General features: G+C 59.2%; 57 protein-coding genes and 3 pseudogenes. 24 read left to right on the top strand and 36 right to left on the bottom strand.

The window, feature by feature from the left end; genetic code table 11:
* Positions 1–168 precede the first annotated feature (168 nt).
* Positions 169–957 carry a DeoR/GlpR family DNA-binding transcription regulator gene (locus ACA056_RS12535; protein ID WP_497273128.1) on the top strand — a complete coding sequence of 263 codons (789 nt, stop codon included), beginning with the start codon at positions 169–171 and terminating at the stop codon, positions 955–957.
* 141 nt (positions 958–1,098) lie between these two features.
* Here ACA056_RS12535 and ACA056_RS12540 read toward each other — a convergent pair whose 3' ends face one another.
* Positions 1,099–1,950 carry a CAP domain-containing protein gene (locus ACA056_RS12540; RefSeq protein WP_497273130.1) on the bottom strand — a complete coding sequence of 284 codons (852 nt, stop codon included), beginning with the start codon at positions 1,948–1,950 and terminating at the stop codon, positions 1,099–1,101.
* Between the two features lie 175 nt (positions 1,951–2,125).
* Here ACA056_RS12540 and ACA056_RS12545 point away from each other — a divergent pair, with 175 nt between their 5' ends.
* Both ACA056_RS12545 and ACA056_RS12550 read left to right on the top strand, forming a co-directional pair.
* Positions 2,126–2,746: a cell wall hydrolase gene (locus ACA056_RS12545; protein WP_497273132.1), complete on the top strand. Its 621-nt coding sequence runs from the start codon at positions 2,126–2,128 to the stop codon at positions 2,744–2,746.
* Positions 2,747–2,924: 178 nt separating this feature from the next.
* The gene (locus tag ACA056_RS12550) at positions 2,925–3,827 is read left to right on the top strand and encodes a universal stress protein (protein ID WP_497273134.1); all 903 of its coding nucleotides are present in this window, start codon (positions 2,925–2,927) and stop codon (positions 3,825–3,827) included.
* A gap of 246 nt (positions 3,828–4,073) precedes the next feature.
* On the opposite strand, the gene ACA056_RS12555 is transcribed toward ACA056_RS12550, so the two are convergent.
* The 3 genes from ACA056_RS12555 to ACA056_RS12565 form a co-directional block, all read right to left on the bottom strand.
* Positions 4,074–5,933 (bottom strand): ABC transporter ATP-binding protein, encoded by a 1,860-nt coding sequence (locus ACA056_RS12555; protein ID WP_497273136.1) that lies wholly within the window; start codon positions 5,931–5,933, stop codon positions 4,074–4,076.
* A gap of 329 nt (positions 5,934–6,262) precedes the next feature.
* The gene (locus ACA056_RS12560; RefSeq protein ID WP_497273138.1) at positions 6,263–7,687 is read right to left on the bottom strand and encodes a GGDEF domain-containing protein; all 1,425 of its coding nucleotides are present in this window, start codon (positions 7,685–7,687) and stop codon (positions 6,263–6,265) included.
* A gap of 449 nt (positions 7,688–8,136) precedes the next feature.
* Positions 8,137–8,805, bottom strand: coding sequence for a polysaccharide lyase family 7 protein (locus tag ACA056_RS12565; protein ID WP_497273140.1), 669 nt, complete (start codon positions 8,803–8,805; stop codon positions 8,137–8,139).
* Positions 8,806–9,157: 352 nt separating this feature from the next.
* Between ACA056_RS12565 and ACA056_RS12570 the strand changes: the two genes are divergently transcribed.
* The 3 genes and pseudogenes from ACA056_RS12570 to ACA056_RS12580 form a co-directional block, all read left to right on the top strand.
* Positions 9,158–10,249 carry a DUF3616 domain-containing protein gene (locus tag ACA056_RS12570; RefSeq protein ID WP_497273142.1) on the top strand — a complete coding sequence of 364 codons (1,092 nt, stop codon included), beginning with the start codon at positions 9,158–9,160 and terminating at the stop codon, positions 10,247–10,249.
* A gap of 226 nt (positions 10,250–10,475) precedes the next feature.
* Positions 10,476–10,949: pseudogene (locus tag ACA056_RS12575) on the top strand (isocitrate/isopropylmalate family dehydrogenase); the annotation flags it as partial.
* Between the two features lie 139 nt (positions 10,950–11,088).
* A pseudogene (locus ACA056_RS12580) lies at positions 11,089–11,358 on the top strand (C4-dicarboxylate transporter DctA); the annotation flags it as partial.
* Between the two features lie 54 nt (positions 11,359–11,412).
* Here ACA056_RS12580 and ACA056_RS12585 read toward each other — a convergent pair.
* Entirely contained in the window at positions 11,413–11,898 is a 486-nt protein-coding gene (locus ACA056_RS12585) for an adenosine-specific kinase (protein WP_497273144.1), read from the bottom strand.
* 174 nt (positions 11,899–12,072) lie between these two features.
* Between ACA056_RS12585 and ACA056_RS12590 the strand changes: the two genes are divergently transcribed.
* The 3 genes from ACA056_RS12590 (at position 12,073) to ACA056_RS12600 (ending at position 14,439) form a co-directional block, all read left to right on the top strand.
* Positions 12,073–12,273, top strand: a complete 201-nt coding sequence (locus ACA056_RS12590; protein ID WP_033054429.1) for a YbdD/YjiX family protein — start codon at positions 12,073–12,075, stop codon at positions 12,271–12,273.
* A 154-nt stretch (positions 12,274–12,427) separates the two neighbouring features.
* On the top strand, positions 12,428–13,360 hold the full coding sequence (locus tag ACA056_RS12595; protein ID WP_497273146.1) for a GlxA family transcriptional regulator: 933 nt from the start codon (positions 12,428–12,430) through the stop codon (positions 13,358–13,360).
* A gap of 104 nt (positions 13,361–13,464) precedes the next feature.
* Positions 13,465–14,439: a nitrilase-related carbon-nitrogen hydrolase gene (locus ACA056_RS12600; RefSeq protein WP_497273148.1), complete on the top strand. Its 975-nt coding sequence runs from the start codon at positions 13,465–13,467 to the stop codon at positions 14,437–14,439.
* A gap of 52 nt (positions 14,440–14,491) precedes the next feature.
* On the opposite strand, the gene ACA056_RS12605 is transcribed toward ACA056_RS12600, so the two are convergent.
* The 3 genes from ACA056_RS12605 to ACA056_RS12615 all read right to left on the bottom strand — a co-directional run bounded on the left by ACA056_RS12605 (position 14,492) and on the right by ACA056_RS12615 (position 16,060).
* The gene (locus tag ACA056_RS12605) at positions 14,492–15,190 is read right to left on the bottom strand and encodes a dienelactone hydrolase family protein (protein ID WP_497273150.1); all 699 of its coding nucleotides are present in this window, start codon (positions 15,188–15,190) and stop codon (positions 14,492–14,494) included.
* 93 nt (positions 15,191–15,283) lie between these two features.
* Complete coding sequence (locus tag ACA056_RS12610) at positions 15,284–15,799, bottom strand: HvfX family Cu-binding RiPP maturation protein (RefSeq protein ID WP_497273152.1); 516 nt, start codon at positions 15,797–15,799, stop codon at positions 15,284–15,286.
* A gap of 57 nt (positions 15,800–15,856) precedes the next feature.
* Positions 15,857–16,060 (bottom strand): HvfA family oxazolone/thioamide-modified RiPP metallophore, encoded by a 204-nt coding sequence (locus tag ACA056_RS12615; protein WP_077750139.1) that lies wholly within the window; start codon positions 16,058–16,060, stop codon positions 15,857–15,859.
* A gap of 395 nt (positions 16,061–16,455) precedes the next feature.
* Between ACA056_RS12615 and glsB the strand changes: the two genes are divergently transcribed.
* A complete protein-coding gene (gene glsB, locus ACA056_RS12620) occupies positions 16,456–17,364 on the top strand; it encodes a glutaminase B (protein ID WP_497273155.1) in 909 nt (302 codons plus the stop codon).
* 18 nt (positions 17,365–17,382) lie between these two features.
* Here glsB and ACA056_RS12625 read toward each other — a convergent pair.
* Positions 17,383–17,562 (bottom strand): annotated as a pseudogene (locus ACA056_RS12625) (N-acetylmuramidase domain-containing protein); the annotation flags it as partial.
* Positions 17,563–17,643: 81 nt separating this feature from the next.
* Between ACA056_RS12625 and ACA056_RS12630 the strand changes: the two are divergent.
* Positions 17,644–19,146 carry an aldehyde dehydrogenase family protein gene (locus tag ACA056_RS12630; protein ID WP_497273157.1) on the top strand — a complete coding sequence of 501 codons (1,503 nt, stop codon included), beginning with the start codon at positions 17,644–17,646 and terminating at the stop codon, positions 19,144–19,146.
* Positions 19,147–19,316: 170 nt separating this feature from the next.
* Positions 19,317–19,667, top strand: a complete 351-nt coding sequence (locus ACA056_RS12635) for a BON domain-containing protein (RefSeq protein ID WP_497273159.1) — start codon at positions 19,317–19,319, stop codon at positions 19,665–19,667.
* An 80-nt stretch (positions 19,668–19,747) separates the two neighbouring features.
* Here ACA056_RS12635 and ACA056_RS12640 read toward each other — a convergent pair whose 3' ends face one another.
* Both ACA056_RS12640 and cynS read right to left on the bottom strand, forming a co-directional pair.
* Positions 19,748–20,410: a carbonic anhydrase gene (locus ACA056_RS12640; RefSeq protein ID WP_497273161.1), complete on the bottom strand. Its 663-nt coding sequence runs from the start codon at positions 20,408–20,410 to the stop codon at positions 19,748–19,750.
* Positions 20,411–20,525: 115 nt separating this feature from the next.
* Positions 20,526–20,993, bottom strand: coding sequence for a cyanase (gene cynS, locus ACA056_RS12645; RefSeq protein ID WP_201112519.1), 468 nt, complete (start codon positions 20,991–20,993; stop codon positions 20,526–20,528).
* 124 nt (positions 20,994–21,117) lie between these two features.
* On the opposite strand from cynS, the gene cynR reads away from it, so the two are divergent.
* Positions 21,118–22,023 carry a transcriptional regulator CynR gene (cynR, locus tag ACA056_RS12650; RefSeq protein WP_497273164.1) on the top strand — a complete coding sequence of 302 codons (906 nt, stop codon included), beginning with the start codon at positions 21,118–21,120 and terminating at the stop codon, positions 22,021–22,023.
* Here the strand turns inward: cynR and ACA056_RS12655 are convergent.
* The 5 genes from ACA056_RS12655 to ACA056_RS12675 form a co-directional block, all read right to left on the bottom strand.
* Positions 22,009–22,311, bottom strand: a complete 303-nt coding sequence (locus ACA056_RS12655; RefSeq protein ID WP_497273166.1) for a hypothetical protein — start codon at positions 22,309–22,311, stop codon at positions 22,009–22,011. The two genes, cynR and ACA056_RS12655, sit on opposite strands and share 15 nt — an antisense overlap.
* Before the next feature lie 124 nt (positions 22,312–22,435).
* Positions 22,436–22,765 carry a hypothetical protein gene (locus ACA056_RS12660; RefSeq protein ID WP_033054455.1) on the bottom strand — a complete coding sequence of 110 codons (330 nt, stop codon included), beginning with the start codon at positions 22,763–22,765 and terminating at the stop codon, positions 22,436–22,438.
* Between the two features lie 519 nt (positions 22,766–23,284).
* Entirely contained in the window at positions 23,285–23,788 is a 504-nt protein-coding gene (locus tag ACA056_RS12665; RefSeq protein WP_497273168.1) for a GNAT family N-acetyltransferase, read from the bottom strand.
* Positions 23,789–23,837: 49 nt separating this feature from the next.
* Entirely contained in the window at positions 23,838–24,467 is a 630-nt protein-coding gene (locus ACA056_RS12670; RefSeq protein ID WP_497273170.1) for a glutathione S-transferase family protein, read from the bottom strand.
* A 78-nt stretch (positions 24,468–24,545) separates the two neighbouring features.
* Positions 24,546–26,495, bottom strand: a complete 1,950-nt coding sequence (locus ACA056_RS12675) for a DNA topoisomerase III (protein WP_497273172.1) — start codon at positions 26,493–26,495, stop codon at positions 24,546–24,548.
* Positions 26,496–26,910: 415 nt separating this feature from the next.
* On the opposite strand from ACA056_RS12675, the gene ACA056_RS12680 reads away from it, so the two are divergent.
* Both ACA056_RS12680 and ACA056_RS12685 read left to right on the top strand, forming a co-directional pair.
* Entirely contained in the window at positions 26,911–27,300 is a 390-nt protein-coding gene (locus ACA056_RS12680) for a hypothetical protein (protein WP_497273174.1), read from the top strand.
* The gene (locus ACA056_RS12685; protein WP_283190543.1) at positions 27,281–27,649 is read left to right on the top strand and encodes a DUF427 domain-containing protein; all 369 of its coding nucleotides are present in this window, start codon (positions 27,281–27,283) and stop codon (positions 27,647–27,649) included. Before ACA056_RS12680 ends, ACA056_RS12685 begins: the two co-directional genes overlap by 20 nt.
* 68 nt (positions 27,650–27,717) lie before the next feature.
* Here the strand turns inward: ACA056_RS12685 and lldD are convergent, their stop codons facing one another.
* The 3 genes from lldD to ACA056_RS12700 form a co-directional block, all read right to left on the bottom strand.
* Complete coding sequence (gene lldD / locus ACA056_RS12690) at positions 27,718–28,860, bottom strand: FMN-dependent L-lactate dehydrogenase LldD (protein WP_497273176.1); 1,143 nt, start codon at positions 28,858–28,860, stop codon at positions 27,718–27,720.
* 102 nt (positions 28,861–28,962) lie between these two features.
* Positions 28,963–30,585: an MFS transporter gene (locus ACA056_RS12695; RefSeq protein WP_497273178.1), complete on the bottom strand. Its 1,623-nt coding sequence runs from the start codon at positions 30,583–30,585 to the stop codon at positions 28,963–28,965.
* Positions 30,586–30,756: 171 nt separating this feature from the next.
* Positions 30,757–32,406 carry a GMC family oxidoreductase gene (locus tag ACA056_RS12700; protein ID WP_497273180.1) on the bottom strand — a complete coding sequence of 550 codons (1,650 nt, stop codon included), beginning with the start codon at positions 32,404–32,406 and terminating at the stop codon, positions 30,757–30,759.
* A 121-nt stretch (positions 32,407–32,527) separates the two neighbouring features.
* Here ACA056_RS12700 and ACA056_RS12705 point away from each other — a divergent pair, with 121 nt between their 5' ends.
* On the top strand, positions 32,528–33,412 hold the full coding sequence (locus ACA056_RS12705; protein ID WP_497273182.1) for a LysR family transcriptional regulator: 885 nt from the start codon (positions 32,528–32,530) through the stop codon (positions 33,410–33,412).
* Between the two features lie 87 nt (positions 33,413–33,499).
* On the opposite strand, the gene ACA056_RS12710 is transcribed toward ACA056_RS12705, so the two are convergent.
* Positions 33,500–33,904 (bottom strand): carbohydrate-binding module family 20 domain-containing protein, encoded by a 405-nt coding sequence (locus ACA056_RS12710; RefSeq protein ID WP_497273184.1) that lies wholly within the window; start codon positions 33,902–33,904, stop codon positions 33,500–33,502.
* A gap of 227 nt (positions 33,905–34,131) precedes the next feature.
* On the opposite strand from ACA056_RS12710, the gene ACA056_RS12715 reads away from it, so the two are divergent.
* The gene (locus ACA056_RS12715; protein ID WP_497273186.1) at positions 34,132–34,347 is read left to right on the top strand and encodes a DUF4287 domain-containing protein; all 216 of its coding nucleotides are present in this window, start codon (positions 34,132–34,134) and stop codon (positions 34,345–34,347) included.
* 117 nt (positions 34,348–34,464) lie between these two features.
* Here the strand turns inward: ACA056_RS12715 and ACA056_RS12720 are convergent, their stop codons facing one another.
* From ACA056_RS12720 to ACA056_RS12750, 7 genes are read right to left on the bottom strand one after another with little or no spacing between them, the layout of a single operon-like run.
* Positions 34,465–35,883, bottom strand: coding sequence for an ATP-binding protein (locus ACA056_RS12720; protein WP_497273188.1), 1,419 nt, complete (start codon positions 35,881–35,883; stop codon positions 34,465–34,467).
* On the bottom strand, positions 35,880–36,542 hold the full coding sequence (locus ACA056_RS12725; RefSeq protein WP_497273190.1) for a response regulator: 663 nt from the start codon (positions 36,540–36,542) through the stop codon (positions 35,880–35,882). The genes ACA056_RS12720 and ACA056_RS12725 overlap by 4 nt, the downstream gene beginning before the upstream one ends.
* 11 nt (positions 36,543–36,553) lie before the next feature.
* Positions 36,554–37,198 carry a tetratricopeptide repeat protein gene (locus ACA056_RS12730; protein WP_497273192.1) on the bottom strand — a complete coding sequence of 215 codons (645 nt, stop codon included), beginning with the start codon at positions 37,196–37,198 and terminating at the stop codon, positions 36,554–36,556.
* Entirely contained in the window at positions 37,195–38,004 is an 810-nt protein-coding gene (locus ACA056_RS12735; RefSeq protein ID WP_497273194.1) for an SDR family oxidoreductase, read from the bottom strand. Before ACA056_RS12735 ends, ACA056_RS12730 begins: the two co-directional genes overlap by 4 nt.
* Positions 37,991–38,665 carry an iron-containing redox enzyme family protein gene (locus ACA056_RS12740; RefSeq protein WP_497273196.1) on the bottom strand — a complete coding sequence of 225 codons (675 nt, stop codon included), beginning with the start codon at positions 38,663–38,665 and terminating at the stop codon, positions 37,991–37,993. Before ACA056_RS12740 ends, ACA056_RS12735 begins: the two co-directional genes overlap by 14 nt.
* On the bottom strand, positions 38,662–40,143 hold the full coding sequence (locus ACA056_RS12745; RefSeq protein ID WP_497273198.1) for an AMP-binding protein: 1,482 nt from the start codon (positions 40,141–40,143) through the stop codon (positions 38,662–38,664). Before ACA056_RS12745 ends, ACA056_RS12740 begins: the two co-directional genes overlap by 4 nt.
* Complete coding sequence (locus ACA056_RS12750) at positions 40,133–40,810, bottom strand: thermostable hemolysin (RefSeq protein ID WP_497273200.1); 678 nt, start codon at positions 40,808–40,810, stop codon at positions 40,133–40,135. The genes ACA056_RS12745 and ACA056_RS12750 overlap by 11 nt, the downstream gene beginning before the upstream one ends.
* A 205-nt stretch (positions 40,811–41,015) precedes the next feature.
* Between ACA056_RS12750 and ACA056_RS12755 the strand changes: the two genes are divergently transcribed.
* Entirely contained in the window at positions 41,016–41,588 is a 573-nt protein-coding gene (locus tag ACA056_RS12755; RefSeq protein ID WP_497273202.1) for a cytochrome b, read from the top strand.
* On the opposite strand, the gene ACA056_RS12760 is transcribed toward ACA056_RS12755, so the two are convergent.
* A complete protein-coding gene (locus ACA056_RS12760; RefSeq protein ID WP_497273204.1) occupies positions 41,569–42,681 on the bottom strand; it encodes a DNA alkylation repair protein in 1,113 nt (370 codons plus the stop codon). The genes ACA056_RS12755 and ACA056_RS12760 overlap by 20 nt on opposite strands.
* Positions 42,678–44,501 (bottom strand): monovalent cation:proton antiporter-2 (CPA2) family protein, encoded by a 1,824-nt coding sequence (locus tag ACA056_RS12765; protein ID WP_497273206.1) that lies wholly within the window; start codon positions 44,499–44,501, stop codon positions 42,678–42,680. Before ACA056_RS12765 ends, ACA056_RS12760 begins: the two co-directional genes overlap by 4 nt.
* Before the next feature lie 159 nt (positions 44,502–44,660).
* Between ACA056_RS12765 and ACA056_RS12770 the strand changes: the two genes are divergently transcribed.
* Positions 44,661–44,969: an RcnB family protein gene (locus ACA056_RS12770; RefSeq protein WP_497273208.1), complete on the top strand. Its 309-nt coding sequence runs from the start codon at positions 44,661–44,663 to the stop codon at positions 44,967–44,969.
* A 12-nt stretch (positions 44,970–44,981) separates the two neighbouring features.
* On the opposite strand, the gene ACA056_RS12775 is transcribed toward ACA056_RS12770, so the two are convergent.
* From ACA056_RS12775 to ACA056_RS12785, 3 genes are all read right to left on the bottom strand, one after another.
* Entirely contained in the window at positions 44,982–46,055 is a 1,074-nt protein-coding gene (locus ACA056_RS12775) for a diguanylate cyclase domain-containing protein (RefSeq protein ID WP_497273210.1), read from the bottom strand.
* A gap of 103 nt (positions 46,056–46,158) precedes the next feature.
* Complete coding sequence (locus tag ACA056_RS12780) at positions 46,159–46,482, bottom strand: protealysin inhibitor emfourin (protein WP_347805139.1); 324 nt, start codon at positions 46,480–46,482, stop codon at positions 46,159–46,161.
* Positions 46,479–47,543, bottom strand: coding sequence for a M4 family metallopeptidase (locus tag ACA056_RS12785; RefSeq protein ID WP_497273212.1), 1,065 nt, complete (start codon positions 47,541–47,543; stop codon positions 46,479–46,481). The genes ACA056_RS12780 and ACA056_RS12785 overlap by 4 nt, the downstream gene beginning before the upstream one ends.
* 146 nt (positions 47,544–47,689) lie before the next feature.
* On the opposite strand from ACA056_RS12785, the gene ACA056_RS12790 reads away from it, so the two are divergent.
* A complete protein-coding gene (locus ACA056_RS12790; protein WP_074875989.1) occupies positions 47,690–48,028 on the top strand; it encodes an FKBP-type peptidyl-prolyl cis-trans isomerase in 339 nt (112 codons plus the stop codon).
* A gap of 3 nt (positions 48,029–48,031) precedes the next feature.
* Here ACA056_RS12790 and ACA056_RS12795 read toward each other — a convergent pair whose 3' ends face one another.
* Positions 48,032–49,063 carry a D-cysteine desulfhydrase family protein gene (locus ACA056_RS12795; protein ID WP_497273215.1) on the bottom strand — a complete coding sequence of 344 codons (1,032 nt, stop codon included), beginning with the start codon at positions 49,061–49,063 and terminating at the stop codon, positions 48,032–48,034.
* Between the two features lie 140 nt (positions 49,064–49,203).
* On the opposite strand from ACA056_RS12795, the gene ACA056_RS12800 reads away from it, so the two are divergent.
* Positions 49,204–50,085 (top strand): LysR substrate-binding domain-containing protein, encoded by an 882-nt coding sequence (locus tag ACA056_RS12800; protein WP_497273217.1) that lies wholly within the window; start codon positions 49,204–49,206, stop codon positions 50,083–50,085.
* 81 nt (positions 50,086–50,166) lie between these two features.
* Positions 50,167–50,643 carry an MEKHLA domain-containing protein gene (locus ACA056_RS12805; protein ID WP_497273219.1) on the top strand — a complete coding sequence of 159 codons (477 nt, stop codon included), beginning with the start codon at positions 50,167–50,169 and terminating at the stop codon, positions 50,641–50,643.
* A 45-nt stretch (positions 50,644–50,688) separates the two neighbouring features.
* Here the strand turns inward: ACA056_RS12805 and ACA056_RS12810 are convergent, their stop codons facing one another.
* Positions 50,689–51,843 carry a cytochrome P450 gene (locus ACA056_RS12810; RefSeq protein WP_497273221.1) on the bottom strand — a complete coding sequence of 385 codons (1,155 nt, stop codon included), beginning with the start codon at positions 51,841–51,843 and terminating at the stop codon, positions 50,689–50,691.
* 82 nt (positions 51,844–51,925) lie between these two features.
* Here ACA056_RS12810 and ACA056_RS12815 point away from each other — a divergent pair, with 82 nt between their 5' ends.
* On the top strand, positions 51,926–52,690 hold the full coding sequence (locus tag ACA056_RS12815) for an ArsR/SmtB family transcription factor (RefSeq protein WP_497273223.1): 765 nt from the start codon (positions 51,926–51,928) through the stop codon (positions 52,688–52,690).
* Here ACA056_RS12815 and ACA056_RS12820 read toward each other — a convergent pair.
* Positions 52,687–53,295, bottom strand: a complete 609-nt coding sequence (locus ACA056_RS12820; RefSeq protein WP_497273225.1) for a LysE family translocator — start codon at positions 53,293–53,295, stop codon at positions 52,687–52,689. The genes ACA056_RS12815 and ACA056_RS12820 overlap by 4 nt on opposite strands.
* Before the next feature lie 105 nt (positions 53,296–53,400).
* Between ACA056_RS12820 and ACA056_RS12825 the strand changes: the two genes are divergently transcribed.
* On the top strand, positions 53,401–54,297 hold the full coding sequence (locus ACA056_RS12825) for a LysR substrate-binding domain-containing protein (protein ID WP_497273227.1): 897 nt from the start codon (positions 53,401–53,403) through the stop codon (positions 54,295–54,297).
* Here ACA056_RS12825 and ACA056_RS12830 read toward each other — a convergent pair.
* Positions 54,276–54,809, bottom strand: a complete 534-nt coding sequence (locus ACA056_RS12830; protein ID WP_497273229.1) for a serine acetyltransferase — start codon at positions 54,807–54,809, stop codon at positions 54,276–54,278. The two genes, ACA056_RS12825 and ACA056_RS12830, sit on opposite strands and share 22 nt — an antisense overlap.
* Between the last annotated feature and the right edge of the window lie 128 nt (positions 54,810–54,937).

Consider the following 54,937-nt stretch of genomic DNA (forward strand, 5'->3'; position numbering starts at 1 on the left):
TCCAAAACATTTGTGATGGCGCCATCTTGAATAGGTCACAAACAAATAAAAAATTCGGCTTCATGATTTGAATCATCGAAAGAATTGATGTCCGGGTGGTTTGTGTTTATCCCGCGCTTTGGCTAGTCTCGCACAAACACGCAATTACGCGCAAAAACGGGCAAAAACATGCACGACTCACACTCAGCCGCCGAACTCCCTCATCTGCGCCGGCAAAAAATCCTGTTGATCCTCGAACGTGACGGCAAGGTCATGGCTAGCGAGCTTAGCCAGCATTTCGCGGTGTCCGAAGATACCATTCGCCGGGATCTGGCGGAACTGGCGACCGCCGGGCTGGTGCATCGGGTGCACGGCGGGGCACTGCCGCGACCCAAGGACACCGGCAAGGATTATTTCACCCGCGTCAGCGAAACCGATGAGGTAAAAACACACCTGGCGCAACTCGCCGCACGCCAGGTAAACAACGGCCAGATTGTGATTTTCGATTCGGGGAGCACGACGCTGCAGATCGCCCGTTCACTACCTTCGGACATTGCCATTACGGCCGTCACCGCGTCCCCGATGATCGCGATCACCCTGGCCGAATACAAAGGCATCACGGTGATTCTGGCCGGCGGACAACTCAACCCCGCGACCCTGTCGGCCAGCGGACATGAAACCCTGCGGCTGATCGAGGGCATCAAGGCTGATTTGCTGTTCACCGGCGTCTGTGCGATTCATCCGGAGGTCGGCATCAGCTCCCTGCATTTCGACGAGGTGCCGGTCAAACAGGCGATGCTCGCCAGCGCCTCCCATGTCGTTGCCGTCACCACCGCCGACAAACTGGGGGCGGTGGAGCCGTTCGTTGTCGCGCCGTGTCAGCGCATTCATACCCTGATCACCGAGCGTCACGTGGCGTCGGGCAATGTCGAGGACTATCAAAAACTCGGGATTGAGGTGGTGCAGGTGGATGCGTGAAGCGCCCCATCAGTACTTCGTGGCTTGGCAGGTCGTCCAATCACTATTGATGACCCAGTGATCGACAAAATCCATGACGGGTTTTTACTGTCCGGCGCCCAAAAGTGAGCTCCGGGTTTGTGCCTGCAAAAAACCGGGCGTTTATGGCGCCCCGAACATCGCCGTCCAGTAAATCCCCGGATCACTCTTCGGATCAACCGCATACGCGGCCCCCAACTCCCGGTACTGTGGGTTCATCAGGTTCGCGCAGTGACCGGCGCTGGACACCCAGCCATCGACCACCTTGCGCACGGTGTCTTGGCCGGCAGCGATGTTCTCGCCGACCTGCCCGCCGCTATAACCGGCCAATTCAGCCCGGTCACCCGGCATGCGGCCATCGCGGTCCTTGTGATCGAAGTAATTGTTGTTGGCCATTGACCGGGCGTGCTCCTCGGCAGCCGTCGCCAGCGTGGCGTTCCAGGCCAGCGGCGTGGTGGCGGCAAAGGATTGCGTGCCGCACTGGCGCGACTGGCTGCGTACGATGTTGAGCTCGGCCAGCAGCTTCTGGCCTTCCGCCTGCCAGTCGCCCAGGCGAGCGCTCAACAGTGGACGCGCCAGCACGATGCGCCACTCGCGGTCCTGGTGGCTGACGCCGACATCGACGAATTGCGGGTCCAGCACGATCTGGCAAAAACTCTCCTGAATCGCTTTCATCGCCGACGGCGCATCACGCGGCCCGGACAGGCTGATCGCCTGTACATTCTTCATCGGATAACCCGCGCTGGCCATTGCCTGCTGCAGATTGCCGACGCTGTTGGCGTTCAGCGCCAGCCGTGGGTCGCCGGCCAGCGGTGGCAGTTCTTGCGATACCTGACCTGCACAGCGCTGCACCTGGCTGCGGTAGAGGTTGATCGAATCAATCAGTTGTTTCTCGTCGGCCGCCAACGCATTCACGGCGAACAACATCCCCAGTGACAACGTGGCAAGACGCATAGCAGATGATTTGAAACGCATGGAAATCCCCTTGAGCTGACTGCGCCCATGATGCGCGATTTCACCCCCGCGAGCGCAATGACTTTTCACTCCCGAAGACAGTTTTTTTGTCCGTCTGTTGGAATGAATTTTGGCAACTACAATCAAGCAAAGTCGCCAGTGCGGCGTGCTTCCGGTTCCGTCCGAAGGGTCGATCATGCGAGTTATCTGGATAGCCACCTGGTTCGCAATAACCCTTCTCGCCGGCCAGGCCATCGCGTCTGAGCAGGAGCAAAAAAAGGAAGTGGCTGAGGACAAGGCCGAGGTCCTTGAGCATAAAGCTGCGGAGAAGGGCACTGATGTACCGGTGCCCAGGTCCGAAGCCATCACCACCTCCGAAGTTCAGGCAGTCGATCCTGCCGGTGCGTCGCCGCTGGACGATGCAATCACCTGTCTGGCCCGCTCCATCTATTGGGAAGCCAAAGGCAAATCGTCCGCCGACATGGAAGCCGTCGCCAGCGTCGTCATGAACCGCCTCGGCCATGAGGGCTTTCCCGATACGGTATGCGCCGTGGTCAAGCAAGGTTCTGAAACCAGGAATTGTCAGTTTTCGTGGTGGTGTGATGGACGCTCGGATCAGGTCCAGGAAGAAACCCAATACGCGATTGCCAAGGAAATCGCGCGCAAGGCGCTCAACAAGCAACTGAACGACCGAACCCACGGCGCGATGTATTTCCACGACAGGAATGTGAAACCCGTTTGGGCCAGGAAATACATCAAGACCACCGAGACCTCGATGTTTCTTTTTTATAAGTCGCGTGGTGGGTCGGCGAAGTAGGAATGTTCGCATGAGCGAGGTCCACGCCATCCTCAAAGCCTATGGCTTCAAACTCGGGAATCCAGGCGTATATTGATAGTGTCGATCCAGATAGTTGAGGCGATAGTAAATCGTCGGTGATGTGACAGGCGAGAGCGCTGGGGGGAGCTAGATATCCCGGAACGTTTGGAGGTGTTACATGAGCCAATATAAACGACTCTTTCTGATAGCCGGTCCAGGCATGCGTGACACCCCGGCGTTGGAGCGAGCTGTCGCCATTGCCGAAGCCACTGGCGCAGCGCTGCACATCACGGTGTTTATCGAAGACTCCCACCTCTTGGGTTTGAAGAGCGCTGGTGCACGTTTTCGTGAGGCTTGTCAGCAAGAGAACCAAAAATGGTTGAAGGATGAGGCCGATCTAATACGCGAGCGCGGGGTCATGGTGAGTACCGAAGTGCTTGTTACGCGAACAGCGCTGCAAGAAATACTTCGGCATGTGGCAGAAATGCAGCCGGATCTGGTTATCAAGGACGTGCAACACGAGTCAGCGCTCAAACGCGTTTTCATTACGCCTCTGGATTGGCACCTGTTGCGCGAATGTCCGGTGGCGGTGCATCTGGTCAGCGAAATCAGGTGTCCACTTCCGCGGGTGGTAGTGGCGGCAGTCGATCCGTCACAACCTGAGACTCAGATCACTGGCATCAACGACCGCATCATCCAGGCGGCGAACGGATTGTCAATGCAATGCAGCGCGGAACTGCATCTGCTGCATGCCTACGATCTATCGCGGACACATATATCCGACGCAGGCGCTGGTGCAGTGACGATGCCAGGTTTCAGCAGCGAAGTGCGCAAGTCACTGCAAAAGTCATTTATTGCATTGGCTGACCACTATGGTGTGCCCACTGAGCGACAACACTTCGTTGAAGGGCCACCTGGCAAAGCGCTGGCCGACTTTGCAGCGCATCACCGGGCCGATGTGATCGTCATGGGAAATGCGCATCGCAAAGGACTGGGCAAATGGGTGGGCAGTACGACGGAGCATGTTCTGTATCAAGTGCCCTGCAACATTTTCGCCGTTACGGGTTCTGCGGATCAGTGAATGGATTCGCTATTAAATGACTCGTAAAGAGCGCCTCAGCGACTGGGGCGGGATTTTTTGAGGGCGCGTGTTGAGATATCCCGGTAGGTATCGCCATCGGTTGCCTCCAAAAGCTCAAATCAAATAGCGTATGCCGACATGCCAGCAGCTTGTCCGCCGGTCGCTCCTCGCCGACTCCGGCCATCCGCGACCAGCTGCAATCGACCCAAAGCAGCCGCTTGCAGATCATCCCCGGGCCGTTCACGCTCATACCTGATCCATAACCTCGGTCACCCCCCGGTCCTCACCCAGGAACCCGCCACTCTGATGGTGCCACAGCCGCGCATAGAGGCCGTTCCTGGCGAGCAATTCGGTGTGGGTGCCCTGTTCGATGATGCGTCCATCATCCATGACAATAAGTCGATCCATCGCCGCAATCGTGGACAGCCGATGGGCGATGGCGATGACGGTTTTGCCCTTCATCATTTCATCGAGGCTTTCCTGAATGGCCACTTCGACTTCCGAATCCAGCGCGCTGGTAGCCTCGTCAAGTAGCAGGATCGGGGCGTTCTTGAGCATCACTCGGGCAATCGCGACGCGCTGGCGCTGGCCGCCCGAAAGCTTGATGCCGCGCTCGCCCACCAAGGTGTCGTAGCCGCTGTGACCTTGCCGGTCGCTCAGTTGGCTGATGAACTCATCGGCCTGGGCATTGGCCGCGGCACTGCGGATTTGTGCGTCGCTTGCATCGGGTCGGCCGTAGGCGATGTTGTCGCGAATGGAACGGTGCAGCAGGGAAGTATCCTGGGTGACCATGCCGATGGCGCTGCGCAGACTGTCTTGTGTCACGTGCGCAATGTCTTGCCCGTCAATGCGAATCTGCCCGCTGTCGACATCATAAAAGCGCAGCAGCAAGTTGATGAGCGTGGATTTTCCCGCGCCGGAGCGGCCTACCAGGCCGATTTTTTCGCCCGGGCGAATGTTCAGGCTCAAGCCATCGAGCACTTGGCGTTCGCCATTGTAGTTGAAGCTCACATTGTCGAAGGTTACCGCCCCGCCGGAGGTCACCAGCACGCCCGCGTTCGGCGTATCCTGCACCTTGGGGCCGCGGGTAAGGGTTGTCATGCCATCCTGCACGGTGCCGATGCTCTCGAACAGAGAAGTCATTTGCCACATGATCCAGTGCGACATGCCGTTGATACGCAACGCCATGGCGGTAATCGCCGCCACGGCACCTGTGCCGACTTCGCCCAGGTGCCACAGCCAAAGTGCATAACCGCCTGCTGCCATGATCAACGCCACCACCAACGCTTGGTTGACGATCTCGAATTGGCTGACCAGGCGCATCTGGCGAAAGCCGGTCTGCTTGAAATCCTCCATGGCCGCGCGCGCGAAGTGCGCTTCACGATTGGAATGGGAGAACAGTTTCACTGTCGTGATGTTGGTGTAGGCGTCTGAGATACGTCCGGTCATCGAGGAGCGCGCATGAGCCTGTTCCTGTCCGACTTTCCCCAAGCGGGGCACGAAGTAGAGCATGGCCAGCCCGAACAACACGATCCAGGCAACGAAAGGCAGCATCAGTTTCAGTGCGAAGCCGCCGGCCAGTGCGATGATCGCGATGAAATACACCCCGATTCCGGGTGCGATCTCGATAAGGGTGAACAGCACGTCGCGCACGGCCAGCGCAGTCTGCATCACCTTGGTGGTGACCCGGCCGGAGAACTCATCGGAAAAGAACGAAAGGCTTTGCCGCAGCATCAGGCGGTGGAAGTCCCAACGCAGCCGCAACGGCAGATTGATCGCCAATATCTGGTGCTGCACCATGGTACGCAACGCCACCAGCCCGATGCTGGTCAGCATTACGATGCCCATGCCCCACAACACGCGACTTTCCTGCGCAGCCGCATCACCACCGGCTTGCCAGGTCGAGAGCAGATCCACGACCTGGCCGAGGAAAGAAAACAGCCAGGCTTCGTAGATCGACACACCGGCACTGAGCAGCGCAAACGCGAGAATATAGCCGCGGGCGCCCCGTGTGCACGCCCAAAGGAATCGAGCCAGGCCTTCGGGTGGCGGTGGTACCTCGTCGGGCGGGAAGGGGTCGAGTTTTTGTTCAAGTGCGCGAAGCATGGTGGTCTCCGAAACGATCAAGTTAAGGAGATTCTGCCATTTAAAGGTTGCTTTGAGGGTTATGTGGATTGGCGGGTATGACGCTATTGGCATGTTGCCCTGGACGTCGGGTTGCCGAGCGGGGGAACTCAGACATTGTTTAAGTCCAAGTCGGCGGGGCCAAGACGGGCGGTCTCGGAGCGCCGCTCTCGACTCATAGCAGGCATCTGAACCGCATTGATCGACAGAGAAGGACGATTGCTGCCTGTCGCGATGGGCAACAATCGATCAACACCCCTTGCCTAACGCCCAATGCTGTGGCGCAAATCAGGGTATCGGTGCCGACGCTTTCACAGCGATTGCAGGCTGGCTTTGATGCTAGTGACCACACGGTTACGGCCTTCGTGTTTAGCGTGATACAGGCGTTGATCGGCTGTACGCAGAATGGCCTCGATGGTGTCGCCGTCGCGGCCGGATTGCGATACGCCGATGCTCACTGTGACCACGGTTAACCGCTGCAGACCATGAAAAGAATTATTTGCAACGGTGCTTCGCAGACGCTCAGCGATTACGTGCGCGCCTTCAAGTGAAGTCTGAGGTAGCAGAATCATGAATTCTTCCCCGCCCACTCGGGCTACGCCGTCATACGGCCGGATCGAATCGAGGCATTTCTCCACGAAATCCTTCAGGATGTCATCGCCAACCTGATGCCCGAAGCGATCGTTGATGGACTTGAAATTATCCAGATCGAGTGCCAACACGGAGAACGGCTCACCGCCGCGCTTGGTCCGGCCCATTTCGACTTCGACCCGCTCCATGAACCGACGCCGATTATCAGCGCCAGTCAGTGGATCGGTCGCCGCAAGGTGTCCGAGTTCTTGATTGGTGCGCTGGAGTTCCTGCAGGGCGCTCTCGGTATACGCCATCGCTTCGGCAAGACGCACCATCAGCTCCTCTTGGCTGTAAATCTTCGAGAACGACCGCGTAGTGAGGAACGCTTGCACGACCCCATAGCTCAACATGAAGAATCCACCGGCGAAGATCGCATGAGCGAGCCACCACATGTGGTTCCACGGACGTGCAAGGATGAAGGCAAGCGATGACAGCGCGAACGCGGTGACCGAGATGACAAAAATCATCATCAGCGGCGAACGGATACGGCGCAGCAGGAGCATCACCACGGTCAATGTGGAAAGTACGAGGGCACCACCCTCCATAGAGAGGCGCACCGCGAGGTTGCCGGCGATCGGCGAATTCGCGACATACGCCACTGCCACGTCAACCAGCAGGAACAGTCCTATCCAGGTCAACCACGGACGGGCCTTCATTCGTTGGTCCGCGGCATCAGGTGGGCGGTGGTACGACAGCATTCCAATTAACAGCAGAATCGACATGACCAGTCGAGAGGCCGGTCCATAAAGCAGGAAGAGCCAGATATTGTGGTGTGCTTGCCCGGTGAACGCACCATGCAACGCGTAGATCAGTACAAAACCGAGAAAACCAAGCGTCATCCATCGCAGCAGTGGATCTCCCGATGACTGATAGCAGCGCCACGTGACGTAAGTAACAAACAAGCCTGCCAAGGTGGCTGCCGTGATCGCAAATATATGGAACAGGTGATTCTCGAATATAAGAGTGGGGTCTTGAAAGAAATACAAGTAGCCAATCAGATAGGCCGGAACAAACGCAAATCCTGCGAGCAGCAAGTAGGCGTAAACCTTGACCATCAGGCGAACGGCTTCAGGTGGCTCGCCGCTGGCGATGAGATTGCTCATGGGTCCCTCCAGGTTCAAATCTATTTAGCCAATACCGGTCCGGTGTTGGCTCCAAAGCCGCCTGCATGCCAAGTGTCCCTTGCCTCATTACGCAGATAGGGGATGGACCGATCTATGGCAGTTCAATATTAGACTCCTTCCCGATTTCTGCTGCACAAGCAGGTAAAAATGTTCACGCGAACACAATTAACCAATAAGGAATGTCTCGTTATTCTCATCGGCGATTTTCGGTCAGTCGTGAGAGGTAGAAATTGGCCGACATCCGCCTGCGATAGCAGCGTATCCCACTGTATGCGCACGCAATGGTTTTGAAAGGCTTCGAGGGCATCTGCCGCCAGCGCGGTTGAGTTCACTGACAGCTAGCCACTTGGTAGCCGATCGAAGAGGAAATCCACTAACGTCTTCACCCTTCGGATCGGCGTGTCAACGGTAGTGACCTAAAGAAACGACTAAATTTTGTGATGGATCTCCAGCATCCTGAACGTCACTTTTCCGCCCTCGGTGGGATAGCCGGTGTTGTCCTGCACATACGCACCCGCTTTGAAATACAGTGGTTTGATCTTCCAGCTCGGGTCGATGGTGGTTCTCCAGTTGTATCCTGCTGCGCTGATGCCCAGCGCGCCCTTCGGGCTGAGGTGGATCTGGTAGGAAAAGTTGCTGTTGAGCGGCACACCCGTCGCAATGGTAATGACCTGGCCTTCTTCATCGTCGGGACGTATGCGCACCTTGGCGACAATGTTTCCCGTCGAAGTCGACGTTTTGTACTGGTATTCCAGCTTCACCATGGGGCTGTTGCTGTCCTTGTTGTGAATCTGGCCAATCACGATCTTGCCGGTGCTCGGAACCTGATTCACGGCCAGACTCGCCCGCAGGGTGTTATCCGCCGCTGAATACTGCCAGTTGCGCAGCGTTCCATCGCTATAGGTTTCCCGCAACTCGGTACGCGGGTAAATAGCGTTGGCCGTCCTGGAACCGGTCACAGGTGCCCAGAAGGAAAGGGTAGCGGCTTCAGAACTGAAATACTGGTCCTTGAACCCTTGCGCCAGTCGAGGCGTTTCTATGGTGGCCGGTGGGCTGCCTTCAGGGATGCTTAAATTCCAGGTGGCGAGGTCGATCATGTCAAAAATCCTGTATGCGGAGAATGTTGCGGCCACAGTTGCGCTCGAACCTGCGCTATTGAGCTGTGTCAGTTGGGCATGCTGATTAGGAAATTCGTATGGCGGTAGATTGACGTCAAATGTTCGTCGATGGAGTTATTGCAGGCTTTGTGCCCACGGGGGTAACCGTTAGTCGGCTATTTTTGAAGTTGACGGAACTATTGCGGATTGGCTTAACACCGGCAGCGAAGGGGCATAAGCCATCAGCGGTGGACCGGTCGGCCAGGACGAGCGCATGCACTGGACGAAGAACACGCGCAGAATCTGGTTCTGAATAACCGGCGCGCCGCGCCATAAAGACAGGAGACCGCTCATGAGCGACCGAAGCAATTTTGCGCTGTTGAGCTTTGATCCGGCGTTTGCGTCGTTGCGCGATGGCCTTTCGGTCGCTCGGCAGATTGGCGACACACTCTGGGTGGCGAACGACGAAACCACGAGCCTGGAACGCCTGAAAATCCAGGATGCTACGCCCGGCGGCGTCGTAAGGTGCGACGAGCACCAATCATTTCCACTCCTGGAATATCTGGATCTGCCCCTACCGAAACAAGACGCCGAGATCGATATCGAGGGCTTGGCCTATGCCCATGACAGTGGTTACCTCTGGGTGGTGGGCTCCCATAGCCTGAAGCGCAAGAAGGCCGAGGCCGGCACTTCTGCACAGAAGAATATCAAGCGCCTGTCGACGGTAGAGGCGGACGGCAATCGCTTTCTGCTGGCCCGCATCCCTGTGGTGCAGCAGAACGACAGCTATGTACTCGCCAGGAAAGTGGATGCCGATGGACGTACGGCGGCGCAGTTGCAGGGCAACGAAGTCGGTAATGACCTGACCGCGGCGATTGCTGAAGATCCTCAGCTACGCGACTTCCTGCGTATCCCGGGTAAGGACAACGGCTTCGATATCGAAGGGTTGGTGGTGATCGGATCGCGCCTACTGCTGGGGCTGCGTGGACCGGTTCTACGCGGCTGGGCCGTGTTGTTGGAGATCGAACCCGAGCTGGACGACGCCTCGTCTGACACGCTGGTGCTGAAGAAGATCGGTCCGGATGGGCGCCGCTACCGCAAGCACTTCTTCGCGCTCAATGGCCTGGGCTTGCGTGAACTGTGCACCCGCGGTGACGATCTGCTGATCCTGGCGGGCCCCACCATGGAGCAGGACGGTCCGGTAACGGTCTTCCGCTGGCGCGGCGGTTTCGCGTCCGACGAGGAAAGCGTGGTCTTCACCGATCAATTGGAGAAGGTGCTGGAGGTGCCTTTCGGGCAAGGCAACGATCACGCTGAAGGCATGTGTCTGTTCCAATCGGGCGGGCAGCCTGGGGAGGCTCTGCTGATCGTCTACGACTCTGCGGCGGAGAGTCGTAAACACGGCGATACGGATGTGGAAGGGGACCTGTTTATCCTGGATTAGCCACGCTCAATGAAGTGGCAAGGCAGCTCAATAGCCGTCCTCGGAACACACTAAACTACGAAACGCCCGCTGAGCGATGCCTAACGCGCCGCGCACGTTGATGTTTTGCGTGCGCCCGCCATTGGTGAAGCTCCACACGCCGTAGGGCGTTTCGTTTTGGGGTATTCGTTTCGGCACGCTGCCGGATGCCGCTTTCCATGCCCGAAAGATAGCGTCCAATCGCCGTCTGTTATGCGCCTCGATCTTCTATGAAGTCGCCAAGGACTTTCCGGGCGTCAGGATCGACAAGGAACTGGTCGACGCCGTGACCACGCGCATGGTGCTCAAACCGTCGACGCTGGACGTGATCGTCGCCACCAACCTGCACGCCGACATCCTTTCCGATCTGGCCGCCGCGTTGTCCGGCAGCCTGGGCATCGCGCCGACCGCCAACCTGAACCCCTCGCGTAAATTCCCCTCGATGTTCGAACCGATCCATGGCTCGGCCTTCGACATCACCGGCAAAGGCGTCGCCAACCTGATCGCAGTGTTCTGGACGGCGGCAATGATGCTCGAACACCTGGGTGAAGCAGCGGCGGCGAAGCGTCTGATGTCGGCTATCGAGGCGGTGACCGAGAGCGGTCTGCATACCCCGGATCTGGGCGGTACGGCCACCACCCGCCAGATCACGGATGCGGTCATCGAGTTGATCAAACGCTGATTCAAGCTGCGGCACAACGCCAAGGGGCTGATCACCGATCAGACCCCCTTGGCATTTCCTGACAACAATAAAAAATCAGGGCCCTGTCATGAAAAGAATATTCGGCAAACTTGTTTTCCATTTTGCTGGGCATTGCCCCATTCCAGTGGCGGGCATGGTGCTGCTGTTGGGCGTCGACCGGTTCATGTCGGAAGCGCGTGCGATCACCAACACCATCGGTAATGGCGTCGGGACAATGGTCATTGCCAAATGGGTCGGGGCGCTGGACACCGTGAAAATGCACAAGGCGCTGAATGGCGAGGTCGAAGGGGAGAAACCCGCGACGGCTCAGGTAGAGGTTATCTCTGCTCATTCAGCGCTGGGAGCAGGTTCCGTGCTGCCTGCTCGCCAAAAAGCCTCTCAGGCGTAAGGTGTGAGGCGCTGAACAGTGTGATGTTCAGCGCCCGGTTAAAACGGAAGGTGCTCAAAGTTTGTAGCCGATCTGCCGCAACAGGTTCTTGCGCCACAGGATGTCTTCCTCGCCTTCAATGCCACGGGCACAGTAGCCATCCACCACGCCCAGGATCGCTCGCCCTTGATCTGTCTCAGCGAGAATCACTTCAGTCGGATTAGCCGTTGCACAAAAAATGCGGCACACCTCTGGAACCATTTTGACGGCGTTCAACACGTTTACGGGATAGAAGCCATCGTCGAGGAAAATGATGAAGCTATGGCCTGCGCCGATGGCTTGGGCATTGCTCCGGGCCAGTTCGATCATGGCGGTATCGGTGCCGGACCAGCGCACCAGGCAGTTGCCGGAAGCTTCGCAAAAGGCCACGCCAAAGCGGATGCCTGGCACGGCATTGACCAACGCTTCGTGGATGTCTTCGACGGACTTGATGAAGTGGGTTTGACCCAAAATGAAGTTCGTCGCTTCCGGTTTGTCGATTTTCAACGTGATGAGTTGCATCTCGAACGCCTCCTTTCACGATGTCGATACACTTCAGCCTAGCGTGATTACGAGCCCGGCGTTGAGCATCGATGCGCTTGATACTTGAACATACAAAGCGCCCCGGTGCTGACACATTGCAGATACATCAGTGCGGTTTCATGGGCCAGCCCCACACTCATAGCGAGAATTGCCATGTACCGCAAACTGCAGCATGTCGCGAAGTTCCTCAGTCAGAGCGCGCGTTTAATGGTTGGCGTGCCCGATTACGATAACTACGTTGCGCAAATGGCGCTCAATCATCCCGGCGAGCCGGTCATGAGCTATTCGGCGTTTTTCCGTGAGCGTCAGGAGGCCCGTTTCGGCCGTGGGAAATGTAATACCCGTTGCTGCTAGAACTTCGCATAGTTCAACGCATCGACAATGGCCGAGCCGCCGATACCGGTCAGCGTCAGTACCCTAAAGCGTGCAATGACGATCATCTTGCGATGCAACGTCAGTGGCTGTTAAATCAGGCATGCCACCTTTAAGGTCAGAAGGGCCAACCGCCATGCACACCATCGGACTCATCGTTTACCCCGGGTTTCAGGTGTTGGGCCTGGCCATGTGCGCCACGTTCGAGTTGGCCAACATGGCCACCGACGAACCGGCGTACAACATTGCCTTGCTGTCCGAGCACGGCGGTACGGTGCAGACCTCCGCCGGGTTTGGCGTGGAAACCACGGCGTTCGACCAGCGCTCGTTCGACACGCTGTTGGTGATGGGCGACAACCTGATCCGTCCGGTATCACCGGGCATGGTGGCGTTTTTGCGCAACTCCAGCCGAACCACCCGGCGTCTGGGCTCGATCTGCACCGGCGCTATTGCGCTGGCCGAGGCCGGTTTGCTCGATGGCCGACGGACGACCACTCACTGGTGCCATGCACCGGCACTGCAGAAGGCGTACCCGAAGGTGAAGGTCGAGGAAGACCGGATCTTCATCAACGACGGCAACATCTGGACGGCCGCGGGCATGAGCGCCTGCGTCGATCTGGCGCTGGCACTGGTGGAAAGCGACCTGGGCTCGGAGGTGGCGCGGCGGGTGGCCCGGCAATTGGTGGTGTACCACCGGCGCGCGGGAGGGCAGTCGCAGTTTTCGGTGATGCTCGAACTGGAGCCCAAGACCGATCGCATCCAGGCCGCGTTGGCCTATGCCAAGCAGAACCTGAAGTCCGCGCTGTCGGTCGAGGAACTGGCCAGCGCCGCCAACCTCAGCCCTCGGCAGTTCAGTCGCGTATTCCATGCCGAAACCGGGCAATCACCGGCCAAGGCCATCGAAAACCTGCGGGTGGAAGCGGCGCGTCTGATGATGGAAACCGGTCGGCACCCCATCGACGTGGTGGCGACCGATACCGGTTTTGGCGATCGGGAGCGGATGCGTCGGGCGTTTATCCGTGCATTTGGCCAGCCACCGCAGGTGATCCAGCGCGCTAATCGAGGCTAACGTTCGTGCCGTCCTAAAAGGTGGTGTATACGACATTTAAGTCCAAATATTATTGGCGTAATTTTGACCTCGTTGAAGTCCACTCCCTCACTGAGATCACCGCCATGACCCTCGTAAAAGCCGCCGCCGTACAAATCAGTCCCGTTCTTTACAGCCGTGAAGGCACCGTCGACAAAGTGGTGCAGAAGATTCTCGAACTCGGTGAGCAAGGCGTGCAGTTCGCCGTGTTCCCGGAAACCATCGTGCCTTACTACCCGTACTTCTCGTTCGTTCAGTCGCCTTTCGAAATGGGCGCCGAGCACCTCAAGCTTCTGGATCAGGCCGTGACTGTGCCGTCGTCTACTACCGAAGCCATCGGTGCCGCCGCCAAACAGGCCGGCATGGTGGTTTCAATCGGCGTCAATGAACGTGACGGCGGTACGCTGTACAACGCGCAGTTGTTGTTCGATGCCGACGGCACCCTGATTCAGCATCGGCGCAAGATTTCCCCGACCTATCACGAACGCATGATCTGGGGCATGGGTGACGGCTCAGGCCTGCGTGCCACCGACAGCGCGGTAGGGCGCATCGGCCAATTGGCGTGCTGGGAACATTACAACCCGCTGGCCCGTTACGCCTTGATGGCCGACGGCGAACAGATCCACGCGTCGATGTACCCGGGCTCGTTTGCCGGCCCGCTGTTCACATCGCAAATGGAAGTCAACATCCGCCAACATGCGCTGGAATCGGCGTGCTTCGTGGTCAACTCCACCGCCTGGCTGAACCCGGAGCAACAGGCACAAATCATGGCCGACACCGGTTGCCCCATCGGCCCGATTTCCGGTGGTTGCTTTACCGCGATCATCAGCCCGGACGGCGTAGTGTTGGGCTCGCTGACTGAAGGCGAAGGCGAGGTGATCGTCGATCTCGACATGGGCCTGATCGACAAGCGCAAACGCATGATGGATTCGCGCGGTCACTACAGCCGTCCAGAACTGTTGAGCCTGCTGATCGATCGCACACCGGCCGGGCATGTGCATGAACGAAATGCACATCCGAAGCTGGCGGTGACCGAGACCGTGGAAGAAATCAGTCGTTAAACGGCAGACACAAAAAAGGGGACTTTGGAAGTCCCCTTTTGCTCGTCTGACCTTACAGTTCCATACCCAAAAAGATCAACGTATTGCCATGGGCTTCAGCCGCCGCGCGCTGGTTGTAGCTGTCGCGATGCGAGCAGTTGAAACCATGTTCGGCCTCCGGGTACACGACAATTTCGACGTTATCGTTGTTCTCGAAACGTTCGGCGATTTTCTCCACGGCTTCCAGTGGGATGTGGCTGTCCTGTTCACCGAAGTGCATCAGCAGCGGCACTTCGATTTCATCGGCCCGGTCCAGTTGGTTCTGAATCCCGCCGCCGTAATAGGCGATTGCCACGTCCACCAGCCCATTGGCGGCGGTGTGGTACGAGAGCAAACCACCGAAGCAGTAACCAATCGAGGCGATCCCGCCGTCCAGACCCGGCTGGGCTTTCAACGCGTCGATGGCCAACTCGATGTCGGCCTGTGCCTTGCCGACATCGGTGGCGTTCATCAACTCGACGGCGCGTTTCCAGCCGGCCTCGTCGTAGCCCAGTTCTATGCGCTCGCCGCTGCGCCAGAACAGGTCCGGTGCGATTACCAGGTAACCGTCGGCAGCGTATTGTTCGGCGACCGAGCGGATGTGTTCATTCACGCCGAAGATTTCCTGAATCAGCACGATCCCCGGGCCTTTGCGGGTGTGCGGAATCGCCAGGTAAGCGCCGAATTTACCGTCGGCGCTGTCGATCTCGATCCATTGGGTGGTCACGCTCATGGTGGCTCCTGTCTTCGCATGTGAGTGGGGTGAAGCTTATTGGGGCTGTAGCCGTCGATGCCGGGTTCTTGACGTTATCGAGTCCCTGGCGTTTTAGCGGTTATCGCGACGCCAGAAGGCTCGAGCCAGTAGCGCATCGAGGCTGAGCTTGCCGGCACCCGAGAGCAACAGCGGCATAAAGGCCGCGAGGTAGATCAGCGGCAGTTTGAAATTGCCGTGACCCTTGTTGCTGATGGCGTAACCCTGGGCAAGCTCACTCAATGTAGACCAATCGGCCGGCCAGTGAACGGCGGCGGTCGCGACGACCGTGACCACGATCAAAATGATTGCCGAGATCCGCGTTCCCAGGCCGACCAGTATGGCCAGGGCACAGATCAGTTCGGCCCACATCGACAGTTCCCAGTTCAGCGTGGCCGGAACGTGGTTGAAGGGGAACGGGAAGCTGTCCTGAATATCGGCGAACCAGTTTTCGCCATTGAATTTTTCCAGTCCTGATTCGAAGAACTCCCAGGCGAGGAACACCCGCAGGGTCAGCGGCGCAATCCAGCTACCGGCACGGTCGAGGTTCAAGTGCAGGCCTTTCACGGCCGATGAGAGTGAGGTGGTCATGGGCTTGATCTCCGTTCAGTCAGGGAGGAGGGGCACCGCGGTGCCCCACACATTGGGTTACTCGCCAGCGCCGCACTTGCCTTCGCCACATTTACCTTCCGCCGGTTTTTCTGCCGTGTCGGCCTGGGCCTGGCTGTAGCCGTGCGCCAGTTGCTTCATGCTGAATGCTTCGGACTCGGAGGCCGAAGCCGCGTTGGACAAGGCCAGGCCGCCAGCGATGATCAGGCCGAGGGTCAGAGAAGAAGTCGAGAGCTTGAACATGGTGATACTCCGTAGCATTGAGTGAGTTGAGCGCGTTGATCGGCGTGGCCAATCGACAGGCACAGTTCATCAAGCAGGTGTATCTGCGATGTGTCTTTGGTGTGGGGTTTTAGGGGCGGGGTGTGTCGGGGGCGGGGCTGTACACACTCCGATACACAGCCAACACAAAACCAATGTGGGAGCGAGCTTGCTCGCGATAGCGGTGTGTCAGACACATCTATGTCGACTGTTGGTCCGCTATCGCGAGCAAGCTCGCTCCCACAGGGAACAGTGGTGTATTTGGGATTGGGTTCATGCAGTGCCACGGTTTTTACAAAACTGTGATCCGGCCTCGACCAACGGCGTCTAGCGTCTGTGTCCCCGCAATCCCATGGGGCGAGACTTCGGAACCCGGCATGCAAGCGCTGTTGAACGAGATCCTTGACGCAGTTCGTCCCCTGATCGGCCAGGGCAAGGTGGCTGACTACATTCCCGCCCTCGGTACGGTGCCGGCCGATCAACTGGGAATCGCGGTGTACGGCAATGACGGCGAACTGTATTGTGCCGGCGATGCCCATACGCTGTTCTCGGTGCAGAGCATTTCCAAGGTGTTCAGCCTGGTGCAGGCCATCGAGCACTCCGGCGAAGCCATTTGGAAGCGCCTGGGTCACGAGCCTTCCGGCCAACCGTTCAATTCGCTGGTGCAACTGGAATTCGAGCGCGGGCGCCCGCGCAATCCCTTCATCAATGCCGGTGCGCTGGTGATCTGCGACATCAACCAGTCACGCTTTGCCGCGCCGGCACTGTCGATGCGCGACTTTGTGCGTCGGCTGTCCGGCAACCCGCAAGTCATGGTGGACGGCAAGGTCGCCGAGTCCGAATACCAGCATCGCGCGCGCAACGCTGCGATGGCTTATCTGATGCAGTCTTTCGGCAATTTCCACAACGACGTCGAAGCGGTGTTGCGCAGTTACTTCAGCCATTGCGCGCTGCGCATGAGCTGTGAGGATCTGGCCCGAGCGTTCTGTTTTCTGGCCAATGACGGTTTCTGCAAGCACAGCGGCGAACAGATCCTCACCGCCCGGCAGACCCAGCAAGTCAACTCGATCATGGCCACCAGCGGCCTCTACGATGAAGCCGGCAACTTTGCCTATCGCGTCGGTTTGCCCGGCAAGAGCGGCGTGGGCGGGGGGATTGTTGCGGTGGTGCCGGGGCAATTCACGGTGTGCGTCTGGTCGCCGGAGTTGAACACCGCCGGCAACTCCCTCGCGGGCATGGCCGCGCTGGAGTTGCTGAGTCAGCGGATTGGCTGGTCGGTGTTCTAGGCACGATGACAGCAGTTGTTGGTTTTCGAACTCGACCATTCGCTTGATCATCGTCTCGACATCCGCGGAATTTGTCTGCGCAAAATTGAATCCCATGATCTGCCCCAGCCCCCACGATGTACTTTGCAAGGCTGCGTACCTGTTCAGGTCGACGGCCAGGTTCAGACGGTCATATTGGGCTGCCGGGTTTTCGATCACCGGTCAGGCGTGCGGTTAATGACGCTCCAGGGATTTTCCTATACATTTTCCGGCCGCCCACTGCATGGTGAAACCGCTTTCATGTCTCTTGCGCTCGAACGTCTAGTCGCTGGCACGCCTATCCCTTTCGCCGGGAATCGTGTCTCTGTGGTCAGCCCCGAATTGGCCGCGCGCTTTCAGCCCGGGGACCATTTGCTGGTGGAGCAGGTCAGCGGCGAATTGTTGCTGATTCCGGTGGCTGACCAGCAAGCGGCGGCCATTGCAATCGAGCGTGCCGAAGCGGCTTTCAGCGCAATGTCCGCGGTGTCCGATCAAGCCATCAGCGAGTTCTTTGATCGCTTCGCCGAACGCCTGGAAAGCCCTGACTGCTGGGCTTTGATCGAAGCCGCCAACCTGGCCGACATCGAGCGGGCCAAGGCCCGCGGACGCTCCACCACACGGCTTCTGGCTGATGAACGCATGCGTCGCGACATGATCGCCGGCCTTAGGGCCTGGCGCGATGCATCGGCCACGCGCGGCAAAGTGGTCAGTTGCATCGAGCATGACGGTTGGAAAGTCGAGCAAGTGGTCTCGCCGCTGGGCATCGTCGCTTTCGTCTTCGAAGGCCGACCGAACGTTTTCGCCGACGCCGCCGGTGTGTTGCGCACCGGTAACACGGCGGTGCTGCGCATTGGCAGCGATGCGTTGGGCACGGCGCAAGCCATCGTCACCCAAGCGCTGAATCCGGCACTGAGCGACGCCGGGTTGCCGACCGGCGCGGTATCGCTGGTGGAAAGCGTCAATCACGCCGCCGGTTGGGCGATGTTCGCCGACCGGCGCCTGTCGTTGGCGGTGGCCCGTGGTTCGGGTCGCGCCGTCAGTCAATTGGGCAGCATCGCCCAACAGGCCGGCACCGCCGTCAGCCTGCACGGCACCGGTGGTGCCTGGCTGATCGCCGACAAGGACGCCGATGCCAAACGCTTTGCCGCGGTAGTGCGCAACTCGCTGGATCGCAAAGTCTGCAACACGATGAACGTCTGCCTGATCCACCGTGACCGCGTCGCGGAACTGCTGCCGCTGTTCCTCGACGCGCTGCAACAGGCCGGCACCGCGCGCGGGCAGGGTTGCAAATTGCACATCGTCGAAGGCAGCGAGCAGTACTTGCCGACTGATTGGCAGACCGCCAGCGTTGAGGTGTACCGCGCCGAAGGCTATCAAACCGAAGCGTTGGCCGAACCGCTGCCCGAGGATCAGTTGGGCCGCGAGTGGGAATGGGAAGAAACCCCGGAAGTCAGCCTGAAGATCGTCGATGACCTGGACAGCGCCATCGCGTTGTTCAATCGCTATAGCCCGCAGTTCACCGTGTCGTTGATCAGTGAAGATGCCGCGGCTCAGGAACGCTTCTACAGCGCGGTCAACGCCCCCTTTGTCGGTAACGGGATTACTCGCTGGGTCGACGGACAGTACGCGCTAAACAAGCCGGAACTGGGTCTTTCGAACTGGGAGAGCGGTCGCCTGTTTGCTCGCAGCGCGATTCTCTCGGGAGATGGGGTGTTCACGATCCGCAGTCGCATGACCCAGACGGATCTGTCGGTCAAACGCTGATCCAGCGCCACGACCCCAGTCAACGGCCGCACTATACTTAATGTGCGTCTGTATGGGCGTGGCGAGCACTCCAAAACGAATCAGATGTCCATAACGCTCGCCTGAGAGTCAGAAGGCTGCACAGCCAATGGACGGGCAGTGCATCCGATGACGTGAGGGAGGGTTACACCATGAAACTTCATTCCTTTCAACAATACTCTCATGATCTGGAAAGGGGCGTTCACGACACGTGGATTACCGCGAGGGTGAAGTCAGCCCTGGCAATGGCCGAACCCAGCCTTGGCCTGCAAATCCATGTCAAAACCCACGGGGGCACGGTGGCATTGAGCGGTCGCGTCAACACCCATAAACAGTGCGAGCAGGCTGTTGCTCTGGCCCGTTCGGTTCAGGGAGTCGTCGAAGTCGATGCCAGAGACTTGCTGACTCACGTGTTCACGCCAGGCAGCATTCCAGAACCACCCAACGCTGAAGAGGCCCCTGAAACTCGGCCACAATCGTCAACACGGATCGACGATAAATAATCCGGTCGATCGTGTCAGTGCAGCGCTCCCGTGAGCCGGGAGCGCTGCGTCGATCGTCTATCTGCCAATGGATACACGCTTCAGGCTGCCGCTTCTATGGATCGGGCTTGAAGGGCGCAGGTGTCCGGATACTCGGCGAGCGCCACAAAACGGTGGCTGTCGGCATCCAGGGCGTCGACCGAACCGGTCTCGATGTCGTAAACCCAACCATGCAAATTCAGCAGGCCTTTCTCCTGAGCCAGGCGCACGCTCGGATGCGTCTGGATATTGGCCAGTTGCGCGATGACATTCTCCCGAACCATTGAGCTCACCTTCGCCGCTTCATTGGCGTGAGGGCGGGATTCGTTAATGACTTTCGCTGACTCGGCGTGTTGCAACCAGCCGCTGACGGCGGGCAGGTGGTCCATGCATTTGCACTTCGCGACGGCGGTCATGGCGCCGCAGTCCGAGTGCCCGCAGATCACAATATCGGTGACGCCGAGTACAGCGACCGCATATTCGACCGTGGCCGACACACCGCCGGGGTGAGGGCTGTAGGAGGGCACGATGTTGCCGGCGTTGCGGATCACAAACAGTTCACCGGGTTCTTGTTGGGTCAACAGTTCTGGCACGACACGGCTGTCGGAGCAGGTGATGAACAACGTGCCTGGATGCTGGGTGGTGGCCAGGTGTTTGAACAGGTCGGTCCGTTGCGGAAAGGCTTCTTTCTGGAACTTCAAAAAACCTTCGATGAGCGCTTTCATAGTGATGTCCTCATGCGTGAGACGAATGATTGTTTTGTAGCAGCTGTCGAGCCCGCGAGGCTGCGTCCGAGCCGGGGTCGCGCTCGACCGAAGTCCTCGCAGAACCGGCATCTGCTTAGAAAGGACGCAGTGGCAGGAACTTGCCGTCGAGGGTGATCACTGCGCGGGAGCCGCCTTCCGGGTCTTCGACTTTCTTCATGTCGAGCTTGAAGTTGATCGCACTGATGATGCCGTCGCCGAATTGCTCATGAACCAGGGCTTTCAAGGTGGTGCCATAAATCTGGATCATTTCGTAGAAGCGGTAGATGGTCGGGTCGGTCGGGACACCCGAGAGGCTGCCGCGCAACGGGATGATCTGCAGGCGGGCCACGGCGTCGGCGTCCAGGTCCAGTTTCTCGCCAATCACTTTGGCGGCGCTTTCTGGCAGCGGGTGCTGACCGAGCAGGGCGGCGGTGACGTAGGCCAGACCAAGGCCAGTGCCGTCGGTCAGGTCCTGCCAGGACAGGTTTTTGCGCGCTTTGGCATCGAGGATCGACGTGGTCAGGGCCAGGCTTGGATCGTTGTAGGCGTGGGACTGTTGCATGGTGTTTCTCCTGTCGGGAGTGATGTTGCTTGGGTGTGGAGCAATCTTCTGCTGATCGATCCATAGCGTCCAAGACCGATATACAATGCAGCGCATAAGCACAGCCTATAGATGGTGATTCCCCATGCTGCTACGACATTTGCGCTATTTGCTGGCGGTCGCCGACCACGGCGGATTCACCCGCGCCGCCGAGGCGCTTCACGTTTCGCAGCCGACCCTGTCCCAACAGATCCGGCAACTGGAAGAAACCCTGGGCGTCAGCCTGTTCGACCGAACCTCGCGCACGGTGAAACCCACCGATGCGGGCGAGGCCTACATCGAATGTGCTCGTCGGGTGCTGGTGGAACTGGAGGCAGGCAAACGTGCGCTGCATGACGTAAAGGACTTGTCCCGCGGCACCCTGCGACTGGCCATGACCCCAACGTACATGGCGTACCTGGTAGGGCCGCTGGTGCGCGATTACGTGGCGCGGTATCCGAACATCCATCTACAGATTTTCGAGCTGTCGATGGATGACATCGAGGCCGGTCTGGTGGATGACTCACTGGACATCGCCATCGCGTTCACCCAGGTCAGAAATGCCGACATCGAGTCGATCCCGGCGTTTACCGAGACGTTGGGCGTCATGGTGGGGCGCGATCACCCGTTATACGAAAGCCAGGTCGGGTTGTCCGCGCAAGAGGTCGCGCAACTGGAGTTTGCGCTGCTGGCCCCCGACTTCGTTACCCGCACCCGCATTGATGAGTACTTTGCTCAGGAGCAGATCACGCCGAAGGTGGTGATCGAGGTCAACTCGGTGAGCACCTTGCTGGAAGTCATTCGGCACACCGCCATCGCCACCATCCTTCCGGAGCCCATTGCCACCGAGGACCGGGCGTTGCGCAAAATCCCGTTGTTGGGGGAGTCGCCCAAACGAGGGGCCGCGCTGCTTCGACGCAAAAACAACTATCACAGTGCAGCGTCGGTGGCTTTTATGGAGCTGGTGTTGGGTGCGGCTGCAGGTGAGTCGACGACGTCAGTCTTCTATTAATTGGCACACACCATTGGGCGCCTTGCCCGTGGAGGACACCGTGACCGAGTCGTCATCGGAGAGGAGGATCGAGATCACGACGCCCGAACCCCTGGCTTCGAAGCGGCGATCGTCAATGGCTTTGGTCTCGGCTTCCTTGCTGTTGATCAATACCGGCCCGTCCTGATCCGCGTGGACGATGATTTTGCCGGGGCAGTCCGCATCGAACAACGGCACGCCAGTGATGCTGTTTGCATGGGCAGCACTGGCCATTACGAGCAACAGCAAGCCTGTCAGTTGTATGTTCATCACAAAACTCCAATGATCCGGTGCACACGATTAACCATAGCGTTGTTTGGTGCGCACGAGACAAACAAAAAGGCCCCGCTCGATATGACGAGCGGGGCCTTTTTATGGATGGGGTGTGGAGGTATCAGTAGAACCGGTCAATCACCCGAACTTCGTTCTGGTTCTGCATCGAGGCCCATGCCTGTTTCAGGGTTTGCAGAACATTACCGATGAAGTCCTTGTCAGCCGCGGCTTTCTTGCCGACATAGCCTTGGCCGCGACGGTACATCTTCAGTCGGGCGAGCAGGTTCTGGTTGTTCTTGTCGAACTCCGCTTCATCAGCGTGCGTCGACAGGCAGTCGATATGCACCTGGCCCGACTTGCTGATCCACAGAATATGGCTGTCATGGCTGTCTTTTTGTGCAGCGAAGATACGAGCCAGTTCATCGATAGTGGGTTGATTGTTCAGATTCATAGTAAGCCCCTTGACCATTTGGTGATCTTTCAAAGTTGATTCGCTAATACAGGTAGCCCATCGGTTAGTTGATCCCTGGCACCGAAACCAGGACGTCAGCGGTCAGCCGCCAAATTGACGGGGTCCCGCGTCTGCTGCATGTAGTCGTGTTGAATAACTGCTACGCAATAGCGTCACAACGAGGAGAAGCGGCGAAAACCTTCTGGCCACTGCCAACATTTTCAGGGTCGGCCACAAGCTTCATGAGGATTGATCGCCAGCGCTTCTCGTCCTTGTACTGGACGTTCAGGCCAGGTCAGCTTCTTCAATCTGCCTTGTGGGCAGCGTGTATCCGGGAAAAACAGCTCGGCGGTCAGACGAGCTTGCTCAAACGTGTTGCTGTTCTCCCGATCGGGGAGACGTCTGCATCATGCAAGGGCAAATCGGAGGCGTCAACGGTTTTGTAGTGATTATTTTTGCTCACTACATATTGTCGGACAAAGTCGTTTGGAATTAAAAAGCGGAATAGGAAAGCGCCAGTCAGGACGATGGCAGCGATGTCTGGAATCGGTAAACGGTGCAGGGATAACCGTCTACCGGCAGCTGATGCAGGGTAAACTCGCCATGGGTGAGATCAGACAAGACCCGGGTCCAGAACCGCTGCGCAGGCTGATTCGCGTCGAGGTGGAAAATTTGCCATTGACCGGGGAACCGGCTCAAGAGGGTGGAAACGACAAACTTCGCGACGCCTTGGCCACGAAAGCGTCGACTGACAAAGAAGTAGCCGATGTTGTACTCGGCGCCGGGAGTATGGGTTTCATCATCCACGGTCACAAAACCGGCTAACTCGCCATCGACCTTGATCAGAAACGGCCGGGTTGCGGGATTGCGCCAGTAACCCGGTTTGGGCTGAGCGTTGAAGAAACCATGCTCGCCGAGCTTCAGCGGCAGCCACTCGCTGAAGTCATACATATAGAACTGCATCAGGTTTTCAATCGTTTCCAGTTCGTCGCGCTGGGCGGCGTGCAGTTCGATCGAGGGCATGCTGGTTGGCTCCTGATGCGCGGGCCATCCCTGGCCCACGTGCGATCACTCAGTGGGGGGCGAAATCGTATTTCCCACCTGTTTTCAGTGCGGCTTGATAGGCCGGGCGAACCTGAAAGCGATCAATCCAGGCCGCTATATGAGGATAGTTGCCGAGCTTGCCTTGGGCTCTGGCGATCTCGCCGATAAAACTCATCTGGATGTCGGCGGCGCTGAATTCATTGCCCAGCAGGTAATCGGACTGACTCAGAGCCGTGTCGAGGTAGCTCAGGTAGTTGGCCACCTCCGAATTGATCCGCGGATGCAACGGCGTGCCGGCTTCACCGAGGCGTCCCACGTACAGGTTCAACATCAGCGGTAACATCGCCGAGCCTTCGGCGAAATGCAGCCACTGCACGTATTCGTCATACGCGGGGGTGGACGGATCGGGTTGCAGGCGACCCTCGCCATGGCGGCGAATCAGGTAGTCGATGATCGCGGAGGACTCGATCAGCTTCTGCGCGCCGTCTTCGATGACCGGTGATTTACCCAGGGCATTGATCGCTTTCAATTCGGGCGGTGCCAGGTTGGTCTTCGGGTCGCGCTGATAGCATTTCAGCTCGTAAGGGATGGCCAATTCTTCCAGCAACCAGAGAATCCGCTGGGAACGGGAGTTGTTCAGGTGATGCACGATAATCATGGTCGATGCCTTTTCAGAGAATGGGGCTGTCGCTGGGCTTGAAGAACACTAGACCCTTTTGGCTCACTCGAAGTGCCCTCAAGCCTTGCTCGCCGGTTTTGCCGCGCGTTTGGTGCCCGTCGAGGGCTTGCGTTTGGCGGGCTTGCGTTTGTTTTTCCACGGCGTGGCACCGCGCCCGGCGGGGCTTGCCGGTCCGCTGATGGTCAGGCTCAGGCCGGCGCAACGGGCGACCTGTTTGCTCATCCACGCGGCCTGTTTGGTGACGAATTCTTCCAGGCTCATCTCGCCGCTCTGCACCATGTCCAATGCCTGCTCCCAGATCGCCGTGGTCCCGGGGTCGGCGATGGCACGCGGCACGGCATCGATCAGGCTGAACGCGGCCGGGGTGGCGGCCAGGGCCTTGCCGTTCTTGATCAGATAACCACGGTCGAGCAGGCCCTGGATGATCGAGGCGCGGGTCGCTTCAGTGCCGATGCCGGTGGTGTCCTTGAGTTTTTGCTTGAGCAGGGGATCTTCCACCAGTTTGGCGACGTTCTTCATCGCCTTGATCAGATCGCCTTCGGTAAACGGTTTGGGCGGTTGCGTCCAGAGGTCCTTGAGCTTGACGTCGACCACCGCGCAGTCACGTCCTTCGGCCAATGCCGGCAGCGTTTGCGGCGCCGGTGCTTCGCGGCCCTTGGCCGGGGCGAGGGCCTCGGGCAGGGCGCGCTTCCAGCCGGGCTCGACGATCTGCTTGCCGACGGCACGCAAGGCTTCGCCGGCGCAGTCGAAGTCGGCCTGGGTCCGGTCGTATTCATGGTTGGGCAGAAACTGCGCCAGATAACGCGCGCGGATCAGGGTATAGACCGCCCGCTGCTTGCCCGCCAGTCGCTCGAGGTTTTTCGCCGCAGCGGTGGGGATGATGCCGTGGTGCGCGCTGACCTTGGCGTCGTTCCAGGCCCGTGAGCGGCGCTGAGGCTCCAGGAAATCGTTCAAGGCGTTCAGTGCCGGATCAGCCTGCCTCAGCGCGGCCAGAATGCCCGGTGCTTCGCTGTGTTGGCTCACGGGAAGGTAACCGCAGTCGCTGCGGGGATAGGTGATGACCTTGTGGGTTTCGTACAGGGCCTGGGCGATGTCGAGAGTTTCCTGGGCGCCGAGCCCGAGCTTCTTCGAGCAGACTTCCTGCAAGGTGCCCAGATCGAAGGGCAGGGGTGCCACTTCGCGCATCCGCTCGGTGCGCAGTTTGATCACCCGGGCACTCGCCGCGCTGCCAATCGCCGCCGCTGCATTTTGCGCCAACGCCTGGTTCAGGCAGCGATCCTGATCGTCGCAAACCTCGGAGGCTGCACGCCATTGGGCGGTGAACGTGGTGCCGTCGTGCAGCAGTTGCACGTCGATGGCCCAATAGGCGACCGGCACGAAATCGGCGATGCTGCGGTCGCGATCCACCACCAGGCGCAGGGTCGGCGTTTGCACCCGACCGACCGGCAATACGCCCTGATAACCGGACTGACGCCCCAACAGCGTGAACAGCCGACTCATGTTCATCCCGATCAGCCAGTCGGCCCGCGAGCGCCCGAGTGCCGAATGATAAAGGCTAAAGGTTTCGGCCCCCGGCTTCAGGGCTGCCAACGCCTTGCGGATCGACGCGTCGTCCAGCGCCGACAGCCATAGCCGCTGGATCGGCCCGCGATAACGGCAATGCTCCACCAGTTCCCGGGCGATCATCTCGCCCTCACGGTCGGCGTCGGTGGCGATCACCAACTCATCGGCCTCGCCGAGTAGCCGCTTGACCGCTTTGTACTGGCTGGCCGTGCGCGGTTTGACGGTCATCTTCCACTTCTCTGGAATGATCGGCAGATCCGCCAGCACCCAACGCTTGTAACGCGCGTCATAGGCGTCCGGCGGCGCGGTTTCCAGCAGATGGCCGATGCACCAGGTCACCGTGACGTCCGTTCCCAGCCAGCAGCCGTCGCCACGACGCCTGGCGCCGAGGACGGCCGCAATGTCTTTGGCCTGGGAAGGTTTTTCACAGAGGTACAGCCGCATAACCACCATCGCTCATCAACTGTCGAGAGGCGGACAGAATGGCGGCTGATGAGCGACGGGGCAATCTTTATCTGTATGGATGTACAGTCTGTGCGTTGCGATTCATTGCACAGGCTCCTCAATAGTTCAGATTAACCACCGGTTGGTCCAGCTTCGCGCCGGGCTCTCGCCTGAGAATGGTCAGCAACGCTGCGGTAATCACGTTCACATCATTATCGAAGCCTCCGTGGGAAGTGTCCTTTTTTCGCTGTAAATGTTGCTCGGACAGATCACCACGGTGCGAATGCCTTCACTGGCGGCCTTCATCAGGCGCAAGTCAATGTCGTAGCGTGGCTGCTTCAACGGCTCGATGATGAAGGGGGTGTCCTCGTCGAAGATGTTTTCGGACAGATAATTACCCTTGGCGTCATCGACGATGATCGCCAGACTCTTTCTGTCGATCGTTGGGGAGTTCCAGCCGCGCTACATTTTCGCTTTCCCAAATCCGGCAAACTGCAGAACTGGCCGTTCAAACACGACGATCAGCCTGTTGAAGTGGCCCTCCGGGCGCCAGGTGCCGCCGAAACTGCGGGTGTTTATTGAGTTTGTGGCGGCGCACATGGCGCTGACGTGCTCGCAGCGGGCCGCGGCCGGCGAGGGGGGCGAGAGGGGCTCGTCGGAACGCCGCATCGTCCCGTTCGGCTGCGAAGCCGTCGTGAGTGCAAAATCTGGGTTATACCTGAAAGTCGTGGTCTCAGGTTTTGGGGCTGCAGCGCAGCCCATCAGCATCATGAGGAACGTATTTCATGAAAAGCACCGGTCCTAGTCCTGTCATCACCATCGCAGAGCAGCCGGGCTGCCTGCTTGTAAAGTTTCACGGTATTCAGGTGGCCGCGTCCGCACGGGCGCTGGTGTTGCTCGAGGCCAACTATCCTCCGGTGTATTACGTACCGCGGGAGGATATCGATGAAAAGTACTTTGCCCGCACCGATCACACGAGTTATTGCCCCTACAAGGGCGATGCCAGCTATTTCAGCCTGCAAATCCCGGGGCATGAAGGCGCTAACGCAGTGTGGAGCTATGAAGACCCCAAAGTGTCGGTCGATCAGATACGCGGCTATATGGCGTTCTATCCCGATCAAGTCACGTTTGAGGTGCTCAAAGACGTCGAGTGAGAGTCGCTTTCCAGGCATCAACGAAAACGCCGCGCATGGGCGCGGCGTTTTAAGGTCAGGTGTTCAGCTCATCGAACAGTATCCACCAGCGTAGATTCATCAATCTGACTAATCGAAGTCACCCCGGTCAAGGTCATGGCGACGCGCATTTCCTTGGCGAAGATATCCAGCATATTTTCCACCCCGCGTTGACCATCGGCGGCCAGTGCATAGGCCATGGAACGCCCCAGCAATACGCCTTTTGCGCCCAGCGCCAACATCCGTACGACATCAAGCCCCGAGCGGATGCCCGAGTCGACCAGCACCGTCAGATCATTACCGATGGCTTGCATGATGGGCGGCAATGCCTTGGTGGTGGAGAGCACGCCGTCCAGCTGTCGCCCACCGTGGTTCGATACGACAATGCCGTCCGCGCCAAAGCTGACCGCATCTCTGGCGTCCTGAGGATCGAGAATGCCTTTGATGATCATCGGGCCTTTCCAGAACTCACGAATCCACTCCAGATCGCTCCAGCTGATCGAAGGGTCGAAGTTATTGGCCAGCCAGCCCATGTAGTCTTCGAGCGTGACGGCTTTGCCAAGGTACTTCGAGATATTGCCCAGGTCGTGTGGACGCCCCATGACGCCGACGTTGAATGCCCAGTCGGGTTTGGTCATGGCCTGAAGCATTCGTCGCGATGATGCAAAAGGACCTGACATGCCCGAGTGTGCGTCCCTGTATCGGGCGCCGGGCGTGGGCATGTCCACGGTAAACACCAGGTTTTTCACACCGGCGGCCTTCGCCCGTTCCAGTGCATTTTTCATGAAGCCTCTGTCCTTCAACACATACAGCTGAAACCAGATGGACTGCTGGCTTTGTGCCGAGACCTCTTCGATCGAGCACACCGATACCGTCGACAGGCACAGTGGAATGCCTTTATTTTCCGCCGCTTTAACCGCCTGCACTTCACCACGGCGGGCGAACATGCCCGTCAGGCCGACCGGCGCCAATATGATCGGCATTGAAAGTGGTTGATCGAAGAGGGTGGTTTCAAGGCTCAGGGTTGCGACGTTTTTCAGAATGCGCTGGCGCAGGCTGATGCCCGTCAGATCAGCGCTATTGGCCCTCAGCGTGTGCTCTGCATAAGCCCCGCCATCAATGTAATCAAACAAAAAACGCGGGAGTTTGCGACGTGCTGCCTCGCGATAGTCAGATGCGGATGAAATGATCATGGTGCCTCGGTCTGGTGAGTGGCGGGGCGATGGTTGCGTCGAGCGTAGAGTCAGATTAACGAAAACGCCCCGCATTGCGGGGCGTTTTTTCTGCTCGTGCTGTCAGTTGGTATCCAGGTCCACGTTCTTGGTCTCACGCAAACAGATCATCCCGACGACCAGGCTCACCCCGGTAATCACCACCGGGTACCACAGCCCATAGAAGATGTCCCCGGTGTACACCACCAAGGCAAACGACACCGTTGGCAGGAAACCGCCGAACCAACCGTTGCCGATGTGGTACGGCAGGGACATCGAGGTGTAGCGGATGCGGGTCGGGAACAGTTCGACCATCAGCGCTGCCAGCGGGCCGTAGCACATGGCAGAGATGATGATCAGCGCCACCATGAGGGCCACGATCATGGACTTGTTGACCTGTTGCGCATCGGCTTGTGATGGATACCCCGCCAATGTCACCGCGCCACGCAGGGCGGCTTCGTCGTAGCCTTCGAGTTTCACTTCACCAACGCTGACCTGCACGGCGCTGCCGGCCGGGGCCGATTCGCTGTTGTAGGGCAGGCCCTGTTTCACCAGGAAGGTTTTGACCTTGTCGCACGGGCTATCAAATTTCGCCTTGCCCACCGGGTCGAACTGGAAGGTGCAGGTGGCCGGGTCAGCCAGTACGGTGATCGGTGCCTGACGGCTGGCCTGGTCAATGGCCGGGTTGGCGTAGTGGGCGATGGACTTGAAGATCGGGAAGTACAGCGCGGTGGCCAGCAGCAGGCCGATCATCAGCACCGGTTTGCGTCCGACCTTGTCCGACAGCCAGCCGAAGAAAATGAAGAACGGTGCGCCGATGATCACGCTGACGATCAGCAGGCTGTTGGCCAGGGCCGGGTCCATTTTCAGGAACTGGGTGAGGAAGAACAGCACGTAGAACTGCGCCGCGTAGAAGGTCACGGCTTGTCCGGCGTTGATGCTGAACAGGGCGATCAGTACGACTTTCAGGTTTTCCCATTTGCCGAAGGAATCGCGCAGCGGTGATTTGCAGAGCTTGCCTTCTTCTTTCATTTTCACGAACGCTGGCGACTCGTGCAGGCTCATGCGAATCCAGGTCGAGATGCCCAGCAGAATGATCGAAAACAGGAACGGAATCCGCCAGCCCCAGACTTCAAACTGGTCACCAGTGAAGTAGCGGCAACCGAGCACCACCAGCAGCGACAGCAGCAAGCCGAGGGTTGCGGTGGACTGAATCCAGCTGGTGTGGAAACCGCGTTTACCCATCGGTGCGTGTTCCGCGACATACGTGGCAGCGCCGCCGTATTCACCGCCCAGGGCCAGGCCCTGAAGCATGCGCAGCACCACAAGAATGATCGGCGCAGCAATGCCGATGCTCGAGTAGGTCGGTAGCAGTCCGACGCAGAAGGTCGCCAGGCCCATGAGGATGATGGTCGCAAGGAACGTGTATTTACGCCCGATCATGTCCCCCAGCCGGCCGAACACCAAGGCGCCGAACGGCCGCACGATGAAGCCGGCAGCGAAGGCCATCAGCGCAAAGATGAACGCCGTGGTGTCGTTGACCCCGGCGAAGAACTGTTTGCTGATCACCGCCGCGAGGGCGCCATAGAGGAAAAAGTCGTACCACTCGAAGACCGTCCCGAGCGACGAGGCGAAGATGACTTTTTGGGTTTCCTTGCTGGTGCCCGCGCTGCGCACGGCTTCCAGAGGCTGAACATGTTCTGACATATCGGTATCCCTCACAGTGATTGTTTTTTTTGTTCCACTGGTGTTGCGTGTTCCTTGTAGGGGTAATGCTCAATGCTCGCGAATCAGCTGCAATCCCTGTTGGAGTGCAATCCCTTGTGGGAGCGAGCCTGCTCGCGATGGCGGTGTATCAGTCACCATAGATGTTGGATGTCAGACCGTCATCGCGAGCAGGCTCGCTCCCACAGTGGGGGTGTTGGCGGTGGTTTCGAGGATCAGTTGTGCAGCTTTTTCGGCAATCATCAGCGTAGGCGAACAGGTGTTGCCCGAAGTGATGCGCGGCATGATCGAGGCGTCGGCGATGCGCAGGCCGGGGATGCCGTGAACGCGCAGTTCGGCATCGACCACCGCGTCCGCGTCGTTGCCCATGCGACAGGTGCCGACCGGATGGAAGATAGTGGTGCCGATGCGGGCGGCGGCTTCGTGCAATTGTTCTTCACTCTGCAAGCTGTCGCCGGGCAAGTACTCGACCGGTTTGAATGCTTGCAGGGCCGGTGCGGCGACGATGCGGCGGGTCAGGCGAATGGCGTCTGCTGCCACCCGCAAGTCCTCCGGATGGCTCAAGTAATTGGGCTGAATCAGCGGTGCTTCCTGCGGATCGGTGGAGCGGATCTCGATGCGACCACGGCTTTGCGGGCGCAGATCGCACACCGACGCCGTGAAGGCCGGGAACGCATGCAATGGCTCACCGAAACGCTCCAGCGACAGCGGCTGAACGTGGTACTCGAGATTCGCCGACGTCTGCTCCGGCCCCGAACGGGCGAACGCCCCGAGTTGGCTCGGCGCCATGGATAACGGGCCGCTGCGGTCATACAGGTAACGCAGGCCCATGCCCATCTTGCCCCACAGGCTGCCGGCGATCTGGTTAAGGGTGCGGGCGTTTTCCAGTTTGTAGATCAGGCGCAGTTGCAGGTGATCCTGCAGATTGCCACCCACACCGGGCAGTTCTTGGGCAACGCCAATCCCCAGTTTTTGTAGCAGCGGGCGAGGGCCGATCCCGGAACGTTGCAGGATGCTCGGTGAGCCGACGGAACCGGCGCACAGCACGATTTCCTTGCGCGCCTTGAAGGTTTTCGCCTGACCCTGCCAACGCGCACTGACCGCTGATGCACGGCCGTTATCCAGTAGCACGCGATCCACTTCGACGTCGGTCAGCACGGTGAGATTGGGCCGGTTGCGGATCGGTTTGAGAAACGCCTTGGCCGCGTTCCAGCGAATACCGGCTTTCTGGTTGACCTGGAAGTAGCCGCAGCCTTCATTGTCGCCCTGGTTGAAGTCATCGATGCTGGCGATGCCGCTTTGCTCGGCGGCGCTGCGGAAGGCATCGAGAATCGGCCATGACAGCCGCTGACGTTCGATCCGCCATTCACCGGAGGCGCCGTGAAACTCCGAGTCGCCAGCAAAATGGTTTTCGCTTTTTTTGAACAACGGCAGGACGTCTTGCCAGCTCCAGCCGGGATTGCCTTGAGCCACCCAGCCGTCATAGTCGCCGGCCTGGCCGCGCATGTAGATCATGCCGTTGATCGAGGAACAGCCGCCGAGCACCTTGCCACGCGGGTAACTCAGGGCGCGGCCTTGCAGGCCAGGTTGCGCTTCGGTCTTGAAGCACCAGTCGGTGCGCGGGTTGCCGATGCAGAACAGGTAACCCACGGGGATGTGAATCCACGCATAGTTATCGCGGCCGCCGGCTTCGAGCAGCAGCACGCGATGTTGCGGGTCGGCCGACAACCGGTTGGCCAGCAAACAACCGGCCGGGCCGGCACCGACCACGATGTAGTCGTATTCATCCAGGGAAGTCTGCATCCGTGACCTCATGTTGTTGTTCTTGTTGTCGGTCATCCTAGTTGTTAGCTTTCGTCAAAAGAATGTTAGTTTTTGCGCAGCCGCTGTGCGTTTTTAAACAGCCCCATCTCAAGGACGGCTCATGTTCGACTGGAATGACCTGCGGTTTTTTCTCGAGTTGCAGCGTAGCGGGCGTTTGCTCACCGCTGCCCGCCGTTTGAACACCACCCACGCCACCGTGGCCCGGCACATCGAGGCCATCGAAAAGAGCCTCGGCACGGCGTTGTTTGTCCAGCATGCCCAGGGTTATGAGCTGACCCCGGCGGGCGAAGCATTGCTCAAACACGCCGAAGCGATGGAAAACGTCGCATTGCTGGCGCAGGAAGAAATCACCCAGTCCACGGCACCGCTGGGCAAGATCCGCGTCGGCGTGACCGAAGGGTTGGGCATCATGTTCCTCGCCAGTCGCATGAACGGGCTTTTTGAACGCTACCCCGGACTGGAAGTGGAACTGGTCGCCGTGCCGCGCTTTGTCAGCATTCTCAATCGCGAGGCCGAGATCAGCATCCACCTGGAGCGCCCGGCCGCCGACATGCTGGTCACCCGCAAACTGACTGACTATCGATTGGCGCTGTACGCCAGCCAGGAGTATCTCGACCGTTCGCCACCGCTGCGCAGCCGCGAAGACCTCGCTCGCCACGCCTGGATTGGCTATGTCGACGACTTGCTGTTCAGCCAGGAATTGATGTTTCTCAACAGCTTCTGCCGCAATCCGCAGGTGGTCTTCCACAGCACCAGCGTCATCGCCCAGCAACAGGCCGCGCGCTCAGGCCTGGGGATCGCCGTGCTGCCGTGCTACATGGCCAGCGCCGATCCCGGCCTGGTGCCGTTGCTGCCGGATGAGAGTATTCAGCGCAGCTACTGGATCAGCACGCGGCGTGAGTTGCACAAATCCGTGCGGTTGCGGGTGTTGTGGGATTACGTGGTGGAGTTGTGTGAGCGCGAGCAGGCGTTGTTGCTGGGATAACAAACATCAAAAGATCGTCCGAACACGGCCCGATCTTTTGATCTTGGGAGAGTGTCAGATTCACTTTCCCTTATGTTCACTCACGCCTCAGAACGTGCCGATACTCTTTGTGCGGAAAACCAACTTCACCGTGTTGTTGGGACCGGGCTGCCACTTCACGTCGGTCGGGTCGTTCTCTTTGCGCACGATACACTTCCATTCCTCATTTTTGCCGTCGTCCGTGCCTGGGAAAAGTACCTTGCCGGTCCATGTAGAGTTGTTAGGGGCGGGTTTAGGGTCGAGCTTTACGGCCTTGGCCGGATCCCAATTCCCTAACACCGGATGGTTGCCGACAACATAGACGCTGTAGCCCGGCACCGTGTTGCCGTTATCGCATTGAAATTCCACTTCGTCTTTTAAGGGCTCCCACGTGACACCCAGGGCATCGCGGAACACGGGCAGCATCGCCAACAAGAAAACGCCCAGCGGCAATAGGTAATGATTGCGAGACATGATGAACACCTCAATTCATTCCAGTGGGCGCAGCTTAGCCCCGGCCGAACTGAAAGTGACCTGTTAGAACTGACAGTTCATTAGCGCATTTCGCGATAGCTTCAATCGTTGCTTATTAACTGCGAGCTTGTTTGCGCTGGACTGTGCAGCCATCCTGGCCTTCAATTGGTGGGATGAAGACAAGGAGCGTCCACCGACACTCCGTCGCGATAAAGGGAGCTTGCAGCATGACCGAAGATACAAAAGTGAAAGGCCCAGCGTCGTACTTCCCGTCAATCGAGAAAAAATATGGCCAGCCCATCAGCCACTGGCTGGACCTGCTCGGGACAGTCAGCGGTAAGAAACATATGGAAATGGTGGCCTGGCTGAAGACTGAACACGGTATGGGGCATGGCCATGCGAATGCTTTGGTTGCGCATTATTTAGCGAGCACTAAAACGTGAGCCACCTGTAAACGGCTCGCAATGTGGCAGGCAATGACATGAATGCTGGATGTGCCGCCGTCTTCGCTAGCAAGCTCGCTTGTATGTTTAGACTTGAAGGGCTGGGGCCGCAATAACTCACCCCTTGGCCGGCAACTCGCGGGTGGTTCGCTGCAATGGACTGGGCCGTTGGCCGTCCGGAATCGACAGCGTCGCCCGCAACCCACCCTCCGGTCGGTTGACCAACGTGATTCGTCCGCCCAGCAGAGTCGCAATGGTGTTGACGATCGTCAGCCCCAACCCCGCCCCTTGGACGTTACCGCGACTGTAAAAGCGTTCGAACAACCGCCCGCGTTCCCCTTCGTCGATGCCCGGTCCCTGATCCTCGACACTGAGTGAATAGAACCCGTCAGCTTGATCCAGCTGCACGGTGATGACGCCGTGCGCGGGGGAAAAATTTGCCGCGTTGCTGATCAGGTTATTCAGGGCGATGTCGATGGCGGCGGCGTCAGCGACTACTTTCAGGGGCCGGTCGGTGACGTCGAAGGACAGCTCAAGGTTCTTGCTCAGTAACCAGGGTGTTAGCTGAGCCAGGCTGTCGCGCACCGTTTGAGTCAGGTCGATCGAGTGCAGCACCGGCGTTACGGCTGTGGGCTCAAGGCGGGCCATGGTCAGCAATTGGTTGACCAATCGGCTGGTTCGGTCCACGCCCGAAATCAGAAACGCCAGGGATTCCCGGCGCTCTTGTTCGGTGCCGGCCTCCAACAGGTTTTGCGCATGCACCCGCAGCACCGCCAGGGGTGTGCGCATCTCATGGGCGGCGTCGGCGATGAAGCGCCGCTCGCGGCCGAGCACTTCCTGAATCTGCGCGAGCATGCGATTGAGCGCTGCTTGCATCGGTTCGAGCTCGCTGGGCAGCGGGGTCAGTTGCAGCGGTTCCAGCGAGCCGCTATGCCGAGCCCGCAGCGTCGCCGCCATATCGGCCAGGGGCTTGAGGCCCCAGCCGATGGCCAGCCAGACCAACGCTGCCAGAATCAGGCTGCCCAGCACATTGGGCCACAGGGTATGGCGCAGGATCCGGTCTACCAGGTCGGAGCGCACATCGTCGCGTTCGCCCACCCAGATCCTCACATCAGTTTGTTTGTCTTCCAGCATGAACGCGCGCCAGTGGCGGTTGTTCAGGTCCAGCACATCGCTGAAGCCGGATTGCGACGGGGGCGCAGTGAAGGAGGGTGCGCTGGCGGTGTGCACCAACACTTCGCCCTGACGATTCCAGACCTGAAAGGCAATCTTGCTTTCATAGGGATGGCCATCGACCTTGGGCACCGCTTCGCCCAGGGCCTTGTTGAACGCCTGATACAGCTCGGCGTGTTCCTTGCTGGCCAGCGGCATGCGCATCACACCCTGCAGCAACCGGGCGTTCTGTGCGAGTTGGGCGTCATAGACTTCGGCAATTTCGTGGTTGCTGTCGTGCCAGTTGAATACGCTGATCACCGCCAGACCGGCGAGCATCAGGCCGATGATCAGCGTCAGGGTGCGGTGCCGAATGGACGTCATCGACGCTCCTCCACCAGGTAACCGACACCGCGAATGGTACGGATCAGGTCGGTGGAGAACTTCTTGCGCAGGTGATGTATATGCACTTCCAGCGTGTTGCTTTCGGCTTCCTCGTTCCAGCCGTAAAGCAACTGCATTAGGTGATCGCGGGTCATGACCCGGCCCGGTGGCGACAGTAATTCGTGAAGCAGCTGATATTCCTTGGGTGTCAGCGCGACCGGTTCGCCCAGGTAGCTGACTTGCTGGGTGCCAGGGTTGAGGCTGATCCCGGCGTGTTCGATCAGCGCCTGTGCGCGGCCGGCACTGCGCCGCAGCAAGGCCCGCAGACGCGCCTTGAGTTCGGCCAGATCAAAAGGCTTGATCAGGTAGTCGTCGGCCCCGGCATCCAGCCCGGCGATACGGTCTTCGGTGGCGTCCCGCGCGGTGAGGATCAGCACGGGCAGGTTAGAGCCGCTGTCACGCAGGCGGCGCAACACTTCCAGCCCGTCCATGCGCGGCAGGCCGAGGTCGAGCACGGCCAGGTCAAAGGATTCACTGAGTAACGAATGCAAGGCACTGCTGCCGTCCTGCAACCAGTCAACGGTATAACCTTCGCGGCCCAGGGCCTGATGGATGCCTTCGCCCAGGGCCACGTCATCCTCGATCAGTAATAAGCGCACACGGACTCCTGTCAGTTGAGTTTCTTGTTCACGTCCACCAGCAACGCTTCGATCTCTTTGCGCCGCCCCGCGTCGGCGGTTTCCCGGCCGGGCCTTGGGTCCGCTTGCAGGGCTTTTTGCAGCGCACCCCGGGCTTCGCTGTAGCGTTTTTGACGGTAGAGGTGATCGCCCCAGAAGTACAGACTATCGATGCCATTCGGGTTGAGTTGCAAGGCCTGCTTGAGCAACTGTTCGGCCTTGTCGGCGTCGCCGAAACCGATGGGCCAGCCCGGTACGCGGTCGTACAGCGCGCCGAGGCTGGTGTAGGCCGAGCCTTGCAGGGCTTTGGGGTCAAGGGCCAGGGCTTTCTCCAGATCGACTTTCGCATCCTTGACCTTGCTCAGCGCACCGAGCCCGCCCTGGGCACCGGCCCAACTGCTGGTGACGATACCGGACCATATCCAGGCTTCGGCCACCGATTGGCGTTCGTGAGTGAACGCCGAGGCCTGGAGGGCGAGTTTTTCAAACGCCACAGTGCGTTGATCCGCGGGTACTTCGTATTGAATGTGGGCCCAGCTTTGCTGGATGCCATTGAGACGTTGTTGATCGGCGGCGTCCAGCGCCCAGGCGCTGTGGCTCAAGGTGCCCATCAGCAAGCAGGCAAAGAGTTTTTTCATGGCTTGAGGTTCTCGTTATCGGGCTTCTGACTCAGGCGACGGATCAGTGGCAACTGCTTGCGCAGGCCGCGATCCACCAGGTTTGGCAACAGACTGTTCAGGCGTACGAAAAAGCGTTCCGGCCAGCCCAGGTACAAGTCGCGGCGGTCACCGGCAATGGCGTGCATCACCGCCGAGGCGACTTGTTGCGGATCGTCGACACTGGATTTGAGTGCATCATTCAAGGCCTGCGCCGCCGGACTGTTCATGCTGGTGCGAGTGGCACGTGGCGCGACGTACAAAACGCCGACGCGGGTGTCGGCCAGTTCCCGGCGCAGGGCTTCGGAAAAACCCCGCAGGGCAAACTTGGTGGCGCAATAGCTGGCGTAACCGGGGTAGCCGATGGAGCCGTAAGTCGAACCGACGTTCACCACCATCGCGCTTTCAGCTTGCTTGAGCAGCGGCAGCAATAACTTGGTCAGGCAGATCGGCACGCCGATGTTCACCGCCAGCATGGCGTTGATGTCGCTGTCATCGAGCTGTTCAAGCATGGCGAAGTGATTGACCCCGGCGGCGTTGATCAGCAGGTTGATACCGCCGATGGCTTCGGCGGCGGCCAGTACTTTGCGGCGGTCGGCGAGGAACGTCAGGTCGGCGCCGACCCAGCACAATTGCTGCGGATAGCGTTCGAGTAAAGGCTCCAACGGTTCCCGATGCCGAGCCACGGCCAATACCCGGGCGCCACTGGCGCACAGGGCGGTAGCGATTGCCAGGCCGATACCGCCGCTGGCGCCGGTCAATACCACGCGAGCCTCAGACAGGCGCATGCAGGTTCTCCCCGTTGCGCGGCAAACCGCGGAACATGTCGGTGTAAAGCGTGTACACCACTTTGGAAGCGTGAATCACGGCGGCCTGGTCGGCCGGATCATCGAGGGTGTTCATCAGTCGGCGATAGGTCTGCATGTGCTCGATATCCAGCGAACCATGGGAGCTGAGGTAACTGAAAGCGCTTTGCGGCAGGTCCAGGCGTTCGCGAATGCTGTCAGCGGCATGGGTGGCCAGGGCGATGCTGGTGCCTTCAAGCACGTTGACCATGCCGAACAGGCCGACCGGGTTGTCCCGGGCGATCAGGTCGTAAAGGTAGCTGACCATTAATTCGATCGGCATCGACGGACGACCGTCGCGCACCGCGTCCTTGTCGCCGCCGCAGGCTTCGATGTCGTCGAGGACCCATTGTTCGTGGCCGTATTCGTCCTCGATGTACTCGCACACCGCTTTGCGCAACCATTCCAGGCGTGCCGGCAGGCGCGCGCCGCAGGCCATCATCAAGGGCACGGTGTGGCGCACGTGGTAATAGGCTTGCGCCAGGAAGGCCTGGTAGCTTTCCAGGCTGACCCTGCCCTCGAGGGCGTCGCGAATGATCGGCAGATTGAACAGCTCGTGGCGTTCTTGATGGGTGGCTTCTTGCAGCGTGTCGAAAAAACTCATGACGCAGATTCCTCTGAAAAGACAGCTTCAGTCAGTTGCGCGCGATAACGCGCGACGATGGCGTCCCGGCGCGGTCGGCCATTAGCGGTCAGCAGGCCATTGGCGGGGGTGAACGGTTGAGCCAGACGGGTCCAGTGATGGACCTGGGCGTAATCGGGCAAGGCCTCGTTGGCGTGGGCCACGGCGGCGGCCAGTTCTTCGTCAGTGCAATCCGGGCGATGGGGCCAGAGCAGCGCGTGGTTGCTCGGCATGGCTTCGCCGTAGACGAAGGCCTGGGCAATATGGCGACGTTGGGTCAATTCAGCCTCGACCCATTCCGGGTTCACATTGCGGCCGTAACTGGTGACGAATTGGTGTTTCTTGCGCCCCTTGAGGTAGAGAAAGCCCTCGGGGTCGAACTCGCCAAGATCGCCGCTGGGCCACCACTCATCGGTGTGCGGCGCCTCACCCGGATAACCGAGCAAGGTCGAGCCCTTGATCAGTACTTCGCCGTCGTCGGCCAAGCGAATTTCCACGTGGGGCAGGGGCCGGCCGACACTGCCAGGGCGGCGCGCTTCTGGCCGATTGAGGCACACCACCGACGCGCACTCGGACAGTCCGTAGCCTTCGTAAACCGGTAGACCGATCCGTTGCGCGCGATGCAGCAATTCTTCGCTAACTCGTGCTCCACCCACCGCGGCAAAACGCAACACGTGGGGGCTGAAGGTTTTTTGCTCGGCGGCGCTGACCAGTATCATCAGCAACTGCGGCACCAGGATCAAACTCTCGGGCGCGCGGGTCGCCAGGCAACCGAGCAGCCGAGGCACATCCACACCGCTGGCACCCTGAATGCCCAGGGCTTTCTGGCTGGGCAGGCTCAGCGTTGCGCCAGCGTACAGCGCCGCATAGCAGCCGATATTTTCCAGCAGGATCGCCAGCGGCAGAAGAGCGAGGTGATGCTGTGGATCGGTGGGTTTGCTGGCCTGATCCAGTTCGCGGGCGACCCGAAGAATGCTCTCTGCGCTCAGGCACACGCCTTTCGGTGAGCCGGTGGTGCCCGAGGTGAAGGTTAATTTGGCGGTGCCTTCGGGCATCCGGTTCGGGTCGATGAAGGTGCGGCGCCAGAACTCGCCGGTTTTCTCATAGCCGGCCGTTTGCAGTTCCGCTTCCAGGGCTGGCTCGGCAATCACCAGGGCGGCCTGGCTTTGCTTCAGGCAATGTTTGCGTTGAGCCGGGCTGAAGAAGGGGGGCAACGTCAGGCAGGTCAGGCCTTCGAACAGCACGGCCAGGTCCCAGAGCATGGCTTCGACGCCATTGTCCAGGGCCAGTGCGACCACTTGGACGTTTTCATCGCGCAGACGCTGCTGGCGATACATCACTTCTGCGTACAGCGTGGCGTAATCCAGTTTCAGGTGATCGCCCCACAGGGCGATGGCATTGGTCTTGCGTTCGGCATGGCTGCGCAGGGCCTGTTTGAAACGCTTGGTTTCAGGCGACATGGCTGGATTCCTCGATGGACGATGGCAACCCCAGGCGATTGAACATCCCGATATTGCGCAAATGGATGAAGCCTGCGCGGATGTTGCCAACGTGCACCCAGGGCTTGCTCTCGTAGTAACTGCCCCAGCTGTGGCGGTCGTCGCCCAGTCGCTCGGGATCGGCAGCGCAGAGGGTGACGGGCTTCAGGCCCAGGCGATGAAAGCTGTTCACCAGACCAATGTTGCCGGTGAACGCCACCCATTCCAGGCCACCCATGGCCAGCAGGTAAGTGATGGCGATGATGCTCATTCGCGCACTGCCGGTGTCGCTGGCAGCCAGGTTGCCCACTTCGACAATGCCCCCGCGGTCTACTTCACAATCGGCAGCGGTACTGATCAGCGGATCAATCGGTTCGTCCAGGTAACGTTCCAGAAATAGCGGTTCGCTACTCGCCAGACGCACTCCAGCCACTGCACACAGTTCACCTGACGCGTTGTTCATGCCAAACAGCTCCGGCATGAAATGACGGATGTCGGCCCCGTGGGCCTTACGGAAACGTTGCTGGATAAAGGCTTCGAAGACGGGGCGCAGGGCCTCGTCCGGCAGGGCTCTGGCCAAACTCATCTGCGGGGTTTCGGCTTGGCCGAAATGCAGGGGTAGAGGGGTGTTCCAGTCGAAATCGGGCATTGGAAAAAGCCTCCCCAGGTAAGTGTGGGAGGAGTATCGGAGGCATTTCTTAACGGAGTCTGAAGGTGGCCAAAAGATCGGTCGGGCCTGTCTTCAGATTTCCTTAAGACTGGGCGGGCAGGGTGGCGCCATTCGGTTCGGCAACAAAGCCGAACCGGGCTGCGCGAATGATTCGACAGCCACAATAACGTTCACGAGGCCTGTTATGACACGCGATGCACTCGCTCACCGGTATGGAAAACTCTCGATCACCTTGCACTGGCTGATGCTGGCGCTGTTTGTCGGCGTTTATGCCTGCATCGAAATCAAAGGGCTGTTGCCAAAGGGGCACGCCTTGAAGGGATTGTTTCTTGGACTGCACGGTTTGTTCGGACTGAGCATTTTTGTGTTGGTGTGGGTGCGCTTGCTCGGGCGGCTAACCCCGCGCCCGCCCATCACGCCGACGCTGCCTGCCTGGCAGACGGGCGTTTCGCACCTGATGCACCTGGCGCTTTATGGGCTGATGATTGCCGCGCCGTTATTGGCCTGGCTGATGCTGTCGGCAGGTGGCAAGCCGATGCCTTATTTCGGGTTCTTCCTGCCATCGCCGGTGGCGGTCGATCCGGACCTGGCCAAGCAGTTCAAGTACTGGCACGAACTGCTCGGCAGCGTCGGTTACTGGCTGATCGGCTTGCACGCGGCGGCGGGGTTGTTTCATCACTATTGGGTCCGCGACAACACCATGACGCGCATGTTGCCCGGTCGATCCGGCAACACGGTCAATCAGCGTCAGCGATAATCTCGAACCCGGTGCTGGCCAGGCGCTCGCCGTTCACCAGAATGTGCACGGCGTGCTCGCCTGCGTAATGCCGGCGGGTGGTGAGTTCCTTGATCTGCTGGCTACGGGCGATGGATTCGGTCGCCTTGCCGGGAAGCGTTAGTGCCTTGAGCTTGAACACCTTCGCCGATGTGCTGCCGTTGGCTTTGACGTAATCGATGGCGTAGTCGATCACCAGTCGCTGACTGTCCTGGACCATGGATTTCACGGCGAAGGACAGGGTGATTTTTTCACCCAGGCGAATCACCGCCGGTTCCACCTTCACATTGATGATCTCGACCTCAGGCTTGCCACCCGCGCCAATGATCGCCAATGCCCGCTGATTGCCCTGTTTGATCAGGCTGCGCAGGGCGTGTTTCGCGATCCATGCGGTGTGTTTGTTGTCCAGCGACCAGCCTTCGATCAGGTCCAGCACCCATTCGGGATGATCCTTGGTGATGTCGTTGAGGTGGTTGGCCACGGACTTGCGCACGTAGAGACTGTCGTCGGCCTTGAGGTTGTTGAGGATCGCGGCGGCCAGTGTCGGGTCGGCTTGCACCTGTTCCAGTCGGAATGACCACGGCAGGCGCGGTCGGCTGCCTTCGCTGGCCAGACGGCGGACATGTTCGTTTTCGTCCAGGGACCACTCGTGCATGACCGCCAGTGAGCGTTCGATGTTGCTGCGCAGGAAATGGCGGATCGCGAACTCCGAGGAACCGAATGCAGTGAAGTATTTGAGGGCGTCCATGGATTGTTCGAAGGCATGGCCGCCGTACATCGCGACGTAATGCGGTAATGAAATGCTGACGAAACCGCTGTTCAGCCGCGGAGCGAGGGCGCGCAGCACCTCGAGCGTTTCTTCATAGCTCAATGGCAGGACCGCGTGCAGGCACTCGCTGACCCGGGCCATGCGCTGCATGATTGATAATTCGGCTAGCCCGTCGTTGGCCAGTTTCAGGAAGGCCTTGGCGTTGAACGCGGGGTAGACCGCGGTCATCTCGGTGGCGATGTGCTTGAGGCGGTCTGCGTTGAAGATTTCCTTGAGGGCAGGGGAGGTTTGATCTGCATTGCTCATCGAGGTGTCCTTGTGATCGTTCCCGATTCTTCTTCCAACTGATCCGACTCAAACAATCTCGCCAGTTCCACCCGGGCTTCCTGCGCCGTCTGCAATACCTTCGCCGCATCGTCATAAATCGCATGCTGGGCCTCCAGCACCTGCTCGTCGTGATGCTTGAAGCGCTTGATCCGCGCATCGGCCTGGGCCTGGGTCAACCCCAGGCCGACCAGCGTGCGCCGGCTCATTTCCAGACTCGAATAATAGGTTTCCCGAATGGCCTCGGCGCCAAGATCCACCAGCCGATGTACATGCTGACGGTTACGGGCCCGGGCGATGATTTTGATGTGCGGGTAGAGTTTGTGCACCAACTCGGCGGTCTTGATGTTGGTGTCCGGGTCGTCGGTGGCGATGACAAAGTATTCCGCCTGCTCGACCTTGGCCGCACTGAGGATCTCCGGGCGCATCGGGTCGCCGTAGAACACCGGCACGCCGCCGAAGCTGCGCGACAGTTCAATGGTTTCCACCGAGGTGTCGAGGGCGACGAACTTGATGTTCTGCGCGCGCAAGATCCGCGCGACGATTTGCCCCATACGGCCCATGCCGGCGATCACCACGCGTGGCGTGTCGGTATCGATCTCGCGGAATTTCTCCGGCACCACCACCGGTTGAACCCTGGGGCTGACCAGTCGCGCGCACACCAGCAACAGCAGTGGCGTCACCGCCATGGACAAGGTGATGGTCAGCACCAGCAAGTCGTACAGGCGCGGCTCGAACAGTCCCTGGTCGCGGCCGATCTTGAACACCACAAACGCAAATTCACCACCGGCCGCGAGCACGATGCCGAGGCGAATCGCACTGACCTTGCCCAAGCCACCGGCCAGCCGACCGACAACAAACAGCAGCGGCAATTTGATTGCGATCAGCAACAGGGTCAGGCCCAGCACCGTGATCGGCGCGCTCAGGAGCAGACTCAGGTTGGCGCCCATGCCGACACTGATGAAAAACAGCCCCAGCAGCAATCCCTTGAACGGTTCGATTTGCGCTTCCAGTTCGTGACGGTATTCGGAGTCCGCCAGCAGCAACCCGGCGAGGAACGCCCCCAGCGCCATGGACACACCGACCAGGTCCATCAGCCACGCCGTGCCGATCACCACCAGTAACGCAGTGGCGGTCGAGACTTCCGGCAAACCGGTCTTGGCCACCACCCGGAACACTGGGCGCAACAAATAACGTCCACCGATCACCACCACCGCGATGCTGCCCAGCACGCGCAAGCCGTGATTGAGGCCTTCGCCAGCGCTGCTGCTGTGATCGCCGCCCGCCAGCAACGGCACCATGGCGATCAACGGGATAGCGGCGATGTCCTGGAACAACAGAATCGCGAATGCCAAGCGCCCGTGGGGACTGGTCAGTTCCTTGCGCTCGGCCAGGCTTTGCAAACCGAACGCCGTGGACGACAGCGCCAGGCCCAAGCCCAGCACGATCGCGCTGTTCAACGGTTGGCCGAACACGAACAACGCCAGCACACCAATCACCGAACCCGTCAGCAGCACTTGCGCCAGGCCGACGCCGAACACCGATTTGCGCATCACCCACAAACGTCGCGGCGACAGTTCAAGGCCAATGATGAACAGCAGCAACACCACCCCGAGTTCGGAAATGTGGCTGACGCTTTGCGGATTGCCGATCAGGCCCAGCACCGACGGCCCGATAATCACGCCGGCAAACAGATAACCCAGCACCGCCCCCAGTTGCAGGCGCTTGGCCAAGGGAACGGTGAGCACGGCCGCGAACAGAAACACGACAGCGGCTTGCAACAGGTTGCCTTCATGGGGCATGACAAAAACTCCATTCACTCGGTACGGCGGGGGTGACAAGGATAAAGGCTTGAGAAGCATGCGTCAGCCAATGCAATCGCAATCATCGCAGCAATAAGGAATGATTCAGCGCCAGCGCAGTCGGATTTCAGGTACCAAGACATTAATGGAGGTTCACCGATGAACAACAAGACCCTTATCGCCAGCCTCGCCCTTGTCGCAGGCATTGCCGGTATCAGCCCGATCGTTCAAGCGGATGACCCACCGCAAAAAACCGTCCAGCCCGGGGTTAACAACGCCCGCGAACTGGTGGTCGGAGACCGCGCCCCGGACGTTTACCAGCGCAGCGAAAAGGCCTTGAGTAACTGGAAGCAGAAAGGCCTGAAAGCGCCGAAGGCTCAGGCGCAGTGGGTGCAGATCAATGACAAGTACATGATGGTGATGATCACCAATGGGACGATTGTGGATATCACGCCAGTGGAGCGTTAAACCGTCGAAGGGCTATTCGCTGTGAGCGCGTACGGGGCTTTCAGTGCCCAACCGATATTGATTATTCCCACTGCGCTTCGCCTCATACATCGCCAGATCCGCAATATGAATCAACCGGTCCATGCTCGGCGCATGGTCCGGGAACACCGCGACCCCCAGGCTGGTGCCGATGTGGCGTTGATCATTACCGATGGTCACCGGTGGCGACAGTTCGACGAAGATTTTCTGGCAGATGCTGCGGGCTTCGTCCTGGAGGCTGTTGCCCTGGGGCAGGCCTTGAAGGATGACTACAAATTCGTCACCACCGATCCGGGCGACGGTATCGGTTGAACGCAGGATTTTCTTCAGTCGGGTGGCGGTGGTGATCAATACCCGGTCGCCGGCGGCATGGCCGTAATGGTCGTTGATTGCCTTGAAACCATTGAGGTCGACAAACACCAGCGCAACCCTCGTGGCGCTGATGCGCGCCTGTTCCAGCGCCTCGGAAAGACGCTCTTCGAGCACCAGACGATTGGGCAGACCGGTCAGCGGGTCGAAGTGGGCCAGGTGTTGCAAGTAGCTGGCGGAGGCTTTTTCCTCGGTGATATCGCGTACCACACCCATCATTTTGATCGTTGCATCGTGGTCGTTCTTGACCACATTGCCGGTTTCCCGAAGCCAGCGGATCGTGCCGCCGGGCCAGACCACCCGGTATTCCTCGTCATGGTTGTCGCCGGTTTCCAGGCAACGCAATTCCCCGGCCCGGACCTTGGCCCGGTCATCCGGGTGAACACATGAGCAAAACAGCGCGTAGGAAGGCGTTACTTCGTCGATCTTGAAGCCGAACATGCCGTAGATCGCGTCCGACCAGTAGAGCTTGTCGGTGTCGACATCCCAATCCCACGTGCCGATGCGGGCGAAATACTGGCTGCGTTTGAAGCGTTCGGCGTCACCGTCCTGACGGATGTTTTGTCCGTCAGTCAGGCTGGTGATCAGCACGCGATACTCGGCCAGCTGCTTTTGTAGCGAGCGCTCGCGACAGATCAACGCGACGATCAGGGCTAGCATCATTGAGCCGATGGCGGCGCTGGTCCAGTCCACATTCATTCAGGTTTCGCCATCGTGGCGTATCAGCCGTATCGGGAGAGGTGTGCCTATGTTAGTTCACACGGCCCTCGATCATCAGCCTCTATTACGAGGGGCGCCAAACTTATAGCAGTTCACCTTTGTCCCACAGATGCACCAATTCCCCTGGCGCCTGATCTTCAGGCACCTTCATCACCATCCGGTCGTCCTGTTCGCCGCTGCGGTAGCGCACTTCGATTTGATAGAAGCGCTGATCGCCCCGACCGGCGGATGAACTCGTCATAAGCAGGCAACCCTCGAGCAACGAACAAATGCGGGTGCGTTGGTCGGCATTGCATTGGGCGAATTCGATCTCTCGGGGGCGGGTCAAGGTGTGGATCGCCGCCACGCCGCCCTGGCGGGAGACACAGACCACCGCGTTATCGTCCAGTGTTGGCAAGGTTTTCATTGTTCCTCCAGCGTCAGGTCGACGCCCACTTCAGACCAGCCGTGTCGCACCGCCTCGACTGCCTTCGCACCAAACCCTTGCCGGGCATGCTCGATGGTCAATTTCGCGAAGGCACGGAATGTCGCTTCGCTACTCAGGCGTTTGTCGCACAGCGCGTCGTACCAGATGCGGCCGGTTTTTTCCCAGGCAAAACCGCCCAGCGCCATCGCGGCCAGATAAAACGCCCGATTGGGGATGCCCGAATTGATGTGCACACCGCCATTGTCCTCCTGGGTGATGACGAACTTGCGCATGTGATCCGGTTGCGGATCCTTGCCAAGCAACGGATCGTCATAGGCCGTGCCCGGACGGGCCATCGAGCGTAAACCGGTGCCTTTGATGCGCGGTGTCAGCAGGTCGGCGCCGATCAACCAGTCAGCCTCTTCGGAGGTCTGGCCCAGTACGTGCTGTTTGATCAGTACCCCGAAAACGTCCGATATCGATTCATTCAATGCCCCGGACTCGTTGGCATAGACCAGACCGGCTTCGCTTTCGATCACGCCGTGCGTCAACTCGTGGCCGATCACATCCAGAGAGCGGGTGAAGCGCTCGAAGATTTCGCCATCGCCGTCACCGAACACCATTTGCGCGCCATTCCAGAACGCGTTCTCGTAATCCAGGCCGTAATGCACGCTGCCGATCAGGGCAAAACCCTTGTTGTCGATGGAGTCCCGACCCAGCACCTTCCAGAAGAAATCATAGCTGGCACCCATTGCATCGTAGGCCTCGTCGACCGCCGGATCGCCGGTTGCCGCCTGGCCTTCAAGCCGCACAGGCATACCCGGCAGAAGCATTTTGCCTTGCGCGTCATGAATGCTGCGCTGTGCCAGGCCGGGGCGGTCGGGCAGCGGCAGGATCGCTTTGGCGGGTGGTCGCGATGGCGGGCCGGGATTGTGCCGCAGACGGCGGACATGGATCAGCGTGGTCTGGGCGCTGGAGCGCTGACGGTCGGAACCGTAGGCGATGATTCGGTTGAGGATGTAGGGCGGGATGAAACTGTACAGCGGTGATGAGTCGGTCATCAGAGCATCCTTTCCTGAATACGAAGTCGTTATTCATGTGAGCCGGATGACGGTCTTTCGGTTCCGTGGATTGCCTTGCGCGCCGGTTTCTGCGAAAACCTCCGTCCGCGCCCCAATCACTGGGCGACAGTGAACGAGTAGGAATCATGAACGACGAGTTGCAAATCATTGACCTTGAGCCGGGCGACGGCAAAGCCGCCGTCAAAGGCGCGCTGATTACCACCCAATACCGCGGCTGGCTGGAAGACGGGACTGAATTCGATTCTTCCTACAGCCGGGGTAAACCTTTCCAGTGCGTGATTGGCACTGGTCGGGTGATCAAGGGTTGGGATCAGGGGATTATGGGCATGCAGGTCGGCGGCAAGCGCAAGCTGTTGGTGCCGGCGCATCTTGCCTACGGTGAACGGACCATGGGCAAGATCACGCCGAACTCGAACCTGATTTTCGAGATTGAATTGCTGGAAGTGCTGACGCGCGACGATTAACCGCTAGGACTGAAAGGTTTCCCGGTAGGCATAAAGACCCGGTGTTCCACCGGTCATCACGAACAGCACGTTGTCCCCGGAACGGTAGCGTCTTTGCCTAAGATCGGCCAACAGCCCGGCAAATGCTTTGCCGGAGTACACCGGGTCGATCAACAGGCCTTCGGCGCGAGCCATCAGGCGCACCGCTTCCTGCATGGCTGGCGTCGGCAGACCGTAACCGTCGCCCAACTGACTGCCGTCAATGGCGATCTCTTCAGCATGAACGATGTCGCTACTGCCCAACAGTGCCAGTGCGTCCTGGGTCAATTGCCGGGTTCTGACCGCTGACGTGTCTCGATCGGACAAAACCGAATAGGACTTGACGATCGAGGTGCCTCGGCCCAGCAACTGGAAGCCCGCCGCGAGCCCGGCGTGGGTGCCGGCGCTGCCGTTGGGCACCACGACCTGATTGAAGCCGAGGCCGAGTTCCGTCTCCTGCTGCGCGATCTCCGCCGCGCAGCGCGCATAACCGAGACTGCCCAGAGGCGTTGAGCCACCGGTGGGAATCACCAGCACGTTGCGCCCCGAATCCCGAAGTTGCGCGGCCCGTTTCTCGGCCTCGACGATTGAGTCGCTGCCCCCGGCAAGCACCTGTAGCCGTGCGCCGAACAACTGGTCGAGTAGAACGTTGCCGTTGAGTTCGTAATCGACATCGGTTTTGGGAACCGAGCGGGTCAGGATCAGTTCGCAGGCAAGGCCCAGACGCGCACATACCGCCGCGGTCAGGCGCGCGTGGTTGGACTGAATGCCGCCCACGGTGATCACCGTGTCGACTCCGGCCGCCAGCGCTGCGCCGATATGGAATTCGAGTTTGCGCAGTTTGTTACCGCCACCGCCAATCAGCATATGATCGTCGCGCTTGAGAAACAGGCCGATTCCCTGCGACTTCAAGCCCAGCAGTTGTTCGAGGCGTTCGGCGCGCTGAATGGACGTGGGGCCTTGCAGGAGCTCTGCCCGCGCAAAAAAACTCAGTGACGTGTCCAGTAGGGTTTGCATCAATGGAGCCTCGTTGTTCACATTTAATAATGTGACTCTATGGAGAACGCCCTTCGTGATAAACGCATCGCCGGTTATTACTCCTTTAACCTGATGTACTTAATCAAGCGTTCCACTTCCTCCCTTCACAAGGCATGGTCATGAGCAAACTCAGGCAAATGGAAGTTTTCGTCGCCGTGGTCGAGGCGGGCAGCTTCGCCGATGCGGCCAGTGACATCGGGATGTCGGCGGTCATGGTTGGACGGCATATCCAGAGCCTGGAGAAAACCCTCAACACCCAGCTCATTCAACGCACCACCCGGCGGCAATCCATCACCGGGGAAGGGCGGTTGTTTTATGAAGAAGCCAAGCGGGCACTGGAGCAGGTGAAGTACGCGTTCAGCCGGGTGGAGGCGTCGAGCCCGGAACCCAGTGGCTTGTTGCGAATCACCGCACCGATGACCCTCGGCGTGTCCTTGGTCGGTCCACTGGTGTCGGAGTTCATGCAGTGTTATCCGCAGATCCAGGTCGAGCTGATTCTGAGCAACGAAGTGGTGGACCTGTACGAGACGTCATTCGATCTGGCGTTCAGGATTTCCGAACTGATCGGCGTGAATCTGCTGGCCAAGCCATTGCCACCGTATCGAATGGTGATCTGCGCATCGCCCCGGTACCTGGAAAAATGGCAGGAACCCCAATCCCCCGAAGACCTGCTCCGACACAGAATCCTCACCCACACGTCCTGGAACAACCGGTTTGCCTGGCCTTTGCAAAACGGCGCCAGCGAGGTTCCCTGGCCCGAAGGAGCGGTGCTGAAAAGCAATGACGGCCAAGTGCTGCTGCAGGCGGCCGTGGCCGGAGAGGGGATTTTGATGCAGCCCGATTTCCTGGTGTCGGCTGCCTTGGCCAATGGCGAACTTGTGCGGATCCTGGACGCCTATGCTCCGCCACCCAAGCCGGTACAGATGGTGTATCCACGCTCGCGTAAATCACTGCCCAAATTGAAAGCCTTTATCGATTTTGTTGCGCAGCGACTGGCGTGACCGTTGCGGATGCGGATTTTTCAGCAGGGTTTCGATAGGCTACGGCGCATCAAAAACCAACGCCTTTGCGTGGGAGGGCGCGTGTCGTCAATCAACGAATATGTAGCTGCTGTTCAACTGCTGGACGAAGCTTATCGCCGCTGGACCGGCCAAAGCCTGCCAGCCCCTGAGTCGCTGACCGGACCTGAGCGCTTGCACTGGTTGCACGCGCACGCGCCTTACAGCCTGCTGGCCCACGGCACTGAAGCCGATCCTTGCTTCTTCTACGCCAACGAACAAACGCTGGCCTGTTTCAAATACCCTCGCTCGCAATTCCTCGGCATGCCGTCACGGTTCAGCGCTTCGCCACTGGACCGAGCCATGCGCCAGACGTTGCTGGAGCAGGTCACGGCCAACGGGATTGCTCATGGCTACAGCGGTTATCGGGTGGATCGGGATGGCAATGCCTTCATGATTCATGAAGGCAAAGTCTGGACGCTGATTGATCAACACGGTGAGCATCGGGGGCAGGCGGCACTGTTCTGGCCGGATGCGGAGCGTGTTGGTCGGGTTGATTGATTTAGGGGGGGGCTTGTCGATCACGAATACTGTGTGCGACACCCATCAACTGTGGGAGCGAGCTTGCTCGCGATGAACGATGACGCGGTCGCTGAAGAGCGGAATGCGGCCGTTGAGGGAAGGGCGGTAGTGCCATTCCAATTGGTCTAGCGCGGGTTTCATCACCAGAATCTCCCTCAACGTGGCGCTGGCAATACTCAACGCCAACAACTGTCCCGGACATTGATGCCGCCCCGCACCAAAGGTGAAGCTGCGCCGGTCTGGACGATCAAGAAGAAAGACGTCGGGATGGTCATTGAGCTGTGGATCGCGATTAGCTGAAGCCAGCAGCACCAGAATCACGTCGCCGGGGTTCAGGCTTACCCCGTCGATTTCACAAGGCGCAGCGACAAATCGGCGGGTGTTCTGCACCGACGGATCGAAGCGCTGAACTTCAGCAATCAAGTCGTCAACGGATGTCGATTCGCTGTGCAACGACGGGTTTCGAATCAACGCCAACAGCGCATTGCCGATCAGTCCGGCGGTGGCTTCATAGGTCTGGGAAAACAACCCGATCAGGTTGGCAATCAACATTTCAGCGTCGCCAGATGCGGTCGCGAAGCGCTGGCGGATCCCGGCGAGCAGGGCGCTCTGATTGTTCGGGTCATCCAGCAACTCAACGAAAGAGCCGCTCAAGTGTTCCGCCGCAACGTGCGCTGCATCCCGTTGCGCCTGATCGCCAAGGGGCGACAGGCACGCGACGAAGTCCCCGGTCAGCTCGCTAATAGCCCGGCCCTGAGCAGGAGAGAACCCCAGCAATGCAGCCACCACGCAAACCGGCCCGCGGAACATCGCCTTGTCCAACCCATCGGCGCCCGGAGTGATCAGACGCGCGCCTACCAGCGCATTGACTTCATCTGTATCAATCAACGCCAGCTCCGGTTGAATCGCCGACCTCGGGCAACGCTGCCGTTCGCCCTCATTCATCCGCATCAACTGACCAAAGACCTTGCCGGCCATCCCTTCAACAATCGCCTTGGGCACCGGTTCGTGGGACGGCCGGACATGACAGTCAGGATGCGCCAGCACGGCCGCAACGGCTCGGGCGCTACTCGCCACCCATACTTTCAGTCCTTGGTGAAAAACCAGCCCGCCCTCCAAGCGCAGTTGCGCGTAATAGGGATAAGGATCGGCGTGAGTCGCAGCGATGATCGGGTCCATGGGTCGCAGCCTTGTTCGTGGTTGGAAAAGTGTTGCTACTATCTCCAGTCCGAAAGGGCCTTGATTCGTCCGGGAACGAAATATGAACGTAGAACAGCACGACATCGGCGTTTCTCAGGTGGCTGCGGCGATCGCGGAACCGGCCCGGACGAAAATCCTCTGTTCGCTGATGGACGGCCACGCCCGCACCAGCACCGAGCTGGCGGCGATTGCCGAAGTCAGCGCCTCCACCGCCAGCGCGCACCTGGCCAAGCTCAAAGAGCTGGCGTTGGTGCGTTTGCATGTTCAGGGCCGCCATCGCTATTACAGCCTTGCGGACAGCCGCGTCGCCCAGGCGCTGGAAGCGTTGATGGTGATCGGCCAGAACGCTACGCCGACCTTCAATTCGCGCACCCCGGATCGCCTGCAATTCGCCCGCACTTGCTACGACCACATGGCCGGAACGTTGGCGGTGCTGCTGCATGACCGAATGATCGAAGCGGGGTGGCTGCTGGAATCCGATGAACAGGTCTATCAACTGAGCGACAGCGGTGAGGCGTTGTTTGAAGGGTTGGGTGTCGAGGTCAAGGACTTGAGCACGTTGCGTCGCCGCTTCGCCTGCCCATGCCTGGACTGGAGCATGCGTCGGCCGCATCTGGGCGGTTCGTTGGGGGCGGCGTTGTTGCAAACGGCGATCAAGCGCAAATGGGTCACTCAGGACCTGGACAGCCGCGCGCTGGCGTTGACGGCGACGGGACGCAAGGAACTCAGCAGCCGGTTCGCTGTTGAACTGCCGATTCAGGTATCGACAGCACAACCCGCGTTCACCGAGACCCGGCGTCGCGCGAACGCCAGTTCTGCGCCTTAGCGACTGGCCGAGGCCATCAGCACGCCGAAACCGGCGAAGGTCACGCCCGAGATTTTCGCCGCCAGCCAGGAACCCTTCGGGCTCGACAACCAGCCTTTGGCGGCATTGGCGAGCAAGGCATAGCTGCCATGCACCAGAATCACCAGTACGCCATAGGAGGCGACCAGTTTGAAAAACTGGGTGGAGAAGTGCGCTGAGGTTTCGATGAATTGCGGGAACACCGCCAGAAAGAAAAACACTGCCTTGGGGTTCAAAAACTGGATCGAAGCCGCTTCAACGAAGCGGTAGCCCGGGCTTGACGGGCGCGTTTCAAGCAACGTGTTGAAACCAGCCGAGCGCCAGCTTTTGTAACCCAGGTACAACAAATAGGCGGCCCCTGCGTATTTCAACGCGGTAAAGGCGTTGGCGGAGGTGCTGAGGATCAGGCCGACACTGGTGGCGCTGATGGTAGCGACAACAAACGCACCCGACGCTATCCCCAGAATGCCCGGCACTGCCCCGGTCCAGCCGTGGCGTATCGCGTTGGACAGGGTCAGGACCACGCCAGGCCCTGGACTCAAAATGGTCAGGGTGGCAAACAGTAGAAAGAGTCCGTAGCTGTTCATGTCTTGCTCCGTCGGGTGGCGCTGGCTGCGTGCGAGCAGATTGGCGTGACGACGTGGGCGTGACAAACGCTTTAATTGCGCTGCATATGTGACTAAATTAGACGCATGACAAATCCACTACCGCCGCTTAATGCTGTTCGCGCCTTCGCTGTTGCTGCTCGTCATCAGAGTTTCAGCCTGGCGGCCGAAGAGATGCATGTCAGTCACAGTGCCGTCAGTCGGCACATCAAATTGCTTGAGGAGCACCTGGGTGTGCTGTTGTTCGAGCGGCGTGTCCGTCAATCGGTGCTGACACCGGCCGGTCAGCGCTTTTATGAGCAAGTCAGCGCCGGGCTGGCGCAGATCGCCAACGCCGCGGCTGAACTCAAGCAGCACGCCTCGCTGCCGACCGTGAAGATCAATGTCCGTCCGTCCTTTGCCATGCTTTGGCTAACGCCCAGGCTGGCGGATTTCATTGCGCAGCACCCGGACATCAAACCGCAGGTAATCACCCAGACCCAAGCACCCGATCATGCACGCGACGGGTTCGACATTGTCATTCGCCGTGGTCGTGACGACTGGGCACAGGCAATTGAGGCGCGAGCCCTCTTCGAAGACGAATTGTTGTTGGTCGCGGCACCTTCGCTGATCCAGCGCCTGGCCGTTGAAGACCTCGCGTCCCTGAGCCGGCACACGTTACTGACCGCCAAGGCGCGTCGCGAGGACTGGCACAATTGGGTCCTGCACTTTGGTCAAAGCCAGTCCGCCACTCAGGTCACCCGGCAGTTTGATCACATGCACCTCGTGCTTGAGGCCGCCGTGGATGGACAGGGCATTGCCTTGTGCCCGACCTCTTTGCTGGGCACCCACCTATCGAGCGGTCGCCTGATCTGCCCGTTGCCCGAATTGCGAATGCCGTTGCCGCGTTATTACTACGGTGTTGCGCCGGACGTGACGGTGCAGACACGGGTGTTTGTGGAGTGGTTGTTTGCCCGCATTGCTCAGGATGAGCGGGCGTTATAAAAAGTAGCGCCTTCAGGGATGTTTTTATTGACGAAGGACATGGCCCCGATTGTAACGTTATCACCAATTGAGAGGGTGTCCGCGATGATGCAACTATTTGCCCCAACACTTACGTTATCGCCGATCTTGAGGTCATATTCAGGTAACCCCATGGTTTTTATGCCAATAGTGGTATTTTGACGGATAAAGAAATTTCGGCCGATCTGAACATGGCCAGTGATGACGATTCCAGGCAAATGGCCGATACGAAAGCCGGGCCCTATTTTGGCATCAATACTTATGTCAACCCCGTACTTTAGATTGCTCTTTCTTTCCAGTCGTTTCGCATAAACTCGGAATAAACCCTTTCGAGCATTTAAATACTGCGCAAGTCTAAATATAAACAAGTACCTAAGCGTGTTGTTCTTTCTGGTTCGTTTAAGAATATTGGTGAGCAGGCCGATGCGACTTCCCGGTTTTTTCTTGTTTGAAACTTCCGATTTCCAATGCATCGTCAAAGTTTCTAAATTCACGGCGCAGCCCCTAGCCCTACGGCTCTGAAAAATGGGCTAGTTTAACAAGTGAGCTATGGAATGGGTACGGACCCTGAATAGCCATTCTTTGTGCAATAAAAAACCCACCCATCGCCAAAGCGATGGAT

Source organism: Pseudomonas sp. LBUM1666 (assembly GCF_059695775.1).

Bases quoted from the DNA above. Each gene is read 5' to 3' on its own strand.
- ACA056_RS12790 (WP_074875989.1), top strand. From the start codon at position 47,690: ATGAACGACGAGTTGCAAATCATTGACCTTGAGCCGGGCGACGGCAAA.
- cynR (WP_497273164.1), top strand. From the start codon at position 21,118: ATGCTGCTACGACATTTGCGCTATTTGCTGGCGGTCGCCGACCACGGC.
- ACA056_RS12765 (WP_497273206.1), bottom strand. From the start codon at position 44,501: ATGCCCCATGAAGGCAACCTGTTGCAAGCCGCTGTCGTGTTTCTGTTC.
- ACA056_RS12605 (WP_497273150.1), bottom strand. From the start codon at position 15,190: ATGAGCGTGACCACCCAATGGATCGAGATCGACAGCGCCGACGGTAAA.
- lldD (WP_497273176.1), bottom strand. From the start codon at position 28,860: ATGATCATTTCATCCGCATCTGACTATCGCGAGGCAGCACGTCGCAAA.
- ACA056_RS12815 (WP_497273223.1), top strand. From the start codon at position 51,926: ATGAACGTAGAACAGCACGACATCGGCGTTTCTCAGGTGGCTGCGGCG.
- ACA056_RS12695 (WP_497273178.1), bottom strand. From the start codon at position 30,585: ATGTCAGAACATGTTCAGCCTCTGGAAGCCGTGCGCAGCGCGGGCACC.
- ACA056_RS12810 (WP_497273221.1), bottom strand. From the start codon at position 51,843: ATGGACCCGATCATCGCTGCGACTCACGCCGATCCTTATCCCTATTAC.
- ACA056_RS12720 (WP_497273188.1), bottom strand. From the start codon at position 35,883: ATGACGTCCATTCGGCACCGCACCCTGACGCTGATCATCGGCCTGATG.
- ACA056_RS12555 (WP_497273136.1), bottom strand. From the start codon at position 5,933: ATGCTTCGCGCACTTGAACAAAAACTCGACCCCTTCCCGCCCGACGAG.
- ACA056_RS12655 (WP_497273166.1), bottom strand. From the start codon at position 22,311: ATGAACATACAACTGACAGGCTTGCTGTTGCTCGTAATGGCCAGTGCT.
- cynS (WP_201112519.1), bottom strand. From the start codon at position 20,993: ATGCAACAGTCCCACGCCTACAACGATCCAAGCCTGGCCCTGACCACG.
- ACA056_RS12640 (WP_497273161.1), bottom strand. From the start codon at position 20,410: ATGAAAGCGCTCATCGAAGGTTTTTTGAAGTTCCAGAAAGAAGCCTTT.
- ACA056_RS12780 (WP_347805139.1), bottom strand. From the start codon at position 46,482: ATGAAAACCTTGCCAACACTGGACGATAACGCGGTGGTCTGTGTCTCC.
- ACA056_RS12590 (WP_033054429.1), top strand. From the start codon at position 12,073: ATGTACCGCAAACTGCAGCATGTCGCGAAGTTCCTCAGTCAGAGCGCG.
- ACA056_RS12545 (WP_497273132.1), top strand. From the start codon at position 2,126: ATGCGAGTTATCTGGATAGCCACCTGGTTCGCAATAACCCTTCTCGCC.
- ACA056_RS12800 (WP_497273217.1), top strand. From the start codon at position 49,204: ATGAGCAAACTCAGGCAAATGGAAGTTTTCGTCGCCGTGGTCGAGGCG.
- ACA056_RS12565 (WP_497273140.1), bottom strand. From the start codon at position 8,805: ATGATCGACCTCGCCACCTGGAATTTAAGCATCCCTGAAGGCAGCCCA.
- ACA056_RS12665 (WP_497273168.1), bottom strand. From the start codon at position 23,788: ATGCCCTCGATCGAACTGCACGCCGCCCAGCGCGACGAACTGGAAACG.
- ACA056_RS12760 (WP_497273204.1), bottom strand. From the start codon at position 42,681: ATGAGCAATGCAGATCAAACCTCCCCTGCCCTCAAGGAAATCTTCAAC.
- ACA056_RS12600 (WP_497273148.1), top strand. From the start codon at position 13,465: ATGACCCTCGTAAAAGCCGCCGCCGTACAAATCAGTCCCGTTCTTTAC.
- ACA056_RS12795 (WP_497273215.1), bottom strand. From the start codon at position 49,063: ATGCAAACCCTACTGGACACGTCACTGAGTTTTTTTGCGCGGGCAGAG.
- ACA056_RS12705 (WP_497273182.1), top strand. From the start codon at position 32,528: ATGTTCGACTGGAATGACCTGCGGTTTTTTCTCGAGTTGCAGCGTAGC.
- ACA056_RS12820 (WP_497273225.1), bottom strand. From the start codon at position 53,295: ATGAACAGCTACGGACTCTTTCTACTGTTTGCCACCCTGACCATTTTG.
- ACA056_RS12610 (WP_497273152.1), bottom strand. From the start codon at position 15,799: ATGACCACCTCACTCTCATCGGCCGTGAAAGGCCTGCACTTGAACCTC.
- ACA056_RS12740 (WP_497273196.1), bottom strand. From the start codon at position 38,665: ATGAGTTTTTTCGACACGCTGCAAGAAGCCACCCATCAAGAACGCCAC.
- ACA056_RS12595 (WP_497273146.1), top strand. From the start codon at position 12,428: ATGCACACCATCGGACTCATCGTTTACCCCGGGTTTCAGGTGTTGGGC.
- ACA056_RS12615 (WP_077750139.1), bottom strand. From the start codon at position 16,060: ATGTTCAAGCTCTCGACTTCTTCTCTGACCCTCGGCCTGATCATCGCT.
- ACA056_RS12785 (WP_497273212.1), bottom strand. From the start codon at position 47,543: ATGACCGACTCATCACCGCTGTACAGTTTCATCCCGCCCTACATCCTC.
- ACA056_RS12560 (WP_497273138.1), bottom strand. From the start codon at position 7,687: ATGAGCAATCTCATCGCCAGCGGCGAGCCACCTGAAGCCGTTCGCCTG.
- ACA056_RS12685 (WP_283190543.1), top strand. From the start codon at position 27,281: ATGAAAAGCACCGGTCCTAGTCCTGTCATCACCATCGCAGAGCAGCCG.
- ACA056_RS12745 (WP_497273198.1), bottom strand. From the start codon at position 40,143: ATGTCGCCTGAAACCAAGCGTTTCAAACAGGCCCTGCGCAGCCATGCC.
- ACA056_RS12570 (WP_497273142.1), top strand. From the start codon at position 9,158: ATGAGCGACCGAAGCAATTTTGCGCTGTTGAGCTTTGATCCGGCGTTT.
- ACA056_RS12715 (WP_497273186.1), top strand. From the start codon at position 34,132: ATGACCGAAGATACAAAAGTGAAAGGCCCAGCGTCGTACTTCCCGTCA.
- ACA056_RS12700 (WP_497273180.1), bottom strand. From the start codon at position 32,406: ATGCAGACTTCCCTGGATGAATACGACTACATCGTGGTCGGTGCCGGC.
- ACA056_RS12825 (WP_497273227.1), top strand. From the start codon at position 53,401: ATGACAAATCCACTACCGCCGCTTAATGCTGTTCGCGCCTTCGCTGTT.
- ACA056_RS12535 (WP_497273128.1), top strand. From the start codon at position 169: ATGCACGACTCACACTCAGCCGCCGAACTCCCTCATCTGCGCCGGCAA.
- ACA056_RS12775 (WP_497273210.1), bottom strand. From the start codon at position 46,055: ATGAATGTGGACTGGACCAGCGCCGCCATCGGCTCAATGATGCTAGCC.
- ACA056_RS12675 (WP_497273172.1), bottom strand. From the start codon at position 26,495: ATGCGGCTGTACCTCTGTGAAAAACCTTCCCAGGCCAAAGACATTGCG.
- ACA056_RS12540 (WP_497273130.1), bottom strand. From the start codon at position 1,950: ATGCGTTTCAAATCATCTGCTATGCGTCTTGCCACGTTGTCACTGGGG.
- ACA056_RS12630 (WP_497273157.1), top strand. From the start codon at position 17,644: ATGTCTCTTGCGCTCGAACGTCTAGTCGCTGGCACGCCTATCCCTTTC.
- ACA056_RS12735 (WP_497273194.1), bottom strand. From the start codon at position 38,004: ATGCGCCTGTCTGAGGCTCGCGTGGTATTGACCGGCGCCAGCGGCGGT.
- ACA056_RS12710 (WP_497273184.1), bottom strand. From the start codon at position 33,904: ATGTCTCGCAATCATTACCTATTGCCGCTGGGCGTTTTCTTGTTGGCG.
- ACA056_RS12670 (WP_497273170.1), bottom strand. From the start codon at position 24,467: ATGATTATCGTGCATCACCTGAACAACTCCCGTTCCCAGCGGATTCTC.
- ACA056_RS12550 (WP_497273134.1), top strand. From the start codon at position 2,925: ATGAGCCAATATAAACGACTCTTTCTGATAGCCGGTCCAGGCATGCGT.
- ACA056_RS12730 (WP_497273192.1), bottom strand. From the start codon at position 37,198: ATGAAAAAACTCTTTGCCTGCTTGCTGATGGGCACCTTGAGCCACAGC.
- ACA056_RS12680 (WP_497273174.1), top strand. From the start codon at position 26,911: ATGATCGCCAGACTCTTTCTGTCGATCGTTGGGGAGTTCCAGCCGCGC.
- ACA056_RS12585 (WP_497273144.1), bottom strand. From the start codon at position 11,898: ATGCAACTCATCACGTTGAAAATCGACAAACCGGAAGCGACGAACTTC.
- ACA056_RS12755 (WP_497273202.1), top strand. From the start codon at position 41,016: ATGACACGCGATGCACTCGCTCACCGGTATGGAAAACTCTCGATCACC.
- glsB (WP_497273155.1), top strand. From the start codon at position 16,456: ATGCAAGCGCTGTTGAACGAGATCCTTGACGCAGTTCGTCCCCTGATC.
- ACA056_RS12660 (WP_033054455.1), bottom strand. From the start codon at position 22,765: ATGAATCTGAACAATCAACCCACTATCGATGAACTGGCTCGTATCTTC.
- ACA056_RS12750 (WP_497273200.1), bottom strand. From the start codon at position 40,810: ATGCCCGATTTCGACTGGAACACCCCTCTACCCCTGCATTTCGGCCAA.
- ACA056_RS12635 (WP_497273159.1), top strand. From the start codon at position 19,317: ATGAAACTTCATTCCTTTCAACAATACTCTCATGATCTGGAAAGGGGC.
- ACA056_RS12770 (WP_497273208.1), top strand. From the start codon at position 44,661: ATGAACAACAAGACCCTTATCGCCAGCCTCGCCCTTGTCGCAGGCATT.